At 62.2% G+C, this 57,671-nt stretch carries 48 protein-coding genes, 1 tRNA gene, 1 other RNA gene and 1 pseudogene (2 of these 51 only partly in view); 21 read left to right on the top strand and 30 right to left on the bottom strand.

The features are described 5' to 3' along the window. The 5 genes in view from AC22G6_RS08255 to AC22G6_RS08235 are tightly spaced (each overlapping or abutting the next) and all read right to left on the bottom strand, a layout consistent with a single transcriptional unit that may run on beyond the window. A protein-coding gene (locus AC22G6_RS08255; protein WP_487366379.1) for a pilus assembly protein crosses the window boundary here: on the bottom strand, positions 1-3,668 show its 5' portion. It extends 643 nt beyond the left edge of the window; the window shows 3,668 of its 4,311 coding nt (coding positions 1-3,668); the start codon lies at positions 3,666-3,668; its stop codon lies off the left edge, out of view. Next, on the bottom strand, positions 3,616-4,185 hold the full coding sequence (locus tag AC22G6_RS08250) for a pilus assembly PilX family protein (RefSeq protein ID WP_487366378.1): 570 nt from the start codon (positions 4,183-4,185) through the stop codon (positions 3,616-3,618). Before AC22G6_RS08250 ends, AC22G6_RS08255 begins: the two co-directional genes overlap by 53 nt. Then, the gene (locus AC22G6_RS08245; protein ID WP_487366395.1) at positions 4,182-5,210 is read right to left on the bottom strand and encodes a PilW family protein; all 1,029 of its coding nucleotides are present in this window, start codon (positions 5,208-5,210) and stop codon (positions 4,182-4,184) included. The genes AC22G6_RS08250 and AC22G6_RS08245 overlap by 4 nt, the downstream gene beginning before the upstream one ends. Further along, a complete protein-coding gene (pilV, locus tag AC22G6_RS08240) occupies positions 5,210-5,674 on the bottom strand; it encodes a type IV pilus modification protein PilV (protein WP_487366377.1) in 465 nt (154 codons plus the stop codon). Before pilV ends, AC22G6_RS08245 begins: the two co-directional genes overlap by 1 nt. Then, positions 5,664-6,092, bottom strand: coding sequence for a GspH/FimT family pseudopilin (locus tag AC22G6_RS08235; protein WP_487366376.1), 429 nt, complete (start codon positions 6,090-6,092; stop codon positions 5,664-5,666). The genes pilV and AC22G6_RS08235 overlap by 11 nt, the downstream gene beginning before the upstream one ends. Here AC22G6_RS08235 and AC22G6_RS08230 point away from each other — a divergent pair. The 7 genes from AC22G6_RS08230 (at position 6,085) to AC22G6_RS08200 (ending at position 14,083) form a co-directional block, all read left to right on the top strand. Beyond that, on the top strand, positions 6,085-7,293 hold the full coding sequence (locus AC22G6_RS08230; RefSeq protein ID WP_487366375.1) for a sensor histidine kinase: 1,209 nt from the start codon (positions 6,085-6,087) through the stop codon (positions 7,291-7,293). The genes AC22G6_RS08235 and AC22G6_RS08230 overlap by 8 nt on opposite strands. Continuing rightward, the gene (locus AC22G6_RS08225; RefSeq protein ID WP_487366374.1) at positions 7,290-8,018 is read left to right on the top strand and encodes a LytR/AlgR family response regulator transcription factor; all 729 of its coding nucleotides are present in this window, start codon (positions 7,290-7,292) and stop codon (positions 8,016-8,018) included. The genes AC22G6_RS08230 and AC22G6_RS08225 overlap by 4 nt, the downstream gene beginning before the upstream one ends. Positions 8,019-8,152: 134 nt before the next feature. Next, on the top strand, positions 8,153-9,571 hold the full coding sequence (argH, locus tag AC22G6_RS08220) for an argininosuccinate lyase (protein ID WP_108950826.1): 1,419 nt from the start codon (positions 8,153-8,155) through the stop codon (positions 9,569-9,571). 6 nt (positions 9,572-9,577) lie between these two features. Continuing rightward, entirely contained in the window at positions 9,578-10,864 is a 1,287-nt protein-coding gene (locus tag AC22G6_RS08215) for a serine/threonine-protein kinase (protein WP_108950825.1), read from the top strand. Between the two features lie 370 nt (positions 10,865-11,234). Beyond that, positions 11,235-11,825: a hypothetical protein gene (locus tag AC22G6_RS08210; RefSeq protein ID WP_159099505.1), complete on the top strand. Its 591-nt coding sequence runs from the start codon at positions 11,235-11,237 to the stop codon at positions 11,823-11,825. Between the two features lie 235 nt (positions 11,826-12,060). Then, positions 12,061-13,008: an HprK-related kinase A gene (locus AC22G6_RS08205; RefSeq protein WP_108950822.1), complete on the top strand. Its 948-nt coding sequence runs from the start codon at positions 12,061-12,063 to the stop codon at positions 13,006-13,008. Next, on the top strand, positions 13,001-14,083 hold the full coding sequence (locus tag AC22G6_RS08200) for a nucleotidyltransferase domain-containing protein (protein WP_487366373.1): 1,083 nt from the start codon (positions 13,001-13,003) through the stop codon (positions 14,081-14,083). The genes AC22G6_RS08205 and AC22G6_RS08200 overlap by 8 nt, the downstream gene beginning before the upstream one ends. A 48-nt stretch (positions 14,084-14,131) precedes the next feature. On the opposite strand, the gene grxD is transcribed toward AC22G6_RS08200, so the two are convergent. The 4 genes from grxD to hemA all read right to left on the bottom strand — a co-directional run bounded on the left by grxD (position 14,132) and on the right by hemA (position 17,767). Next, entirely contained in the window at positions 14,132-14,452 is a 321-nt protein-coding gene (grxD, locus tag AC22G6_RS08195) for a Grx4 family monothiol glutaredoxin (RefSeq protein WP_108950820.1), read from the bottom strand. Between the two features lie 88 nt (positions 14,453-14,540). Then, entirely contained in the window at positions 14,541-15,377 is an 837-nt protein-coding gene (prmC, locus tag AC22G6_RS08190) for a peptide chain release factor N(5)-glutamine methyltransferase (protein WP_487366372.1), read from the bottom strand. A gap of 2 nt (positions 15,378-15,379) precedes the next feature. After that, entirely contained in the window at positions 15,380-16,459 is a 1,080-nt protein-coding gene (gene prfA / locus AC22G6_RS08185) for a peptide chain release factor 1 (protein WP_487366371.1), read from the bottom strand. A gap of 54 nt (positions 16,460-16,513) precedes the next feature. Next, positions 16,514-17,767: a glutamyl-tRNA reductase gene (gene hemA / locus AC22G6_RS08180; protein ID WP_487366370.1), complete on the bottom strand. Its 1,254-nt coding sequence runs from the start codon at positions 17,765-17,767 to the stop codon at positions 16,514-16,516. A gap of 344 nt (positions 17,768-18,111) precedes the next feature. Here hemA and AC22G6_RS08175 point away from each other — a divergent pair, with 344 nt between their 5' ends. After that, positions 18,112-22,932 carry an NAD-glutamate dehydrogenase gene (locus AC22G6_RS08175; protein WP_487366369.1) on the top strand — a complete coding sequence of 1,607 codons (4,821 nt, stop codon included), beginning with the start codon at positions 18,112-18,114 and terminating at the stop codon, positions 22,930-22,932. 42 nt (positions 22,933-22,974) lie between these two features. On the opposite strand, the gene AC22G6_RS08170 is transcribed toward AC22G6_RS08175, so the two are convergent. Beyond that, a complete protein-coding gene (locus AC22G6_RS08170; protein WP_487366368.1) occupies positions 22,975-23,436 on the bottom strand; it encodes a DUF3429 domain-containing protein in 462 nt (153 codons plus the stop codon). Positions 23,437-23,642: 206 nt separating this feature from the next. Here AC22G6_RS08170 and AC22G6_RS08165 point away from each other — a divergent pair, with 206 nt between their 5' ends. The 3 genes and pseudogenes from AC22G6_RS08165 (at position 23,643) to AC22G6_RS08155 (ending at position 26,595) form a co-directional block, all read left to right on the top strand. Beyond that, entirely contained in the window at positions 23,643-23,786 is a 144-nt protein-coding gene (locus tag AC22G6_RS08165; RefSeq protein ID WP_487366367.1) for a DUF2256 domain-containing protein, read from the top strand. Then, positions 23,783-25,072, top strand: a complete 1,290-nt coding sequence (locus AC22G6_RS08160; protein ID WP_487366366.1) for a DASH family cryptochrome — start codon at positions 23,783-23,785, stop codon at positions 25,070-25,072. The genes AC22G6_RS08165 and AC22G6_RS08160 overlap by 4 nt, the downstream gene beginning before the upstream one ends. Then, a pseudogene (locus AC22G6_RS08155) lies at positions 25,069-26,595 on the top strand (cryptochrome/photolyase family protein). Before AC22G6_RS08160 ends, AC22G6_RS08155 begins: the two are co-directional and overlap by 4 nt. 215 nt (positions 26,596-26,810) lie before the next feature. On the opposite strand, the gene AC22G6_RS08150 reads toward AC22G6_RS08155, so the two are convergent. Then, positions 26,811-26,886, bottom strand: a tRNA-Phe gene (locus tag AC22G6_RS08150). Between the two features lie 150 nt (positions 26,887-27,036). Here AC22G6_RS08150 and AC22G6_RS08145 point away from each other — a divergent pair. Beyond that, entirely contained in the window at positions 27,037-27,690 is a 654-nt protein-coding gene (locus AC22G6_RS08145; protein ID WP_108950812.1) for a response regulator transcription factor, read from the top strand. A 3-nt stretch (positions 27,691-27,693) separates the two neighbouring features. After that, positions 27,694-29,106, top strand: a complete 1,413-nt coding sequence (locus tag AC22G6_RS08140; protein ID WP_487366365.1) for a sensor histidine kinase — start codon at positions 27,694-27,696, stop codon at positions 29,104-29,106. A 96-nt stretch (positions 29,107-29,202) separates the two neighbouring features. Here the strand turns inward: AC22G6_RS08140 and AC22G6_RS08135 are convergent, their stop codons facing one another. From AC22G6_RS08135 to AC22G6_RS08100, 8 genes are all read right to left on the bottom strand, one after another. Next, positions 29,203-30,921 (bottom strand): cation acetate symporter, encoded by a 1,719-nt coding sequence (locus AC22G6_RS08135; RefSeq protein WP_487366364.1) that lies wholly within the window; start codon positions 30,919-30,921, stop codon positions 29,203-29,205. Next, positions 30,918-31,226: a DUF485 domain-containing protein gene (locus AC22G6_RS08130; RefSeq protein WP_487366363.1), complete on the bottom strand. Its 309-nt coding sequence runs from the start codon at positions 31,224-31,226 to the stop codon at positions 30,918-30,920. The genes AC22G6_RS08135 and AC22G6_RS08130 overlap by 4 nt, the downstream gene beginning before the upstream one ends. A 173-nt stretch (positions 31,227-31,399) precedes the next feature. Further along, the gene (locus tag AC22G6_RS08125) at positions 31,400-32,884 is read right to left on the bottom strand and encodes a sensor histidine kinase N-terminal domain-containing protein (RefSeq protein ID WP_487366362.1); all 1,485 of its coding nucleotides are present in this window, start codon (positions 32,882-32,884) and stop codon (positions 31,400-31,402) included. Continuing rightward, positions 32,859-33,545, bottom strand: a complete 687-nt coding sequence (locus AC22G6_RS08120; RefSeq protein WP_108950807.1) for a response regulator transcription factor — start codon at positions 33,543-33,545, stop codon at positions 32,859-32,861. The genes AC22G6_RS08125 and AC22G6_RS08120 overlap by 26 nt, the downstream gene beginning before the upstream one ends. Before the next feature lie 325 nt (positions 33,546-33,870). Beyond that, positions 33,871-35,523, bottom strand: a complete 1,653-nt coding sequence (gene groL, locus AC22G6_RS08115) for a chaperonin GroEL (RefSeq protein ID WP_108950806.1) — start codon at positions 35,521-35,523, stop codon at positions 33,871-33,873. 53 nt (positions 35,524-35,576) lie between these two features. Then, positions 35,577-35,867, bottom strand: a complete 291-nt coding sequence (gene groES / locus AC22G6_RS08110; protein WP_108950805.1) for a co-chaperone GroES — start codon at positions 35,865-35,867, stop codon at positions 35,577-35,579. A gap of 181 nt (positions 35,868-36,048) precedes the next feature. Then, positions 36,049-37,710 carry an autotransporter assembly complex protein TamA gene (locus tag AC22G6_RS08105; protein WP_487366361.1) on the bottom strand — a complete coding sequence of 554 codons (1,662 nt, stop codon included), beginning with the start codon at positions 37,708-37,710 and terminating at the stop codon, positions 36,049-36,051. Between the two features lie 85 nt (positions 37,711-37,795). After that, the gene (locus AC22G6_RS08100; RefSeq protein WP_487366360.1) at positions 37,796-38,797 is read right to left on the bottom strand and encodes a class 1 fructose-bisphosphatase; all 1,002 of its coding nucleotides are present in this window, start codon (positions 38,795-38,797) and stop codon (positions 37,796-37,798) included. 172 nt (positions 38,798-38,969) lie between these two features. Here AC22G6_RS08100 and AC22G6_RS08095 point away from each other — a divergent pair, with 172 nt between their 5' ends. Continuing rightward, a complete protein-coding gene (locus tag AC22G6_RS08095) occupies positions 38,970-40,232 on the top strand; it encodes a D-amino acid dehydrogenase (protein ID WP_487366359.1) in 1,263 nt (420 codons plus the stop codon). Positions 40,233-40,259: 27 nt separating this feature from the next. Here AC22G6_RS08095 and AC22G6_RS08090 read toward each other — a convergent pair whose 3' ends face one another. Further along, the gene (locus AC22G6_RS08090) at positions 40,260-40,754 is read right to left on the bottom strand and encodes a bacteriohemerythrin (protein WP_487366358.1); all 495 of its coding nucleotides are present in this window, start codon (positions 40,752-40,754) and stop codon (positions 40,260-40,262) included. Positions 40,755-40,936: 182 nt separating this feature from the next. Here AC22G6_RS08090 and AC22G6_RS08085 point away from each other — a divergent pair, with 182 nt between their 5' ends. Next, the gene (locus tag AC22G6_RS08085) at positions 40,937-42,124 is read left to right on the top strand and encodes a glycosyltransferase (RefSeq protein ID WP_487366357.1); all 1,188 of its coding nucleotides are present in this window, start codon (positions 40,937-40,939) and stop codon (positions 42,122-42,124) included. Positions 42,125-42,135: 11 nt separating this feature from the next. Here the strand turns inward: AC22G6_RS08085 and AC22G6_RS08080 are convergent, their stop codons facing one another. The 8 genes from AC22G6_RS08080 to dnaX all read right to left on the bottom strand — a co-directional run bounded on the left by AC22G6_RS08080 (position 42,136) and on the right by dnaX (position 49,153). Continuing rightward, positions 42,136-42,606 (bottom strand): ClpXP protease specificity-enhancing factor, encoded by a 471-nt coding sequence (locus AC22G6_RS08080; RefSeq protein ID WP_487366356.1) that lies wholly within the window; start codon positions 42,604-42,606, stop codon positions 42,136-42,138. A 70-nt stretch (positions 42,607-42,676) separates the two neighbouring features. After that, a complete protein-coding gene (locus tag AC22G6_RS08075; protein WP_108950798.1) occupies positions 42,677-43,273 on the bottom strand; it encodes a glutathione S-transferase N-terminal domain-containing protein in 597 nt (198 codons plus the stop codon). Positions 43,274-43,380: 107 nt separating this feature from the next. Beyond that, positions 43,381-44,121: a cytochrome c1 gene (locus AC22G6_RS08070; protein ID WP_487366355.1), complete on the bottom strand. Its 741-nt coding sequence runs from the start codon at positions 44,119-44,121 to the stop codon at positions 43,381-43,383. Continuing rightward, a complete protein-coding gene (locus AC22G6_RS08065; RefSeq protein WP_108950796.1) occupies positions 44,118-45,386 on the bottom strand; it encodes a cytochrome b in 1,269 nt (422 codons plus the stop codon). Before AC22G6_RS08065 ends, AC22G6_RS08070 begins: the two co-directional genes overlap by 4 nt. Before the next feature lie 3 nt (positions 45,387-45,389). Further along, the gene (gene petA / locus AC22G6_RS08060; protein WP_487366354.1) at positions 45,390-45,983 is read right to left on the bottom strand and encodes a ubiquinol-cytochrome c reductase iron-sulfur subunit; all 594 of its coding nucleotides are present in this window, start codon (positions 45,981-45,983) and stop codon (positions 45,390-45,392) included. A 186-nt stretch (positions 45,984-46,169) separates the two neighbouring features. After that, complete coding sequence (gene recR, locus AC22G6_RS08055; protein ID WP_487366353.1) at positions 46,170-46,763, bottom strand: recombination mediator RecR; 594 nt, start codon at positions 46,761-46,763, stop codon at positions 46,170-46,172. Between the two features lie 5 nt (positions 46,764-46,768). Continuing rightward, positions 46,769-47,092 carry a YbaB/EbfC family nucleoid-associated protein gene (locus tag AC22G6_RS08050; protein ID WP_108950793.1) on the bottom strand — a complete coding sequence of 108 codons (324 nt, stop codon included), beginning with the start codon at positions 47,090-47,092 and terminating at the stop codon, positions 46,769-46,771. Positions 47,093-47,122: 30 nt separating this feature from the next. Further along, complete coding sequence (dnaX, locus tag AC22G6_RS08045; protein WP_487366352.1) at positions 47,123-49,153, bottom strand: DNA polymerase III subunit gamma/tau; 2,031 nt, start codon at positions 49,151-49,153, stop codon at positions 47,123-47,125. A 431-nt stretch (positions 49,154-49,584) separates the two neighbouring features. Here dnaX and AC22G6_RS08040 point away from each other — a divergent pair, with 431 nt between their 5' ends. Continuing rightward, on the top strand, positions 49,585-50,475 hold the full coding sequence (locus tag AC22G6_RS08040) for a ZIP family metal transporter (RefSeq protein ID WP_487366351.1): 891 nt from the start codon (positions 49,585-49,587) through the stop codon (positions 50,473-50,475). 74 nt (positions 50,476-50,549) lie between these two features. On the opposite strand, the gene ffs is transcribed toward AC22G6_RS08040, so the two are convergent. Then, positions 50,550-50,648, bottom strand: an RNA gene (ffs, locus tag AC22G6_RS08035) — signal recognition particle sRNA small type. Between the two features lie 149 nt (positions 50,649-50,797). Here ffs and AC22G6_RS08030 point away from each other — a divergent pair. The 5 genes from AC22G6_RS08030 (at position 50,798) to AC22G6_RS08010 (ending at position 57,623) form a co-directional block, all read left to right on the top strand. Next, on the top strand, positions 50,798-51,619 hold the full coding sequence (locus AC22G6_RS08030; RefSeq protein ID WP_487366350.1) for a nitroreductase family protein: 822 nt from the start codon (positions 50,798-50,800) through the stop codon (positions 51,617-51,619). Between the two features lie 65 nt (positions 51,620-51,684). Then, entirely contained in the window at positions 51,685-53,094 is a 1,410-nt protein-coding gene (locus AC22G6_RS08025; protein WP_487366349.1) for a TonB-dependent receptor, read from the top strand. 150 nt (positions 53,095-53,244) lie between these two features. Next, the gene (locus AC22G6_RS08020; RefSeq protein WP_487366348.1) at positions 53,245-54,876 is read left to right on the top strand and encodes a BCCT family transporter; all 1,632 of its coding nucleotides are present in this window, start codon (positions 53,245-53,247) and stop codon (positions 54,874-54,876) included. A 91-nt stretch (positions 54,877-54,967) separates the two neighbouring features. Then, positions 54,968-56,863, top strand: a complete 1,896-nt coding sequence (locus AC22G6_RS08015; RefSeq protein ID WP_487366347.1) for a DUF294 nucleotidyltransferase-like domain-containing protein — start codon at positions 54,968-54,970, stop codon at positions 56,861-56,863. Between the two features lie 10 nt (positions 56,864-56,873). Further along, complete coding sequence (locus tag AC22G6_RS08010; RefSeq protein ID WP_487366346.1) at positions 56,874-57,623, top strand: 3'-5' exonuclease; 750 nt, start codon at positions 56,874-56,876, stop codon at positions 57,621-57,623. A gap of 28 nt (positions 57,624-57,651) precedes the next feature. On the opposite strand, the gene nirD is transcribed toward AC22G6_RS08010, so the two are convergent. Then, a protein-coding gene (nirD, locus tag AC22G6_RS08005; RefSeq protein WP_487366345.1) for a nitrite reductase small subunit NirD crosses the window boundary here: on the bottom strand, positions 57,652-57,671 show its 3' portion. 286 nt of this gene lie beyond the right edge of the window; 20 of the gene's 306 nt are visible here — the last part of the coding sequence; its start codon lies off the right edge, out of view — the gene reads right to left on this strand; the stop codon is at positions 57,652-57,654.

The raw sequence follows: 57,671 nt of genomic DNA, 5'->3' as shown, positions 1-57,671 counted from the left end.
TCGCTCTTCACTGAATTGACCGAAACAGTCAATTGCGCATTGATCGGTTGCACCACCGCGCTCGAATCCTTCGCAGTAAACAGCGGCTGCGGCGTACTTCCGGAGAGGAAGTAGGACTTCCAGGTCCCCGAACTATTCCCGCTCACATCAAAACGCCAGACGTTGCCTTTCAGGTCGCCCGCGTAGATCTTGTCGATCTTGCCGTTGCCGTCGGAGTCGAGCAGGGTTGGCGTCGACATTCCGTTGTCGCTGCCCACCTTGGTGTCGATCTTCTTCAGCAAGACGCCTGTTTCAAGGTTGAATATATACAGCATCGCATAACCATTGACGCTGTTATGCCCGTTCCCCACCACCGCGACGGTATCACCGCTCTCGAGGGTTCCAATCTGGGGGCGACCTAGCACGTAGCCCAAGTCGTTGTCAGAAGCCCCGCTGTACTCCCACAATGCATTCGATTTCGAGAATGAAGCCGGCGTGGTCACATTAAGACCGAACAGGCCCTTCGCACCACGACCTGCAGACGCCACCAGGATGTTCTTTCCAGGGGTCTGCGTCAGCGTCGATACGGCAATATCACCGTCGGCAAAGAACGTGTGGCTATAGGTGGTCGCGGCCAGCGTTGAGAGTTTGCTGAAGGTGAGTCCGGGGACATAGCCGAACAACTCGGTACCGGTGGTGGCCGAAAACGCGTGCAACATGCCGTCGTTGCCACCGACAAACACCGTGTCGCTGTCCTTGACGTAATATGGCGACGAATGAACGATGTCCCCCAGCAACTTGCTGCGCGTGCGATAGATGCCGGCGTTCTGAACCTCCTTGGACTGATCTCCCCTGAGGAAATTAAGCACATCCTCCGAACCAAGTGCGGTCTTCTGCGAACTGGACAGTTTTCCCCATTCGAACTCGATACCCGTCGCAGCGCCGGTATCCCAGGAGACCAGCTTTCTCGACCCTGCCGCCGGAATGCCACTCGACCCTTTCCACGCCGCCGTCGTACTCACCCCCGACGATGTAATGGAGTAGGCAAACAACTCACCTTCCCAGGTCTTGCTGTTGAACTGGGTCTGGAACACCTTGCTGTCGGTCTGCAGCTGCTGACCGTTCGAGGTGATGTTGCCTGCACTTGCACTGCGGTCGACGATGGTGTCGAAGCTCTTCTTCAGTGACTCCTTGAGCTTGAGCGGGTTCTGCACCAGGAAATAGGTATCGGGAACGCCGTTGCCGTCTGCATCCCACTCCTGCGTCAGGTCAGGCTTCTTGTTATTGTTACTGTCGACAAAGCCACCCCACTTCGCCGCGTACCACAGCGGATCCTTCAGCAGACTCGCGCTTGAAGACCCCGGCGTGAAAGTGCGGTCGCTGGTGCCGTTGCCGGTATAGGGAAGCTTGTTGCAAGCGGCAGGCGGATTGGTAACATCACAGTCGCCCGGGTCCATCCCCGGCGGTACGTTCAGGTGGTAATAGCGGTTAGTGTTTTCATCCTGGACGACAAGGTAAACACCGTCCTTGCTTGTCCCCGAAATGACATAGCCCATGCTGTGCTGTATGCCGCCGGCCTGATACTCGGGAGTCAGCTTGACCCTCAACTCACCGTTGGCCTCCGCCGAAATCTCGTAGACGACAATCGCATCCATGTCATGGTCTGCGCCCTGCTCGACGTCTTCGAAGTTGATGCGGAACTTTGCGTAATAGCGGCCACTATTGATGGACGCGTCGTAATCGGCACCCGATGCCCCCGACGAGTTCGCAATGGTATCGACGTAAAAGTCGACAATCTGGTTCGTCGGCTGAAAGCTGCCCTTGCTGTTGGAGATGCTTGAACCACCGACCGACTTTGCGAAGGGGACCACAGTGATAGTGCTGCCGGACGAGGTCTTCGCCTCGATGCGCGGCAAGGGCGAACTCAGCACCACGGCGTAGGTATCAACGGTCTGGGTACCCTTGAGGTCACTGCGCACACTGTTGACCTTGCCGAAATGGGCAACCGAGGCAGAATAGAAGCTGCCCTGCTTGGTCGGCTCCTCGGGCGCCAGGCCACGGATGTTGCCCAGCGTCGTGACGGTCTTGGCAGTCGGCGCCCCATCGTAGTTCGTGCCGACCTGGCCGATGTAGCGGCTACCGGCAATTCCCGACTCGCCCGAAGTAATCGAATTGGCGATATCCGACACGTTCATTCCGCTCATGTCACCCGAGAACGAACCAAAACTGGTCCCCGGCAACTGATCGGAGTCAAAAGAGGGGTTGATACCCGAAACCACGAGCATGTTCGGACGCGCACACCACTGCGCAGCTGCCGCACTGCTACTCTGGTAGGGGTCATCCCAAGTCGCAGCAGACAGACCAATATCAGCGTCATAACTGCCGGACGTCGAGAAATCCGAGGTGGCCGATTTCTTCCCGGCAAAATACCGCAAGGCTTCATACATCATCTCACCGGTCGGATTGCCCCAGTCGACGAACTCGCCCTCCTTCATCGCCCGGGTCGTCACCCAGCCACCACGATAGGCATTGTCGGTACGGCTGTTGTTGAAATCCCGAATGCGCAGACTGTTGAGCGCATTGACGATTGTTGCTGATGTTGTGAATTGGCCGGTGGAGGTATCGACCTCGTTCTTGAATGACGACACCACCTTGCGCAGCACCCCGCCCGACATGCTCTTGTTGTAGCTGCCGGAAATCAGGCCGAAGAGCATGGCCTCGTTCTCGCCATACTCATGCAGCAGGCCGATCGGCTTCAGACTCCCATTCGGATAGGACTTGCACCCACTGTTATAGGTCGAAGTGCAGACCTCGACCCGCACCGTATAGTCGGTGCGCGAGGCGCCACCGTGATCGTTGTCTCTCAACACGGGACGCTCGGTAGACGCCCACTCCCAGACCCTGCGAGTACTGTTCTGCACGACTCGGAGCAAGGGCGGCTTGTCACTGCAATTGGAAAGCGTCGCGCAATTCACGCCCGCCGTCGCGGTCAGGTTGCCAAAGAAATGACGCTTGCCGCTGCTCGGTTTGGATAGTGGCGTGTAGTCGCTGATATCGTAGCCGTCAACACTTGAGCTTGTGTATTCCTTGGCCCACGAGTGCGCATCCTGCGGCACATAGGCCCGACGCAGCACGGTTTTTGCAGTGGTATCGACATCGCGATAGCCGCCGTAGAAAACCTTGCGCAAGGCATCGATACGGCTGGTCGTGGCATAGTTCAGCCAGTTGCCCGACCACTTCCCTCCGGAACATTTCCCCAAAGTGCCCGCCGTCGCTGCGGGGGTAAAGAGGTCGGAGTTGGTGGCGCCGCTCGAGTGCGAGTAGCACAGCGTCGAGTCAAACAAGCCGTAATACGTGATGGCTGGCTTGAACCGGGTATCCAGCGTGCCGTCACTGTCAATGTCGCTGGCGTCGTTATAGGCTTCGTAGAACAGCGTGTGGTCCCGGCCGACGACCATCATGCTCAATGGTACCGCCGATTGCGTCGCGACCAGCGGCGTCTCCGGAATCGTTGGCGCCGCAGCACCAGTCAGCGAGACGCCAAGACCGCCCGCCAGCATTGCGGCAGCCAGGACGCTGCGCATGCGCAGCACCGGGGTCGAACGGTTATCAGCATTGGTTTTCATTGTGCACCTCTCATTCGGCCGCATAGATCGACTGCAGGATGACGTTTGCGCGATCGCCGCCACTATTGCTGCGAGCAGTCACGCGGTAACGCTTGCAGTTCTGCGCACCACTGGTCGGATCATCGATATTGCAGGGGAAGCTGCCACCAAGATATTCGACGAAATACTGTGGCGTTTCGGCAAGAGCGCCCAGACTGAGCCCGCCTGCATTGACCCAGCCCGCGAACGCACTGTCTAGCCAGCGGACACCACAATCCTTGTCCGGCTGCGAGCACAGCCCCCCCTGACACGGGGACACGCCACAGGAGCTGTCGCTGTCCGAGTACACACCGGCGCTGTCGAAGCCCGGGTTGGCTGGCGCAGCATCCGCCTGCACCTGGGCAACCGCCTCTCCGACGCGCAAGGCCGACTCCGCCCCCTGGAAACCGAGACTGCGGTCGTATGTATTGGCCGTCATGCGCTCTTCCTGAGCAACCGTCCGAATACTGGACAAGCCGAGCAAGGTCAGCACAATCAGCAGGATGAGGGAAACGATCAGCGCGGCTCCGCGCTGAGCCCTCGGCGTCATTGCCGTTTTCATTCCACGATCTCCCGATGTCTAAGGCTGACCACATGCATCATTTGCCGCTTGAGCGTGGCCGCATCGGTACCCACCGCATCACGGGACTCGAGATCGAGAATGACTCTCACCGCAACAACCTGAGTCGCCGCGGGGGGGTTGTCCCACGATGTCACGGCAGACGCATCGACATAGGAACCGGCCGGATTCGTGCCCGTCCTTGTCAGATATTGCAACTGCATGTCCGTGACACCTTGAGCGATCTCCTCAGGCGACCCCGTTGCACCATTGACGATACGGAACAGCGAACGACCACCCTGCGCATTGTTGCCAACATACCAGGCGGTCGACCTGAACTTTGTCAGAAAGCCATTATTGGAAAAATCGTACTGATTCCCGGTCACCGAACTGCAATCGGTCGGAAAGCCCAGCCCCTTGCTGCAGTTTCCCGGCGTTCCGGTCCCGGTGTTGTGCACGATGGTCACGTTCGTCGCAGAGGCACTTGTCACCTGAAAAATGGCGGCCTGCTTGTAGTCGCACACCATCAGCATGTCACCATCGGCGATTCCATGCGCCGTCGTATTGACCTTGAACTGTGCCGAAGCCGGATTGTGTTCGGTAATGACAATGTTGTTGTTCATCGACCCGGTGCGGATCGTAACGGCATCGGTCCCCGCAACCCTTGCTCCGGTTGTCGTACCGAACGCCTTGCCGGGAAGCGCAACGTTGCTTTCGTAACCCAGAATTCCGCCGGTATCCCAGTCGAGCCAGGATGAGGTGCTGGCTCCGTTCACGACATTGGCCACCTGCGTCGTACCGCAGGGATTCCCGCCGGCCTCGCGAATCTCCCGTGCCATCAGTTCGAACGCCACCCGGGTGTTGTTCTGCATCTGAGAGAGATTCTCATTGACTCGGAACGACTGCCGCTGCGCCAGAAACACATTGGTCAGGCCAAGCAGCAAGAACAGGCCGAGCGTCATTGCAATCATCAGCTCGACCAGCGTCAGACCGGCCTGGGAGTTGGGTAGATTTCTCGACATCGTCATCACAGCCGCGTTGAGGTTTGGAACATTTGCGTCGAAGAGCCCCCTGTGCCGCGACCGTCGTCCCAGTAGATGCGCACGGTGCAGGTGGTGCCGGCACAGGCGATCTCACCACAGGTACCATTGTCGTTCGCGATGTTGTCCTTGAGCGCCTGTACCCAGAAGTGACGATCGTTGGACACCAGGGATCCGCCGACGGCTGGCACTGCGCAGGTCTTCACCATGTTGTAGTTGCCGTTGAGCGCATCCGTGCGATTGGTCCTCATCGAATCGAGCATGAAGTAGCTGAGCATGATTGCCTGGGTACGCTGGAAGCTGCTCTGGTTGTTCTTCATCGCGTTGATCTGCAGCGCCGCCATGCCGAGCAGGCCGATCGACAACACGAGAACGGAAACGAGCACCTCGATCAGGGTGAATCCCCCCTGAGCATTCTTGAATATCTGGCGGTTGCGCCTGTCAGCCGGCATGAATCACCCCCACTCGAACATTGACGACCTTGTTGGCAGTCCCCGCCTGGCTAAGCGTGACCGTGCCCGCAGTGATCAGATTCGTTACGCCATACGACAAACCGTCTGCCTTGAAACGCACACATGCATTGTTCGCAACGGAAGAAGTATCGAGTCCAGTCGTGTTGATACCAATGGCGGTGTGAAGCTCGCCGACCCTGAGGTCCGTTCCGGCGAGGTCCGCCACCCGCCATGCGCCCGTTGTGGGATTGATACAGAAGCGAATGGACGCATTCCGCTTGATGGCTTCGTTCTTGGCGGCATACATGCCCGATACGACGTCGCTGGACGCAGCCGCGATGCGGCTGTTGGCGATCATGCCCTGAAAGCTTGGCACACCGACACCGATGAGGATCGCGAGGACAGCGAGCGTGACCATCAGTTCGATCAGCGAAAATCCCTTCGCGCGGCGGTGCCGGCGAAGAAGATACTGCCCTGACATCAAGTTTGAATTTTCTGGCATTGCACTTGGACTTACCATTACGCGTGAATTTACGTTAGCGCATGCCGAACGGCGGAGACAAGCACTGATGGACGGACGGTCGTTTTTTCAGGATAAGCGGGATGCAGGCGCCTGGCAGGCCGGTTGTCGGGTGGAGGGACTGCTCGTCTGCATTGCCTTGGGCATGGCCGTCGCCGCACTGCTCGCCGTCGCGCCGGGCGCGCCGGGCAATCGCTGGGAACGCTTTGGTCTCTTTGGTTTTTTTGGCCTGTGGATCGTACTCCCCTGGTACTTCCTTGTATGTGCGTTTTTGCGCCCTTTACAGCTCAAAGCCCGCTTCAAGGCGGCCGCCGCCCTGGCCGTGCTGTTTGTATGGTCGCTGGTGGTCGGCAGTATCACCCATGCTCTGATGCGGCCGCTGGACATCGTGGAGGAAAGCCAGTGGGCCTTCCTGCAGGATGTCGGAATGATCGGGGGAATTCTCACGCTTTCGCTCGGGCTGGTGAGCTGGCAGGCATCCCGTCTTCGCCACTGGCGAACGCGGTCGTCCGCCGCCGAACTGGAAGCATGGAGCGCGCGAATGCGCCCTCACTTCCTGTTCAACAGCCTCAACGGCATCACCGAACTCGTTGCAACCGATGCATCGCGCGCGGAGGAAATGATCGAAGCCCTCGCGCGGATGCTGCGAGCCAGCCTCGAAACCGGTGCCTCGGTACCCATCGCTCGAGAGCTCGAGGTGGTTCGCGATTACCTCGCACTCGAGTCCATGCGCCTGGAGGAGCGCCTGCGCGTGACCTGGACGCTACCTGAGCATCTTCCCGAGATCGAAGTACCCGCACTCTGCCTGCAGACCCTGGTCGAGAATGCTGTCCGCCACGGCGTGTGCCAGCGCGCTGAGGGCGGCGACATCAGTATTTCCATTGAGACCGACGCTGACACCCTCGTCATCGCCATCGGCAACGACATTGCATCTGCTGGGCCAGGCGCTCACCCCGCGGAGGGGAACGGGATCGGACTCAACAGCACCCGGACGCGGATCGATGCGTTTTATGGCACGCGTGCATCGCTGCAGACCGGGAGCGAAGATGGGCGCTTCTTTGCCCGCCTCAGCCTGCCCATCGCGGAACGGAGATCATGAAGACACTTGAAGTCCTGATCGTCGACGACGAGCGACTGGCGCGCGCACGACTGCGGCGGCTACTGGCAGATCAAGCCGACATCCGAATCACCGGCGAGGCCGATGGCGCGGAGAGCCTGCGCGAGCACATCCGCAAGCACGTGCCTCATGTTGTCATCCTCGACATTGAAATGCAGGGCGAAGATGGCATCTCGCTGGGGCACTGGCTGGCGGAACTCGCCAATCCGCCGGCAGTGATCTTCCTCACCGCGCACCGCGAATTCGCGCTCGATGCGTTCTCTGCACGGGCCGCGGGATACCTGCTCAAGCCCGTCAGCGCAGCGCAATTGATCGATGCGCTGCATACGGTGCAACGCCCTACGCGCGCCACCCAGACCACAAACCAGGGCGCACCTTTGCCCATGCTTTCGGTTCTTGCCGGACGACGCTCGCGCCTGGTCCCTGCGGACGATATCCTGGCCTTCCGGGCTGAAGACAAGGGCGTGACCGCGTTCACCCGTCAGGGCCGGTTCTTCGTCGATGACAGCCTGAAGGAACTCGAAGCCCGCTTCGAACCCGCAGGTTTCCTGCGCGCTCACCGTGCCTGGCTGATCTCCCGTGCAGCCGTGCGCTCGATTGAGCGCGATGCGGTCGGACACCACTGGCTCGAGATGGACGAAGTGGGCGAACCCGTTCCCGTCAGCCGGAGGCAGTTATCGCGCCTGCAGGCGTCGTTACGCCCTTAGCGCCGCCCCCTGGGGACGAAACAGCGTGCTCCGTTCCTCTATACTGTCGGTCTAGCACAGGCCGGCGAAAACGATCGCCCACCGCGAACGACGCCGACCGCACCTCAGCCCGCACTCTCAAAGTACCAGACATCATGACAGACGCTACCTCATCTCAGCCCGCCAAAGCCTGGTCGGGTCGCTTTTCCGAACCGGTATCGGACCTGGTCAAGCGCTACACCGCATCGGTTACTTTCGATCAGCGCATGGCCGCGCAGGACATCCGTGGCTCGCTCGCCCACGCAAAGATGCTCGCCCGCCAAGGCATTATCGGCGCCAGCGATTTTGCGGACATCGAGCGCGGCATGGCCCAGATTGCGGGCGAAATCGAGCGCGGCGAGTTCGTCTGGAGCCTTGACGACGAAGACGTCCACCTGAACATCGAGAAGCGCCTCACCGCGCTCGTCGGCGACGCTGGCAAGCGCCTGCACACCGGCCGCAGCCGCAACGACCAGGTCGCGACCGACATCCGCCTGTGGTTGCGCGATGCAATCGACCAGACGCTTGAACTGATCGGCGACTTCCAGCGCAACCTGCTCGACATCGCCGAACAGCACGCGGATACGCCGATGCCCGGCTTCACTCACCTGCAGGTGGCGCAGCCGGTTACCTTCGGTCATCACCTGATGGCCTATTACGAGATGAGCCGGCGCGACGCCGAGCGCTTCGCCGACTGCCGCAAACGCGTCAACCGCCTGCCGCTGGGCTCGGCCGCGCTGGCCGGCACCAGCTACCCGATCGACCGCGAATTCGTGGCCGCCGAACTCGGCTTCGACGAGGTCTGCTACAACTCGCTCGACGCCGTCAGCGATCGCGACTTCGCCATCGAGTTCTGTGCCGCAGCCGCACTGCTGATGACGCATCTGTCGCGCCTGTCCGAAGAACTCATTCTGTGGATGAGCCCGCGCGTCGGCTTCATCGACCTCGCCGACCGCTTCTGCACCGGCTCGAGCATCATGCCGCAGAAGAAAAACCCCGACGTTCCCGAACTCGTGCGCGGCAAGACCGGCCGCACCAACGGCAACCTGATTGCACTGCTGACCCTGATGAAAGGCCAGCCGCTGGCCTACAACAAGGACAATCAGGAAGACAAGGAGCCGCTGTACGACACCGCCGACACCGTCATCGACACGCTGCGCATCTACGCCGACATGATCACCGGCATCAAGGTGAAGGCAGACAACATGCGCGGCGCACTGTCGCAGGGCTTTGCCACCGCGACCGACCTCGCCGACTATCTCGTCAAGCAGGGCCTGCCCTTCCGCGACGCGCATGAAGCCGTTGCGCTGGCGGTACGCGCTGCCGAGCAACGCGGCTGCGACCTGCCCCAGTTCACCCTGGACGAGTTGCGCGCAGCCATGGCCGAAGTGCCCGGTGCGGCCGAGCGCGCAGGCCCGGAAATCTTCGCGGTACTCACCATCGAAGGCTCACTCGCATCCCGCAATCACGTGGGCGGCACCGCACCCGATCAGGTTCGGGCAGCCATTTTGCGCGCGCGCAAGCAGCTGGGCTGAGGGATCATGCAGGTGGAGCGGATCGGAAAGTACGAGATTCGCAGCCTTCTTGGCGAAGGGGCGACCAGTGCCGTCTATCTGGCATGGGACGCCTTCCACCAGCGTGAAGTCGCACTCAAGCAGCTGTATCCGGAGCTCGTCAGCGACCGCGACCGCGGCCGCCTCTATCGTCAGCTCATGCTCAACGAGGCGGCCCTCGCCGGCAAACTCACCCACCCGCACATCGCCCAGATCTACGATGCAGTCATCGACGACAACGACGCCTATGTGGTGATGGAGTTCGTGCCGGGCGGAACGCTCGAGGCGCTGGTGCGCCCCGACAGCCTGCCGCCATTCGAGCGCCTGATCGAGATCATCTTCAAGTGCAGCCGGGCGCTCGATTACGCCTTCCACCAGGGCGTCACCCACCGCGACATCAAGCCCGCCAACATCCTGCTGTGCAAGCCCGACGGCAGCGACATCCGCATCTCGGACTTCGGCGCGGCCCTGCAAAAGGCAAGCGAGACCACCCAGATCGCGGGCATCGGCTCTCCAGCCTACATGTCGCCGCAGCAGGTGCGCGAGATGCCGCTGGATCATCGCACCGACATCTATTCGCTCGGCGTGGTGATGTACCAGATGCTGACCGGGCGCCTGCCTTTCGAGGCCGACAACAACTACAGCCTGATCTACCGCATCGCCAACGACACCCCACAGCCTCCGATCGAACTGCGGCCCGAGATCCCCGAAGCACTCGACGCCATCGTGCGTCGCGCGATGGAAAAGGAACTCGACCGCCGCTACCAGACCTGGGCCGAGTTCTCGCACGATCTGGCACTGGCGTTTCGCAACCGCAGCATCGCGCTGGACCGGAAGACGCTCCCCGAAGCCGAGAAGTTCCAGACCTTGCGCAGCATTGCCTTCTTTCGCGAGTTCGCCGATGCGGAGTTGTGGGAGATCATCACGCTGACGCAATGGAGCCACCTGCAGCCCGGCACCATGATCATGAAGGAAGGCGAAGCGGGCGATCACTTCTGCTTTCTTGCCGAAGGCGAGGCACGAGTCAAGAAACGGGGCAAATTGCTGAATGTGCTCAGCGCCGGCGAGTGCTTCGGCGAGATGGCATTGTTCTCGGCCGGCGGCGGCATCCGCTCGGCCTCAATCGAAGCCGCCACCGAGGTCGAGGTCATCACCATGCGCGCACGGGCACTGCAACGCGCATCCGACACCTGCCGCATGCATTTCTACAAGGCGTTTCTGGAAGTGCTGTCTACACGGCTGTCGCTGATGAGTGCGCGGATTGCGAACCTTTGAATCCGTGGATGCGGCTGGCCAGCAGCGTCTTCCATCAGTTCGAATCTGTCGGTGTTTTTTACACTATCGCCTAAGAGATACATCCTCCACGCTCGGCCCGACGCGGGGTGCAATGGATGTACGCTTCTCCCGCTCAAACCCGGCGCTGCAATTCATGGGAGGAAAGCTCAAGGAATACATGGCGTTGTACGCGAACGATGACAGGCATGGCGCCAAACCAATGCGCGCTGGCGCATTTCCAATCAAAACCGCATAGCATCAAGGCATCAAATTTGCTTCCAATCGTGGAAACGTGCATTTTGCCGCAAACAGCGCGTAGCACCGCCTGTTAAAATGCGACACGCGCAGCAGAAAAATTCCGGAGCACGCCATGAATAACGAACCTGATCTGCACTCTGAAGACTCACCTGAGCAACCCGGCAGCTTGAGCCGTCGTTCGGCACTAAAACGCGCGGCAGGGGCAGGCATCATCATGAGTTCCCTCGCGTCGGGAAGCGCACTTGCGTCCATCAGCTGCCAGAAATATTCAAACTGGATGTCTGGAAAGCTCAATAGTGGAAGCCCTGGCAGGCCGGATACCTTCACTTGTGCGCTGGGGAGATCGCCCGGCTTCTGGAAGAATTCAGTCAAGGCCAATGGAAGCTGCTCCACTGCCTTGAACAACAACTTTTCAGGCATGTGCGACGCGGTCAAGGCCGTATACAACGCATCGTTTTCCACGGTTTTCGCGGGTGGCAGCAGCCAGACCTTCGGGCACATCCTCAAGAATGAGGGACAGAACTTCGGAAGCGGCATCAACGTCGATCGCGCGTTCTGTGCAGCCTATTTCAATACGCGCTTTTTCTCGGGTTATCCGCTTACCACAGCCGACCTGACGGTATTGTTTTCCAAGATCGGGACACCTGGCTTCGACGGAGAGGACATCAAGGACTACCTTGAATCGACCTATGAGGCCGGTTGAAATCGAACGGTAGGCGAAGTGCCCCCCCTCCAGCATGACAGGTGCGCACCGGCCACCCGAGTCTCTTTAAAGTCATCAGTTGTTTCATCGGCGGTGCACGACGGCGAACGTGCGCTGCTTGACTTGGGTACAGGCAGGATCATCGTCGTTGACGAAATGGAATACTGTCGCATGCAGAACAGTGCAAACGCACCCGAACTGCTGCTATATGAAGATCTAGCAAGGGCAGGTTTCATTGAGCACCCCGACACCGTTCGACAAACTCGCTAATATCGACGAATCGAGAACTATCGCAGCACTTGGCGGACCAGGTCTGATTCTCGACCTTGGCCCCTTGCTCGCGAGAGTTCGCGTGCGCAACCGTCAGGTTGCCCGGCAACTGCTAAGCCTCTACGGTGAGTTTCCCTCCACCCTCGAAGATGGCTTTGCTCACCTCGATGTAGAAGTCGGCCGCAGACCATGGCCGACAAGCCTGTTCAAACCGCAAGCCCGCTTCATCAGCGACGGCCACGAACCATTTGTCCCCCTACCCGAAGCGCATGCTCTTCCGCTCATTGAGTGGGGCATGAACTGGACGATCGCAACCAGGGTCCCAAACTTCCTGATCGTCCACGCTGCCGTTATCGCACTGGACGATCGGGCAATCGTGCTGCCCGGAATCCCGGGCGCAGGAAAAAGCACCCTCTGTGCCGCGCTTGTCGCAGCAGGTTGGCGCCTTCTTTCCGATGAATTCGCGCTGATTCACCCCGATACGCTGCAGATACATCCCATTCCGCGCCCGATCAGTCTCAAGAACGCCTCGATCGACATTATTCGCGCCCGCTGGCCGGACGCCTGGAGCTCCCCTCCCGTCCTCGATACAAGCAAGGGTTCGGTGTCACTATTCCGACCACCGACTGAAAGCGTGCATTCGATGAAGCGCACCGCTTCGGCAACGAGCGTGATTTTTCCGAAGTACGCTTCCGGAAAAGACCTGAGTTTCGAGGCGATTCCGAGAGCACGAGCCTTGGCAAGACTCTCTGAGCACGTGGTCAACTTCACCGAACTCCCACGCAAACATTTCGGCGTAATGGACCGCTTGTTCAAATTTTGCCAAGCGGCCGACCTGGAGTACTCGGACCTTGACCAAGCCATCAGCCATCTTGGCTCACTTATCCGGTCGGACAATGAGCAGAATGCTTGAAGAAGTTCTACTGGAGCCCTCACGCAGCCTCAAGCTGAGTCTCACGGAATGGGACCAACTCATTGCCAGCGCCCGCTCTGCGCAATTGCTCGCGCGCCTGGCTTGGCTCATGCGGACACACGAACTTGGACCTGCACTCCCCGAGGTGATATCCGACTTCCTGCTCGCCCACGAGGCACTTGCAGACGCGCAGCATGAAGCCGTTCACCTGGAAGCTCACGAAGTTCTTCGAGCGGTGGCAAAGACAGACTGCCCGGTCGTTTTCCTGAAAGGCAGTGCTTACGTCCTGTCCGGCCAGCCCGTCAGGCATGGACGCTTGCTCGGGGACATCGACATCATGGTTCCCCGCAAGCACATCGCTGATGTCGAACTGATGCTGAAGCTTGGCGGCTGGAGCAACGCACATCATTCGCAGTACGATCAGCGCTACTACCGCCAGTGGATGCACGAGCTACCCGCGATGATCCACCGGACCCGTGGGGTCGTACTCGACGTGCACCACACAATTCTGCCGCCCACTTCTCGCTCACAGCTGAATGCGGGGAAGCTGTTCAGTCACGCTAGGCCTCTTGAGGGACTAAGCAACGCATTCGTTTTGAGCGAGGCCGACTCGCTCATACATTGCGCCACACATCTGTTTCACGAAGGCGAGTTCGAAAAAGGCCTTCGTGACCTTCACGACTTCCACCTTCTTCTCGAAACAGCGATTGAAACCGGACTCGACGAATCGGGACTCGCCGAGCGCGCCAGAGAACTTGATCTTGCCTGGCCGCTTTATCTCGCGCTCCGATACAACCAACGGGTCTTTGGCACTTCGGTCGCAACGCGAGCCCTGGAACTGCTTCGAAAGAACTGCGCCCCCTCGCAAGCCAGGCTGCGGTTGCTGGACAGTCTCTACGAGCGCGCACTGCGTGCTCATCATCCCCGCGCCCAAAATACGAATTCAGGATTTGCGCTGTGGTTGCTGTTCGTGCGGTCGCACTGGCTGCGCATGCCGCCCCACCTCCTGACCTACCACCTGAGCCGCAAGGCGATCATGCGAATGATGGGCAGCAGCAGCGAAGGGCATGGCTGACAGGGCAATCCGCGCACACTCCGCTGCTGAAGACGCTCAGGTCAAGCCTTAGACGATCCCGGCATCCTTCAGCATCTGCTGCATCTCGCCGCTCTGGTACATCTCGCGCATGATGTCCGATCCGCCGACAAACTCGCCGTTAACGTAGAGCTGCGGAATGGTCGGCCAGTTGGCAAACTGCTTGATGCCCTGGCGGATGGCTTCGTCTGCGAGCACGTTCACCGTATGGAGGTTCTTCACGCCACAGGCGCTGAGAATCTGCACCGCGGTCGACGAAAAACCGCACTGCGGGAACTGCGGCGTACCCTTCATGTAGAGCACGACGGGGTTGGTGGTGACCTGTTCGCGGATGACGTCCTGAGTGTCCATTTTTCGTACCTGTAAAAGTTGAGTTAAATAGTCGGGTAAATTTTAGGCCTGCGTCTGCCGACCGTCAATGACTCAGACAACAACGACGTCAGACGCGGCCAAGCCAGCGTCCGCCTGATACCCGTTCGATACCTGCAAGATCCTTCCACGAGGCAATCGCGGCAAAACCCGCATCGGCCAGCAGACCACGCACGGCCGACGCCTGATCGTAGCCGTGCTCAAGGAAGAGCCAGCCCTCTGCCTCCAGATGAGCCGGTGCGCGGGCGACGATTTCTGCCAGATCATCGAGACCGGCAGGCCCGGCAGCAAGTGCGGTGCGGGGCTCGAAGCGCAGGTCGCCCTGCTCCAGATGCTCATCGGCCGATGCGATATAGGGTGGATTGGCGACGATGAGCTGAAAGCGCTCCTCGCCCAGCCCGACAAACCAGTCGCTCTGCACGAAGGACACGCTCGCCCCCAGACGCGCGGCATTGGCCATCGCCACCCACAGCGCCTCGCGCGAGCGGTCGATTGCGGTGACATCGGCGCCTTCGAGCTCGAGCGCAAGCGTGACGGCAAGTGCGCCCGACCCCGTACCCAGATCGAGCAAGCGCGCCCGCTGCATGCCCGAAACGTGTGCCACGGCCAGTTCGACCAGCAGTTCGGTATCCGGGCGCGGAATCAGCACGGCAGGGGTGACCATGAATTCGCGCCCGTAGAATTCGCGCTCGCCGGTAAGGTAGGCCACAGGCTCGCCGGCTACGCGGCGCTCGACCAGCTCGCGGTAACGGGCCCAGTCTGCGGACTCAAGCATGGTCTCGGGCCACGCGATCAGGCGCGACGCCGGGCACTGCAGCACGTGGCGCAACAGCACGCGCGCCTCCATCAGGTCGATGCGCTGCTTTGCCCAACCGAGGGCTCCTGCGATGTCGGTCATCGCGCTCATGCTCAATCGTCCGCCAGCGCGGCAAGCAGGTCCGCCTGATGCTCAAGCACCAGCGCGTCGATCAGTTCGTCCAGATCGCCCTCCATGACGGCATCGAGCCGGTAGAGCGTCAGGTTGATGCGATGATCGGTCACCCTGCCCTGCGGAAAATTGTAGGTGCGGATGCGCTCCGAGCGGTCTCCACTGCCAACCAGACTTTTCCGGGTTGCCGCCTCGGAGGCCTGACGGGCGCGCAACTGGGCATCATTGAGCCGCGCCGCCAGCACCGCCATGGCCTGCGCCTTGTTGCGGTGCTGCGACCGGTCGTCCTGACACTCCACGACCAGCCCGGTGGGTACGTGGGTAATGCGCACGGCGGAGTCGGTCTTGTTGATGTGCTGGCCGCCCGCGCCGGAGGCACGGAAGGTGTCGATGCGCAGATCGGCCGGATTGATCTCGATGGCGTCGAGTTCGTCCGCCTCCGGCATGACCGCCACCGTACACGCCGAGGTGTGAATGCGGCCCTGGGTCTCTGTGACCGGGATACGCTGCACCCGGTGCCCGCCCGACTCGAACTTCAGCTTCGAGTAGGCACCGTTACCCACCACCCGCGCAATGACCTCGCGGTAGCCACCGAGATCGGATTCGTTCGCCGACACGATCTCGACCTTCCAGCGCTGGCGCTCGGCGAAGCGGGTGTACATGCGCAGCAGATCGCCGGCAAACAGTGCGGCCTCGTCGCCGCCCGTACCGGCGCGGATCTCCAGAAAGAGGTTGCGCTCGTCGTTCGGATCGCGCGGCAGCAGCGCAAGCTGGAGCGCATCCTCGAGTTCGGCAATCCGCGTCTCGCCCGACTCCAGCTCCATTCGGCCCAGCTCACGCATCTCGGGGTCGTCGAGCATCTCACGCGCGGTTTCGCAGTCGGCTTCGGCCTGGCGCCAGGAATGGTACAGCGCCACCACCGGCTCGATCTCGGCACGCTCCCGTGACAGATCACGGAACGCGTTCATGTCGCGCGCGCCCTCCTCCGACGAGAGCTCGCGATCGAGCTCTTCCAGACGCCCGGTGAGATGTTCCAGCTTGTCGCGAATGCTCTGCTTCATTGAATCAACGAGATGCACCCGGACGCCTCGGCGTCCGTGGCGGCCGACCTTCGGCTAGTGGTGAGACGGAAGATTGAAAAGTTGCTGCACAATGCGCCCGGCCTCGGCATGCTGCTCGCCTTCCGACTGATTCAGGAAGCGCGTGGGGCCGTGCATCAACTTGTTGGTGAGACCATGCGACAGCGCCTCAAGCACCTGCTGCGGGTCATCGCCGCGAGCGAGCAGACGGAGTGCGCGCTCGACCTCGGCTTCGCGAACACCCTCCGCGTGCTGACGCAGGGCACGAATGGTCGGTACCGCATCGCGGACCTGCATCCAGTGCAGAAAACCATCGACACGCGTATCGATGATGCCCTCGGCCTCGATCACGGCCTGCTGCCGCGACTCCATGCCGGCATCGACCACTTGCGCGAGGTCATCGACCGTGTAGAGGAAGACATCATCCAGCCCGGCAATCTCCGGCTCGATGTCGCGCGGCACGGCAAGATCGACCATCACCATCGGGCGATGACGGCGCGCCTTGACCGCACGTTCGGCCATGCCCAGACCGACGATCGGCAAGGGCGAGGCCGTACAGGACACGACGACGTCGAAGCGCGGCAGCATCTCGCCGATCCGGTCGATACGCATGGTGTCCGCGCCGAACCGCCCCGCGACCGCAAGTGCGCGCTCTTCGGTGCGATTGGCAACCGTCATCGACTTGGGGTTTGCGCCGGCAAAGTGGGCCGCACAGAGTTCGACCATCTCGCCAGCACCAATGAACAGCACGTGCTGATCGGAGACCTGACCGAAGATGCGCTCGGTGAGGTTGACCGCCGCGGCGGCCATCGACACCGTGTTGGCCCCGATTGCCGTCGTCGAGCGCACTTCCTTGGCAACAGCGAAGGTGCTCTGGAACAGCTTGTGCAGCAAGGTGCCCATGGTGCCGGCCTGCTCAGCGCGCCGGACGGCATCCTTCACCTGCCCCAGGATCTGGGGCTCGCCGATCACCATGGAATCGAGCCCGCTCGCCACCCTGAATACATGCCTGATGGCATCGCGCTCGGGGTGCGAGTACAGATAGGGAGCGACCTCGGTAAGCGGCAGCCGATGGAAATCGGCAAGCCAGTCGGCCGCGTGCTGCGGTTGCTCGGCGGCAAAATACAACTCGGTGCGATTGCAGGTGGACAGAATCGCCGCCTCGCGCACTGCCGACCCCTGCGTCAGGTCATGCAGCGCCTGGTCGAGCCGCTCAGGCTGAAACGCCACGCGCTCACGGATCGCGAGCGGTGCGGTATGGTGATTCAGGCCGAGAGCGTAGAGTTGCATTCAGGAAGTGGGGCCAAGCGTCAGGGCAAATTATATCAAACCGAAAATGCAGCCAAGAATGCGCTAAATCAAGCGCTTCCGGTAACGCCAAAAGAAAACGGGCCAGCACCCATGGTGGCCCGCTCATTCCAGTCTCAAGCGAAATCACACTCACCGACGCGCAGCGCCAGCCGTGCTCTGTATGGCTGATTATAGCGCAAACACCAACTTCCCCCCCTCGCCAGAGTGGGGTAGGCTCATTGAATAAATGAGCCTGCCGGCCACGAAAAGAACATCAGGTGCACGCTGACTGCACCACGCCGGAGGCCATCCAGGCATGTCAAAACAACGAGGAGACCGTCGTGATGCCCGCACCCACCGATGCAGCCAGCAACAGCCAGATCGAAGACGTGGTGGCAATGATCCACGCAAAACTGCCCGCAGAGCAGGCCGAAGCAGCGGAACCATTCGTTCGCAAGTACTTCAGTCAGGTCGATATCGATGACCTCGCCGAGCGCGACGTCGCCGATCTGTACGGCGCGGTACTGAGCCACTGGCAGTTTGCGCGCCAGCACGACGACGGCCTGAAACTGCGGGTGTACAACCCCCGCATCGACGAGCACGGATGGGAGTCCACCCACACCGTCATCGAAATGGTCGGCAAGGACATGCCTTTCCTCGTCGATTCGATCGGCATCGAGGTCAATCGGCAGGGACTCACCCTGCACCTGATCATTCACCCGGTCATTCCGGTGATTCGGGATGCACAGGGGCTCCTCGTCAAGGTTGCGGATGCCGCCGACGAGGACGGCGCGCACTACGAGTCGATCATCCATGTCGAAGTCGATCGCCGCACCAACCCGGACGAGCTTGACGCGATCCGGACCGGCATCACCCGCGTATTGCAGGATGTGAACGCTGCGGTTGCCGACTGGCCGGCCATGAAGCAGCGTCTCGACGACGTGATTGCCGAAACGGCCACCACCACCGCCCCGGAAACGCCGGAAGACATCGCCGAAGCCCGCGCCTTTCTGGAGTGGATGGCGGACGACAACTTCGTGCTGCTCGGCTGCCGCGACTACGATCTGATCAGCGAGGGCGGTGACAACGAGTTGCGCATTCGCAGCGGCTCCGGCATCGGTCTGCTGCGTGAATCGGGCGACAACCTGCAATCCCAGTCATTCGCGGCCCTGCCGCCACAGCTCAAGGCGCAGGCCCACCTCCCCATCCTGCTGACCATCACCAAGTCGAATACACGCTCGACCGTCCACCGTCAGGGCTATCTCGACCACGTCAGCGTCAAGACTTTCGACGCCGAGGGACACGTCACCGGCGAGCGCCGCATCATCGGCCTGCTCACCTCCACCGCCTACAACACCAACCCCAAACGCATCCCGCTGCTGCGGCGCAAACTGCAGACGGTGATCGCGCAGGCGGGCCTGCTGCCCGGCAGCCACGCCGGCAAGGCGCTGGCAACAATTCTCGAACAGTATCCGCGCGATGAGCTGTTTCAGAGCTCGACCGACGAGTTGTTCAACACCGCGACCGGCATTCTCCGTCTCGGCGAACGTCAGCGCATCCGCCTGTTCGTACGCTGCGATGCCTTTGCACGCTTCGTTTCCTGCCTGATCTACGTCCCGCGGGAAAACTACAATACCGAGCAGCGCAAGCGCATGCAGGCGGTGCTCATGGAGTCCTTTGGCGGCGTTGCATCCGAATTCGAGGTGCACTTCTCCGAATCCGCCCTGGCCCGCGTGCTGATTACCGTCCGCACCAAGGACTCGACGATTCCGCCGTTTGACGTACGCGAAGTCGAAGCCCGCCTGGTCAGTGTGGCGCGGCGCTGGGAAGACGGCCTGCAGCAGGCCTTGCTCGAACATCATGGGGAAGAGCAGGGTATGTCGCTGTGCCGGCGTTACCTCAACGCATTCCCCGCCGGCTACCGCGAGGACTACGCTGCGCGCAACGCGGTGCACGACATCGAACTCATGGAGTCGATCGAGGCCAACGACGGCCTGGCCATGAATCTTTACGTGCCGCTTGAGGCGCCTGCGGGCCGCCTCCACTTCAAGCTGTTCTACGCAGATACGCCGGTCCCGCTCTCGCTGAGCCTGCCGATGCTTGAGCGCACCGGGGTCAAGGTGGTCGAAGAGCGCCCCTACCGCATCGAGCGGCAGGACGGCTCCCTGGTGTGGATGCACGACTTCGGCATGACCTTTGCCGGCGTCGACAAGCTGAATCTGGAACAACTGCGACCGCTGTTTCACGCCGTGTTCCGGCGCGCCTGGCAGGGTGCGATCGAGAACGACGACTTCAACCGCCTGACCCTGCTGGCTGGCCTCGACTGGCGCGAAATCAGCATGTTGCGCGCCTACGCCAAGCACATGAAACAGGCGGCCTTCACTTTCAGCCAGACCTACATGGAGCAAACCCTGGCCAACTACCCGGCGCTCACCGCGCAACTGGCCAGCCTGTTCCGCGCGCGCTTCGACCCCGCCGGTGAGCGCGAACGCAGCGCCCGCTGCGAGCGCATCGTGGAGGAGATCAACGCCACGCTCGACAGCGTTGCCAACCTCGACGAGGACCGCATCCTGCGCCAGTTCCTGGCCATGATCCAGGCCACGCTGCGCACCAACTTCTATCAACCCGGCAAGGACGGCGCGCCCAAGCCCTACCTTTCATTCAAGCTCGACCCCTCGCAGATCCCCAACCTGCCGCAGCCCAAGCCGATGTTCGAGATTTTCGTCTACTCGCCGCGGGTCGAGGGGGTGCACCTGCGCGGCGGCAAGGTCGCACGTGGCGGGCTGCGCTGGTCTGACCGGATGGAAGACTTCCGTACCGAGATCCTCGGTCTGGTGAAAGCGCAGATCGTCAAGAATGCGGTGATCGTGCCGGTGGGATCCAAAGGCGGCTTCGTCGTCAAGAACGCGCCCACGAGCGGTGGTCGCGAAGCCTTGCAGGCCGAAGGCATCGCCTGCTATCGCATCTTCCTGTCCGGCCTGCTCGATCTCACCGACAACCTCGTGCAGGGCAAGGTGGTACCACCCGAAAACGTGGTCCGCCATGACGAGGACGACCCCTATCTGGTGGTCGCAGCCGACAAGGGCACCGCAACCTTCTCCGACATCGCCAATGGCGTGGCAAACGAGTATGGCTTCTGGCTCGGTGACGCCTTCGCCTCAGGCGGATCGGTCGGCTATGACCACAAGAAGATGGGCATCACCGCCCGCGGTGCCTGGGAATCGGTCAAGCGCCACTTCCGCGAGATGGGCATCAACACCCAGGAGGAAGCGTTCACGGTGGTGGGTGTCGGCGACATGTCGGGCGACGTGTTCGGCAACGGCATGCTGCTGTCGAAACAGATCAAGCTGCTTGCCGCCTTCGACCACCGCCATATCTTCATCGACCCGAACCCCGATCCGGAGACCAGCTGGAACGAACGCGCCCGCCTCTTCGCCCTGCCGCGTTCATCGTGGGAGGACTACGACGCCAAACTGATCTCCGCAGGCGGCGGAATCTGGCCCCGGAGCGTAAAGTCGATTGCCCTGACCCCGCAGATGCGCGAAATCCTCGGCACCGACGCCGAGTTCCTGCCGCCCTCCGAACTGATGCGTTGCATCCTCAAGGCGCCGGCCGACCTCCTCTACAACGGCGGCATCGGCACCTACATCAAGGCCAGCAGCGAAACCGACGCCTCGGTAGGAGACCGTGCCAACGATGCAATCCGCGTCAATGGCAACGAACTGCAGTGCAAGGTCGTCGGCGAAGGTGGCAATCTGGGGGCCACCCAGCTCGGCCGTATCGAGTTCGCACTGAAAGGTGGCCGAATCTGCACCGACGCCATCGACAACTCGGGTGGCGTGGATTGCTCGGACCACGAGGTCAATATCAAGATCCTGCTCAACGCGGTGATGGCCGAAGGCGAGCTCACCGAGAAGCAGCGCAACAAGCTGCTGCTCGAGATGACCGATGAAGTGGCCGAACTGGTCTTGCGCGACAACTACTTCCAGACGCAGAACCTGTCTGTCGCAAGAACCCGCGGCGTCGAACTGCTCGACGAGCAGGCGCGTTACATGCGCAAGCTGGGCAACGCCGGCCGCCTCAACCGCAAACTGGAGTTCCTGCCCTTCGACGAGGAAATTGCCGAACGCAAGATTGCGCATACCGGCCTGACCTCACCCGAGCTCGCAGTGCTGCTGGCCTACAGCAAGATCGAGCTCTACGACGCGGTGCTTGCATCGGATCTGCCGGAGGACCCCTTCATCTCGCAGGCGCTGATGCGCTACTTCCCGAAAGCACTGTGCGAGCGCTACGCCGATCACATTCAGCGTCACCCGCTGCAGCGCGAGATCATTGCCACGCACGTCATCAACAGCATGATCAACCGCGTCGGCGCCACATTCGTAAGCCGCCTGCAGGAAGAAACCGGCGCGACCGCCCCTGACATTGTTCGCGCCTATCTGGCAACGCGGGAGGTGTTCCACCTGGTCTCGCTGTGGGAGGAAATCGAAGCGCTCGACAACCAGGTGGCGGATGCGGTGCAGACGGCCATGATCATCGACTCCAGCCGTCTCGTACTGCGCGGCACGCTGTGGTTCCTGCGCCATCCCGAACTCACCCGCGACCTCTCGGTCACGCTCGAGCGCTTCCGCCCTGGCGCGACCGAACTCGCCCACACCCTGCACGAGGTCGTCACCCCCGCTTACCGCGCAGAGCTCGACCAGATGGCCGGCAGTTACATCGAACAAGGCGTACCCGAGTCACTTGCGCAACGGGTTGCGGGGCTCGGCGAGCTCTACTCGGCACTCGATCTGGTGGAAGTGGCAGCAGAAACCGGGCGCGCTCAGCAGATCGTCGCCAGCGTGTACTTCGCGCTCGGCGGTCGCTTCGACCTGCACTGGCTGGGCAAACAGATTTCCGCCCTGCCCGCCGAGACGCACTGGCAAGGCTTGGCGCGCACCGCACTTCGGGACGACCTCTCCGCGCAGGCGAGACACCTCGCCGGAAACGTCTTGCGACTGTCACCCGATCTGGACGACCCGGAGGCCCTGGTCGCCGCATGGGAGAACCAGCGCTGCACCCAGATCGAACGCAGCCGCCTGCTCTTTGCCGACATCAAGAGCTCGACCGTCATCGACATGCCGATGCTGTCGGTCACCCTGAGGGAGTTGCGCAACCTGGCCTAACAGCGCGCAGCCCCGCGCCAGGATTCTGGCGCGGGGCTGCCGTCAGCGCCCCACCTGACCAAGCAGCAGGCTGACGGAAAGACACGCACACGCCACGACACTCAGCTGCAGGCGCAAAGGCAGATACCAGGCCGGCAACTCCGTGCGCCGTGCAAGGCGAAGATCCTGCACGTACTGGGCGATGAATCCGCAAACCAGGACGGGTACGGCAACGCTGTCTTCCAGCCAGGTTGCCGGCCACGCCAGCAGCGCCGGCACCGTGCTCCAGACAAAGGCCTCCGTGCGTTGCGGAGCGGTAAGCCTTGGCAGGACCATTGCGAAGCCCCAATGCAAGGCGCCGACAAAGCTGAGGATCACCGCGCCGTACCCAATCAGGGCTTCACGGAAAAACGCGCCCCCATCAACATCGACAGCAAGCAGCGCCGTCAGCATCACGAATGGCAACAGGCCGCCATAACCCAGCCATGCAACCGCCTGCGGCCGGGAATCAGGAAGCAAATTCATCAGACGCTCTCCACAACAGGGCTTGAAGCTCACACTCAGCCGCTGACATACGTCCACGACAAATATTGAACATCAATCATAATTTGAGCTTAGACGTTCTGATATTATGAACATGAATACGTTTTGTCTAGGACAAACAAGGATAATCATCGCTCTGCGCTCACATCGGCTGACCGAGTTCGACGCCTTCCTTGCTGTTGCAAACCATGCTCAAGAAATCCGATTTACCGACCAGGATCTGCGCGTGCTGCGGCCGTCCCTTCACATGGCGAAAGAAGTGGGCACGCTGCTGGGAAGAGGTCAAATACTGCTCCGTCCGCTGCAGCAGGCAGCGCAAGGCTGACGCATGACTGCCATCATCTACTGGTTTCGAAACGATCTGCGACGGCATGACAACCCCGCGTTCGAAAAGGCGTGCTGTCTGGCTGAGCAAGACCACTGCGAACTCGTTCCGGTCTACTGCCATGCGACCGAGCAGACGACCCGCTGGGGTTTCCCGCGAATTGGCCCGCACCGGCGCCACTTCGTCTCCACAGCTGTTGCCGGGCTCTCAGAGGCAATCACTTCGGCCGGCAGCCGCCTGATTGAACTGACAGGCCCTTGCGCTGAAGCCCTGCCAGCGCTGGCCCGATCGCTGGGTGCAGAAAGAATCGTCTGCGAAACCATCGCAGCGCCCGAAGAAGAGGACGAGGTCGCTGCCTTGCGCCAGGCAGGCATGATGGTCGATGAGGTCTGGCAATCCACCCTGCTCGAGCCCAGCACGCTGCCCTTCGTGAGCAAGGACCTGCCCGATGTGTTCACCGAATTTCGCCGCGTGGTCGAAAAAGCGGCAATCAGACCTCGGCGCCCCCTGCCGGAGCGCGACCGGCTTCCGCCCTTGCCAACGGGTTTGATGCCCTACCGGTCGAACACAAGCATCCCGTCAGTGACGCCAGATCCACGCTCCGCCTTTCCCTGCACTCGCCCGGAATTTCACGGCAGCGAGTCCGCCGCCATCGCGCACCTTCGACGCTACATGGCACGTCAGTTGCCACACAGCTACAAGTCGACCCGCAACAAGCTTGCCGGCATCGACGACTCCAGCAAGTTCTCTCCGTGGCTGGCAGTCGGGGCGCTCTCCGCACCGCAGATCCATGCGCATCTCGTGACTTTCGAAGCCGAACACGGTGCGAGCGAGAGCAGCTACTGGCTGTGGTTCGAACTGCTGTGGCGCGACTACTTTCGCCTGCTTCAGCGCAAATACGGCCGCCGTCTGTTCAGCGCCAGCGGGCTCAAGGGGAATGCGTCTCCACCGCATGACACAAGCGCCTTCGAACGCTGGCGCTGCGGCCAGACGGGTCACGCCCTGATCGACGCCGGAATGCGGGAGCTTGCAGCAACGGGCTATATCTCGAATCGCATGCGCCAGATCGTGGCCAGCTATCTCATCCATGAACTCGGCTGTGACTGGCGCGCAGGTGCCGCCTGGTTCGAATCCTGCCTCATCGACTTCGACATCTGCAGCAACCAGGGCAACTGGCTGTATATCGCCGGCTACGGCACCGACCCGCGCGGAGGGCGCCGCTTCAACCCCGACAAGCAGGCTGCGGAACACGACCTCGACGGGAACTACCGCGCACTCTGGAGTGCACCATGACAACGCTGCGCCTCATTCTCGGCGACCAGCTCAACCCAGGGCACAGCTGGTTCGCCACCACCTCTCCCGATGTGGTCTACGTCCTAATGGAGATCCGCCAGGAGACCGACTACGTCCTGCATCATGCGCAGAAAATCATCGGCATCTTTGCTGCCATGCGAGACTTCGCAAGTACCTTGTCCGAGGCGGGACACCGTGTCGTCTAGCTGGCCATCGATGCCCCTGAAAACCTTCAATCATTACCCGCCAACCTCGACATGCTGGTCAAAGAGCATGGCATCACCCGCTTCGAATCTCAGGCGCCTGACGAATGGCGTCTCGACCGCCAACTCGCCGACTACCTGAAGCAGTCGGCGCTCAAGGGCAGCATGGTCGATAGCGAACACTTCTACACCGCCCGCAACGAGGCCGCGGGCATCTTTGCAGAGCGCAAGCAGTGGCTGATGGAGCATTTCTACCGCCAGATGCGCAGCCGGCATCAGGTGCTGATGACCGGCAACAAGCCGCTGGGTGGCAAGTGGAATTTCGACCAGGACAACCGCAAACCCTGGCCCGGCTACCCTGCAGAACCGACCGACCGCCGGCCACGCCATGATCACACAGCCCTGTGGCAGACCATCGTCGATGCGGGCGTTGGCCACTTCGGAAACCCCTCGGCAGACCGTTTCGCCTGGCCGCTGAACCGCGCGGAAGCCCTGCAGCAACTGGATGATTTCATCCGCGACGGCCTGCCCCACTTTGGCGACTTCCAGGATGCGCTTACCTACCGCGCGTGGCGCCTGTTCCACTCCTTGCTCTCATTCGCACTCAACACCAAGATGCTCAACCCGCGCGAGGTCGTGCAGCGCGCCGAAACCGCCCACCTCGAAGGCAAAGTGCCACTGCCTGCGGCAGAAGGCTTCATTCGCCAGATCCTCGGCTGGCGCGAATACGTGCGCGGCGTGTATTGGGCGAACATGCCTGACTACGTCAGCCACAACTTTTTCGGACACGACAGCCCGCTTCCATCGTGGTTCTGGACCGGAGAGACGCGAATGCGCTGCCTCGCCCACAGCATCAACCAGTCGCTGGAACACGCCTATGCCCACCACATCCAGCGCCTGATGGTACTCGGCAACTTCGCCCTACTCGCCGGCCTCGATCCGGTGGTCGTGCACCGCTGGTACCTCGGCATCTACATCGACGCCTTCGAGTGGGTGGAACTGCCCAACACCCTGGGCATGAGCCAGTACGCAGACGGCGGTGGCCTTGCGACGAAACCGTATGTATCAAGTGCAGCCTATGTCGACCGCATGAGCGACTACTGCAAAGGCTGCGCCTACGACCGCAGCACTCGAACCGGAGAAAAGGCCTGCCCGTTCAACGCCTTGTATTGGGACTTTTTTGAGCGGAATCGGGCAGTGCTCGAGACGAATCATCGGCTGGGGATGGTTTATCGGCAACTGGGGAAATTCGATGAAGCTTCACGCGACGCTATCCGCCAACGTGCGGCCTCGGTGAGGGCCGGGCTTGAGAAGCTGTGAATACCGGAGCGCAGGATTCCGGAGCGAGCCGCTGCCGTTCAAGAAGCTGCCACGCAGTCTTGTCGTCCGGCATGAATCCGCATTCTCTCTCATCCGGGTGGTAGAAAGCATTGGAGAAAGGCGACAGATTCACCAGCAAGACTTCCACGCGGACTTCCCAGTCGTGAACGCAAAAACGCCGACCACATGGATCGGCGTTTTTGCTTGCAATGCTTTGGTGGCCAGTCGCGGAATCGAACCACGGACACGCGGATTTTCAATCCGCTGCTCTACCAACTGAGCTAACTGGCCAACGAGGAGCGCATTATAGCGGAAGATTTTCCCGCGTCAATGCAAAATCGCATTCAAATTCACTTGCCCCCTCTCCAGATGCCTGCGTGCCGTGTCAGCACAGCGTGCTGGTGCTGCGTTAGACCGTGACCGACTCACCTTGAGACAATCATGCGCGTACTACTGGTCGAAGACGACCCCGAGCTGTCAGACGGCATCGCCAGTTTTCTGCGCGGCCAGGGCGATACCGTCATGCAGGAGAGCGACGGGATGCGCGCGGATCAGCTGCTGCAGGCGGAGTCCGTTGATTTTGCGCTGGTCGACGTCGGCCTTCCCGGGCTTGGCGGCTATGAGCTGGTGCGACGCATTCGGAGCCGCCAGCAGGCGGTTCCGGTGATGCTGATCACCGCACGCGATGCGCTCGACGACCGCATCTACGGCCTCGACCTTGGCGCCGACGACTATCTGGCCAAGCCATTCCAGCTTGCAGAGCTCACAGCGCGGATGCGGGCTGTACTGCGGCGAGGCAAGTATGCGACGACCCAGTCGATTGCCTTTGGCCCCCTGACGCTCGACCTTGACGGCAGACTGGCTGCGCTGAACGGCGAACCGCTGAACCTCACCGCACGCGAATGGACGCTGCTTGAAGCGCTTGCGGCAGCCGACGGGCGCACCGTACCCAAGGACCACCTGCAGGCAGACGCCAGCGGCAATGCAGTCGAGGTGTACATCTCGCGCCTGCGCCCCCGCCTCGAGCCTGCGGGCCTGCTGATCCGCACGGTGCGCGGCTTCGGCTACAGGCTGGAACTCGGCCCCGGCCACTAGGCCATGCAGATCAGCCTTTACCGGCGCCTGCTGCAGAATTTTGCCGGCCCCACCTTCCTGCTGCTGGTCACGGCCGGTGGCATCAGCTACGGCATCGCAAAGAGCGTGGTCGGTACCGCCTACGACCAGAACCTGATCAACCTCGCACACGGGGCGGCAAACCATGTCCTGCTGCGGGATGGGCAGATCGCGCTCGACCTCACGGGCGGCGCCGAGCAGGTTCTGCGGACGGACACCATCGACGACATCTACTTTCGTGTCAGAACCGGAACCGGAAGCATCCTGGGTGGTGATGCGGACCTGCCCTCACTCGGCAGTGAGCGCTCACGCAACGGCACAGGTGCAGCGGAGCTGCAGCCGAACGTCGAGAGCCTGCCCGCTCACCACTTGGCCGCGCCGCAGTTCTTCGACAGCCACTATCGCGACACGCCGATTCGTGCAGTCCGCCTGCAGCAGACCCTTGGTCACCACACCATCTACATTACCGTTGGCGAGACGCTGAACAAGCGCCAGCAGGCACTGGAGCGCCTGCTGCTTGGATTCGGATCGGCTGCGGTCATGCTGCTGGCTGCGGCCACGCTGGCCGTGCGCCTCGGCATTCCGTCCAGCCTGGCCCCATTGAAGCGACTCGAAGACGAACTGCGCGGGCGCACCGGAGCCGATCTTTCGCCCCTGTCGCCCGAGAGCGTGCCGCTCGAGATTCGCGAAGTCGTCCGCGCGCTCAACGCCCTGTTCGATCGCCTGCGCGCGGTCAATACCGGGCAGCGACAGTTTCTGCAGGACGCCGCACATCAACTGCGCACCCCGCTCGCTGGGCTGCAGATGCAGATTGAGCTGCTTGAGTCGCACCCTGAGGACGCCGCCGCACTGGCGCGGCTGAAACGCTCCGTTCAGCGCGTGACGCGCCTTGCCAACCAGTTGCTCGCGCTGGCACGCGCAGAAGCCGGGGCGCAACTGATGGTCAATGCATCGACGGTCGATTTCGCCCACCTGATCGACGACATGGTCGAGGAATGGCTGGAGAAAGCCGATGCACGCTCGATCGACCTCGGCATCGCGCGCGAACCGGTCTCCATCGTCGGCGACCCTACACTGCTGCGCGAACTGATCGCCAACCTGATGGACAACGCCTTGCGCTACACGCCCAACGGCGGCGAAGTCTCGCTGCGCTGTGCGGTGGCAGACGGGATGCTTGAACTTGAGGTCAGCGACACCGGCCCGGGGATTCCGGAGGGCAGGTGGGAAGCCGTCTTCGAGCGGTTCTACCGCCTGCCCGAAACGAGCCTGTCGGGAAGCGGCCTCGGACTGCCGATTGCCCGCGAGATTGCGCGCTGCCATCACGGCAGCATCAGGATCTCGGCCTCGCCGCGCGGCAAGGGCACGCGAGTCCAAGTCAGCTTGCCGCTGACACAGTAAGAAAAAAGGCTGCAGCGGGCATCGCCCACTGCAGCCTGCTGGCTCATTTCACGCTTACCGCGGCACCCTGCGGATGAGCGTATCTGTTAAAGCAGGTCAGTGACCGGAAGCCCCCGACGCACCGATGCCGGTCTCGGAGCGAACTTTCTGCGCCAGATAGCCCGCACGGTCGAGCTTCGCACGCTCGCTGTTGTCCAGCACCGAGAACAGCCAGATCCCGATGAAGCCTGCCGCCATCGAGAACAGCGCCGGCGAGGTGTAGGGGAAGAACGCCGAGCCCTTGGGGTTGCCCAGCGTGGCTTCCCACACTGACGGCGAAACCACCGTGAGCACCACCGCGGTCGTCAACCCGAGGAAGCCGCCGATCGCCGCACCACGCGTTGTGCAATCCTTCCACAGCACCGACATGAACAGCACCGGGAAGTTGGCCGATGCCGCGATCGCGAAGGCCAGTGACACCATGAAAGCGATGTTCTGCTTCTCAAAGGCAATCCCCAGCACCACGGCGACCGCACCCAGCGCAAGCGTGGTCATGCGCGACACGCGCAGCTCGGAAGCCGAGTCGGCGTTACCCTTCTTGAACACCGTGGCGTAAAGGTCGTGCGAGACGGCCGAAGCACCGGACAGCGTCAAACCGGCAACCACCGCCAGAATGGTGGCGAAAGCCACTGCGGAGATGAAGCCGAGGAACACGTTGCCACCCACCGCGTTGGCAAGGTGGATCGCCGCCATGTTGTTGCCGCCGATCAGGCCGCCCTTCGCGTCAAGGAAGCCCGGATTGGTCGACACCAGCACGATCGCGCCGAAACCGATGATGAAGGTCAGCACGTAGAAATAGCCGATCCAGGTGGTGGCCCAGAACACCGACTTGCGCGCTTCCTTTGCATCGGGAACGGTGAAGAAGCGCATCAGGATGTGCGGCAGACCAGCGGTGCCGAACATCAGCGCCATGCCGAAGGAGATCGCCGAAATCGGGTCCTTGATGAAAGACCCAGGCCCCATGATCGCCTGCCCGAGAATCCCCGCCTCCTCGATCGTCTTGCCTGCTGCCACGGCAGTCGTTGCCTTGACCTGAACCGATGCGGCAAACAGCGCTTCCGGCGAGAAGCCGTACTGCGCCATCACCATGAAGGCCATGAAGGACGCGCCGGCCAGCAGCAGGCAGGCCTTGATGATCTGCACCCAGGTGGTCGCCGTCATGCCGCCGAACAACACATAGACCATCATCAGCGCGCCAACGATGACCACCGCCATCCAGTACTCGAGGCCGAACAACAGCTTGATCAACTGGCCCGCGCCGACCATCTGCGCGATCAGGTAGAAGGACACCACCACCAGCGTACCGGATGCGGCAAAGGCCCGGATCGGGGTTTGCTTGAAGCGGTAGGCGGCAACGTCGGCGAAGGTGAACTTGCCCAGGTTGCGCAGCCGCTCTGCCATCAGAAAGGTGATCACCGGCCAGCCCACAAGAAAGCCGATCGAGTAGATCAGACCGTCGTAGCCGCTCGCCATCACCGCGGCCGAGATACCGAGGAAGGACGCGGCCGACATGTAGTCACCGGCAATCGCCAGACCATTCTGAAAGCCGGTGATGCCGCCACCTGCGGTGTAGAAGTCTGCAGCGGACTTGGTCTTGGCCGCTGCCCACTTGGTGATGAACAGGGTCAGCACCACAAAGCCACCGAACATGCTGATTGCAGTCCAGTTGGTGGCCTGTTTTTCGGCCTGCCCGAGGTCGCCACCGGCCGCCAGCGCGGCCACGGACAGCAGGGCAAGCGCAAGGCCGCCCAGAATATTGAGATGGCGGGCGTTCATTTGCCTGCCTCCCTGACGACTTCTTCGGTCAGCTTGTCGAACTCGGAGTTCGCACGGCGCACGTAGATGCCCGTGATGATGATGGTGAAGACGATCACCCCGAAACCCACCGGGATGCCAACAGTCATTACACCCTCGCCCAGACGGGCCGCGAACAGCTCCTTGTCGAAAGCGATGATCGCGATGTAGCCGTAGTAGACGACCATCATGATCGCCGTCAGCAACCAGCCAAATTTCGAGCGCGTACTCACCAGGCGCTGATATTTCGGGTTGGCAATAATCCTTGCCACCGAATCGTTTTCCATGTCTCCCCCTCCACGCGGGCGTTGATCGCACCGGACATGTGCCCGGCCAGCCACAAGGTAGTGAGACAGACTTACGACGAGCTTACGAAAACTGTTTTTTATTCTTTTATATCAATAGCTTACTAATTTCTTAATCCTGACTGAACGCGACATTGACAATCGGCATCGCACGCTCAGCCCAACGGATAGTAGTCGCCATGCACGGGCGGCGGCAGCTGCAGCTGGTTGCGCGGAAAGACGACCTGCGCGACGGTCCCCTGCCCCGCCGGATTGGGGCTCAGGCTGACCGTGGCGCGATGCAGCTCGGCAATCTCGCGCACGATGGGCAACCCCAGCCCCGAACCGTCCGCGCCGCTGCCCAGCACCCGATAGAAGCGCTCGAATACGCGCTCGCGATCCGCCTCGGGGATACCCTCGCCGGTGTCCTCGACTTCGAAAATCGGCGCGCCGGCGTGACGGGTGCGTGCAGTCACGCTGCCACCGCGCGGGGTGTACTTGATGGCGTTGTCCATCAGGTTCTTGACCATCTCGCGCAACAGCACCGGGTTGCCCTCGACCAGCATGCCCTGCCCGCTGCTCTCCACCCCCAGATCGATGCCCTTGGCAAGCGCGCGCGGGAAGAGATCCTGCCCCACCTCACGCACCATCGCTTCGACATCGACCGGCTCGACCGCGTAGAGCTTCTCGAAGCTGGCCTCGGCGCGGGCAAGCGAAAGCAGCTGGTTGATCAGGTGCCCGGCGCGCTCGGTGCTATCGGCAATCTGCGTCAGCGAATTGCGCAGTTGCTCGGGATCGCTCTCAAGCAGTGCCAGCTCGGTCTGCATGCGCAAACCGGTCAGTGGCGTGCGCATCTGGTGCGCGGCATCGGCAATGAAGCGTTGTTGCGCCTGCAGGTTCTCTTCAAGACGCGCCATCATGTCGTTGAAGGCGATGATCAGCGGCCGCACCTCCTCCGGGACGCTGGCGGGCACGATCGGCGACAGGTCGGTCGGACGCCGTCGCCGGATCAGGCTTTGCAGGCGGTTGAGCGGCGCAATCCCGCGCGTCAGCCCCACCCACACCAGCACCACGGCCAGCGGAATGATCGCGAACTGCGGCAGCAGCACCCCGGTCACCACCCGCGAGGCGAGGTCAGAGCGCTTGTTGCGGGTTTCGGCAACCTGCACCAGCACCAGCGGACTGGCAGGCTCCGGCCAGGCACGCAGGAACTGATACGCGACCCTCACCTCCTCGCCATGGATGACCTCGTCGCGGTAACGCACCTCCTCACCCAGCACCGACGCAGGCGGCGCCACCCAGGGGATCTCGCGGTCACCGGTGATGGTCTCGCCCCCCTGGTCGGCGACCTGGTAATAGACGGTGTCGTCCTGATCGGCCCTGAACAGGGCTCGCGGTGGCGCCGGAAAATGCACCACCACCTTGCCGTCCTCCACCTTGACCAGCCGCGCTAACGCGCGCGCACTGTCGGCCAGCGCACGGTCGTAGGGCTGATTGGCGATGTTGTCCGCAACGTTGTGGGTGACGATGATGGAAATCGGCCACAGGAACAGCAAGGGCGCGAGCAACCAGTCGAAGATTTCGCCGAACAGTGAGTTGGGCTGTCCGGAAGCGCGCTGCCCGCTCGGCTTCCGGTCAGCCTTTCGCAGCCGGGACAGCATCCGGATTTTCCAGGCAATAGCCCAGACCGCGAACGGTCACGATACGGACGCCACTATCCTCGAGCTTCTTTCGGAGTCGATGCACATAGACCTCGATTGCGTTGCTCGACACTTCCTCACCCCAGCCGCACAGGTGGTCCACCAGCTGGTCCTTGCTCACCAGCCGCCCGACCCGCAGGATGAAGACCTCCAGCAATCCGACCTCACGCGCGGAGAGTTCGACCATCTGGCCATTGATCTTGACCACATGGTCGGCCTGATCGTACGTCAGGTTGCCCACCTCGATGCAGCGCGGCTGGCCGGTACCGCGCCGGGTATGGGCACGCACACGGGCTTCGAGTTCGGGCAAGGCGAAGGGCTTGGTCATGTAGTCGTCCGCGCCCGCATCCAGGCCGCGCACACGATCCTCGACACCGTCCTGCGCGGTGAGGATCAGGACCGGTATTGCAGACTTGCGCCCCCGCAATCGTTTGAGCACCTCGATTCCTGGCAGCTTCGGGAGTCCAAGGTCGAGAATCAGCAGGTCGTAGGGCTGCGAAGCGAGCGCTGCATCCGCGTCTGCACCATTGGCGACATGGTCGATTGCATACCCGCCACGCTTGAGTGCCCTGCCGATTCCATCGGCGATGACTGGGTCATCTTCCGCTAGAAGAATGCGCATAGGATTCCGGATGTAAGTTGAATGTAAGCGGAACCCATTAAATTCAGCCCCGCTGTTCTCCTTTTACTCGGTCTTCGGGAACGCACGCGTTCAGCAGCGCACGCGTTCCGGGGAGCGTCGCGCTCATGGCGCCGATGCTCCCTGCCGTCTTTTCCTTTCTCCGCGATTATCCCACGCCTGAGTCATTGCGCGTAGCGCTTTGCTCCATGCGCGATTGCGCGCGCCCTTGCCCCGTGCCATTACGAGCTGGGGGCAGGACTCGACAGGCAAAAAAAAGCCCCGCCGAAGCGGGGCTCTTGAGCCGGACCGTAAGGTCAGCGGGCAATTACATGCCCATGCCGCCCATACCGCCCATACCACCCATGCCGCCCATGTCGGGCATGCCGCCACCAGCCTTGTCGTCGGCCAGTTCAGCAACCATGCAGTCGGTGGTGAGCATCAGGCCAGCAACCGAAGCTGCGTTCTGCAGCGCGGTGCGGGTCACCTTGGTGGGATCCAGCACGCCCATCTCGACCATGTCGCCGTACTCGCCGGTCGCAGCGTTGTAGCCGAAGTTGCCTTCACCTTCGGTCACGCGGTTCACCACCACCGAGGGCTCGTCACCCGCGTTGGCGACGATTTCGCGCAGCGGCTGCTCCATGGCGCGCAGCACGATCTTGATGCCTGCGTCCTGGTCATGGTTGTCACCCTTGAGGCCGGTGAGGTTGGCGCGAGCACGCAGCAGGGCAACGCCGCCGCCGGGAACGATACCTTCTTCAACAGCAGCACGGGTGGCGTGCAGTGCGTCTTCGACGCGCGCCTTCTTTTCCTTCATTTCGACTTCGGTCGCAGCGCCAACCTTGATCAGCGCAACACCGCCGGCCAGCTTGGCCACGCGCTCTTGCAGCTTCTCACGATCGTAGTCGGAGGTTGCTTCTTCGATCTGAACACGGATCTGCTTGACCCGTGCTTCGATGCGCTCACCGTCGCCGGCACCGTCGATGACGATGGTGTTTTCCTTGCCGACTTCGATCCGCTTGGCCTGGCCCAGCTCTTCCAGCGTGCACTTTTCGAGGGTCAGACCCACTTCTTCTGCGATCACCTGGCCGCCGGTCAGGACAGCGATGTCCTCCAGCATGGCCTTGCGACGGTCGCCAAAGCCCGGTGCCTTGACGGCGCAGGTCTTGAGGATGCCACGGATGTTGTTCACCACCAGGGTCGCCAGCGCTTCGCCATCGACATCTTCAGCGATGATCAGCAGCGGACGGCCAGCCTTGGCAACTTGCTCGAGTACCGGCAGCAGGTCACGGATGTTGGAGATCTTCTTGTCGAACAGCAGAACGAACGGGTTGTCGAGGATGGCAACCTGCTTGTCCGGGTTGTTGATGAAGTAGGGCGACAGGTAGCCGCGGTCGAACTGCATGCCTTCGACGACGTCGAGTTCGTTGGCGAGGCTCTTGCCGTCTTCAACGGTGATCACGCCTTCCTTGCCAACCTTGTCCATGGCGCGGGCGATGATCTCGCCGATGTCCGCGTCGGAGTTGGCGGAGATCGAACCGACCTGGGCGATTTCCTTGTTGGTCGAGCAGGGCTTCGACAGCTTCTTCAGCTCGTCGATGGTGGCGATGACCGCCTTGTCGATACCGCGCTTGAGGTCCATCGGGTTCATGCCGGCAGCAACGAACTTCATGCCTTCACGAACGATCGACTGAGCCAGCACGGTTGCCGTGGTGGTGCCGTCACCGGCGATGTCGGAGGTCTTGGAAGCAACTTCCTTGACCATCTGTGCGCCCATGTTTTCGAACTTGTCCTTCAGTTCGATTTCCTTGGCGACCGAAACACCGTCCTTGGTCACGGTCGGGGCGCCGAAGGAGCGCTCGAGCACGACGTTGCGACCCTTGGGGCCGAGGGTGACCTTGACCGCGTTGGCCAGGGTGTTGATACCAGCAACCATGCGCTCGCGCGCGGAATCACCGAACTTGACTTCTTTAGCAGCCATTCTTTAGAACTCCTGAATTATTTCGAATCGAGAATCGTGGGATTGCGGGAGGCTCAGCCTTCAACCACGCCCATGATGTCTTCTTCGCGCATGACGAGCAGCTCGTCGCCTTCGACCTTCACGGACTGGCCGGCGTACTTGCCGAACAGCACCTTGTCGCCCACCTTGACGGCCATCGGACGCACGTTGCCGTCGTCCAGGATCTTGCCGTTGCCGACAGCCAGCACTTCGCCCTGATCGGGCTTTTCACCGGCGGAATCGGGGATCACGATACCGCTGGCGGTCTTGCGTTCGGCTTCCAGACGCTTGACGATCACGCGATCGTGCAGGGGACGAATCTTCATCGAGTTCACTCCTTAGTACTGTTTAAACTGTGGCGGGACCATCCCGCCGGAAAATTCGCAGTGGTCACGGCTTGCGCCGGACTGTTAGCACTCACTGCCAACGAGTGCTAATAATAGGGGCGGGGTTTCGCTATTTCAAGAGCGGAGACGGAAGAAAATTTGCTGCGCCGCAGCGAACAGTTCAGAACGCGACCGCTACGCCAAAGTGCAGGCGCAGCCGGGCGTCGTCGTGGCCCCATGCGAGATCGATCGCCAGCGGACCTGCCGGACTGCGCCAGCGCGCACCCAGACCGTAGCCGGTGCGCAGTCGGAACTCACTGCGAGAGTCCGCGGCATCGCCGGCATCGACGAATGCCGCCACGCCCCAGTCGCGACGAAACCAATGCACGTACTCGCCACTGAGCGTTCCCAGATAGCGACCACCCACGGTTGCATCGCCTTCGGTCACGCCCAGGCTCTGATAGCCATAGCCCCGCACCGATTGCGAGCCGCCGGCGCGGAACAGGAAATCCTGCGGAATACCGTCGCGGGAAGGCGCCAGCGTGGCACCCAGCTCTCCGCGCAGGGTCACCATGTCGGCCTCGCCGATCGGAAAATAGTGCTGATAGCGGCCATAGAGGCGCACGAAGTCCTGCTCCGCAAGCGCGATACTCGAACCGCCGCCAATCTGCACCTCAAGGACGTGCCCGTGCCGCGGATCGAGAACGTTATCCACCGCCCGCTGCACCCAGGTCCAGTTTGCCGTCAGCGTTGTCAGGCTGGACGAATCAGCACCATCGGGATGCAGAGACTCATGCTGCAGCCGCAGGGCGATCTGGGTTTCGATATCCCCCCTAACGGTGGTCCGGCCGATACCGATCGCCTGACTTTCCGTCTTCAGCCCTTCAAGATCGCTGTTGTCGATCAACGCGCCGATGCTGTCGCGATGGCCGTCGGACGCAGGCGGAAAGAACAGATCGGCAAACACGGACTGGCGCAGTTGCTCAAGACGGACGCCCGATGACAGCTCCCATCCGCGCGAAAGAATATTGACGTCGCGATACGCAGCCTCGACCCGATAGCCGGTATTGCTCGATACACCGGCACCAAGACTCAGGCGCCGCGACTGGGCTTCAGCGACCTGCACACGCACGGGCACGGCAGCGGCCAGTGCCGGGTCACGCTCAATATCGACCACCACCGAGGCAAACTGGGGCGCGCCCTGCAATGCCTCCTGCAAGGCAAGCAGCGCGTCATGATCGTAGATGTCGCCTGCCTCGACCGTGCTGTAGCGCGTAACAAGGTCGGCCGGCAGGCGGCTCAGGCCAGTGACTGCGAGCTCGCCGAGCCTGAAGGTCGGGCCACTGTCGATCACGACCGACAACCCCACTTCGGTGCCGGCTTCATTGACTTCAGCGCGGGTACTCAACGTGCGCGCAGCAGCGTAACGGCGGCGACTCACCGCATCGAGCAACTGCTGCTTGGCACCATCCCATTCGGCCTGACGAAAGGGCTTGCCCACCGGCAAGGCCCAATTTTCGCGCAGGCTGTCACGCAAGGCTGCTGCCTCGGTATCACTCGCGCTCGCCAGTTCGCCTTCGAAGCCGATATCGACGGCGGTAATGGCGGCACGCACGCCAGGCTCCACGACCAGCGTCCATTTATCACCGCTACGCCGATCGAGCCTGACTTCGGGATTGAAGTAGCCTTCCGTGGAGAGCAGGTCGACGACTTCCCGCCGCGCACGACGCACCAGCGCGGTCTGATCGGGCCCGACCTCGGGCACCGTCAGCTCGGCCGACTTGAGTACGCGCACGTGTTGCCGCAGCAGTGTGCTGACGGCCTCCGGCGCCTCGAGCGCCACGCTGACGCGATCCTGTGCCCTGGCACCGCTCCCCCACAAGAGGAAACATCCCAGGGCCAGGAGGCTCAGCGCACGAAAAAGTGAATCAAGCTTCAAGATGATATGCAGTCACGCGTTCGACCTCGCTCTTCGAGCCGAGCACGACAGGCACACGCTGGTGCAGCTTGCTGGGCTTGATGTCGAGGATGCGCTCGCGCCCGGTAGTCGCTGCGCCACCGGCCTGTTCAATCAGCATGGCCATCGGATTGGCTTCGTACATGAGCCGCAGCTTGCCGCCCTGGGCACGGCATTTTTCGTCGAGCGGATACATGAAGATGCCGCCTCGGGTCAGCACACGGTGCACGTCAGCCACCATCGATGCCACCCAGCGCATGTTGAAATCAACACCACGAGGGCCGGCCTTGCCGTCCTGCAGCTCGGCGATATAACGCTGAACCGGCGCCTCCCAGTGGCGGGCGTTGGACGCATTGATGGCGTATTCGCGGGTTTCCTCGGGCACCGTCATGTAAGGGGTGGTGTAGACGAAGCTGCCCATCTCGCGATCGAGCGTGAAGGCGTGAACGCCCTTGCCCACCGTCAGCACCAGTTGGGTGGAGGGGCCGTAGATCGCATAGCCGGCGGCCACCTGCTCGCTGCCCGGCTGCATGAAGCTTTCCTCGGTCGGATCGCCCTCGCCCTCGGGGTTGCGCAGCACCGAAAAGATCGTGCCCACCGTGACGTTGATGTCGATGTTTGACGAACCGTCGAGCGGGTCGAACATCAGCAGATAGCCGCCCTTGGGGAAATCGAACGGGATCTGATGCACGGTTTCGACCTCTTCGGACGCCATCGCCGCAAGGTGGCCACCCCATTCGTTGGCCTGAAGCAGGATCTCGTTGGCAATCACGTCGAGCTTCTTCTGCGCCTCGCCCTGCACGTTGTCCGTGCCGGCCTCACCCAGCACGCCGGCGAGCGCCCCTTTGGACACGTTGACACCGATTGCCTTGCAGGCGCGAGCCACGACCTCGAGCAAGAGCCGCAGATCGGCCGATACGCGTCCGGCGCGCTGCTGCTCGATCAGGAATTGGGTAAGGGTGACGCGACGCATGTGCAAAACTCCCGGAGACGGATGATTGAAGATGTCAGACCCGATTATCCCGTTTCCGCGACGTCTGCGCACCACGAGATGCACACTGGCGGTTATCATTTACGGCTTGGCGGTTCGCTGCCCTGCCCCGGACACGTACCGGGCAGTCTTTCTGGAGCACATAAGCCAAGTTATGCATGTGATGGTTCTCGGCGCCGGCATCACCGGCGTCACCACGGCCTGGTACCTGAAGCAGGCGGGGTTCGAGGTCAGCGTGATAGACCGCCAGCCGCAGGCCGGACAGGAAACGAGCTTTGCCAATGGCGGTCAGATCTCGGTCAGTCATCCCGAGCCTTGGGCCAACCCTGCGGCACCTTTCCTGGCGCTGCGCTGGCTCGGCCGGGATGACGCTCCGCTGCGCTTCAGCCCTCAGGCAAGCCTTGACCAGTGGCGTTGGGCACTGTCCTTTCTGCATGAGTGTCTGCCGTGGCGCACGCAGCGCAACACCGAGGCGATTGCAGCGCTTGCCATCCACAGTCAGCGCGAGCTGCATCGGGTACGCGCAGCCGCCGGCATCGGGAACGACTACGATGCGCGCGAGCAGGGCATTCTTCACCTGTTTTTCAGCGTCAGGGATTTCGCACATGCACCGGCACGCGCCGAGCATCTGATGCGACTCGGCATTGACGTCCGGGTGTGCTCAGCCGCCGAATGCCTTGCAATCGAGCCCGCGCTCGCCGCCCTTGCGCCGACACTCGCGGGCGGTCTGCATGCACCCGGCGACGAGAACGGCGACGCGATGCGTTTTACCAGCGCGCTGGCGAAGGTGCTCGCACGCGACGGTGTGCAGTTCCACTATCAGACGACAATCGAGCGTCTGACCCACACTGGCGGCCTGATCGACGGTGTCGAGGTACGTGACAGCGAAGGGCGGGCTGGCACCCTCACCGCCAACGCCTATGTGGTGTGCATGGGCAGCTTCAGCCCGCTCATCGTGCACTCGCTTGGCGAGCGCCTGCCGATCTATCCGGTGAAGGGCTATTCGATCACGGCGCCGGTTGCAGATCCCGCGCGGGCTCCGCAGGTCAGCCTGACCGATGAATCCCGCCGCATCGTCTGCTCCCGGCTCGGCGACCGGCTGCGTATCGCCGGCACCGCCGAACTCAACGGCTTTGATCTCACGATCGATCCCGCACGCGGACGTGCGATTCTGGACTGGGCCCGCACACGTCTGCCCGGCGCCATTGACCCGGCTCAGGCGAAACTGTGGACCGGGCTGCGCCCCGCCACCCCGAGCAACCTGCCCATCATCGGCAAGGGGCGCGGCGTCAACCTCTGGTACAACACCGGCCACGGCACGCTGGGCTGGACCCTGGCCTGCGGCTCGGCCGAGATTCTCGCTGGCCTGATGCACGGTCGCGCACCAACCGTGCCCTTCCCCGTCCGGCGCCCCTGACACAGCGGGCGCATCGCGGGGGGTGGCTTACACCTTCTCCGCGTCCGCCCGGGGAGGTGCAGACGTGCAGGCACAACTGCCTGCCGGTGCACTCCCGCTGCAGTCACCCTCAGGCGGCGAGATCACACCGGTCTCGACATCGAAGCCGATACTGTCCAGATGGAAGACCAGCGCGGCATCCATGCCATTGACGTGATTGTCGAACCAGGCAGGCAACTCCTCCATCAGCCGCTTTCCCAGAAACGCATCACCACGCTCGAGACGATTGCGTACGTCACGCATCACGACCAGGACACGGTCGTGCTCGGCCCGATGGCAGCCGGGAAAATTCACCTGCTCCATCCAGCGATTTTCCTGATCGAAATGTGCTTCGGTGTGGGCGATGAAGTCATCGAGGCGTGCCAGAAAGTGCTCGGGCGCGGCCTCGACAACGGCGTTGTAGTGGCTCACGAACTCCTCGTGGGTCTGGTCCATCTTTCCGAGACCGAGCTGAAGCTGCTCGTTCCATTGCATCAGTGCCATCCTTGCATTCTCCTGAACATCGGCCCGCACGGGCCTTGCTGTGCCGCTTTATAACGCAGAATCGTCACCGGTCCGATGCTGTCGGTCAACCACATACTGTAAAAACCCTTCCGCTCCAGGACTCTGCAATGAAGCGGTCATCGGGAAACGCTAGATTGGGCTGACGACAACCGGCGCAGACCATGAACATCCTGATGATTTCAGATGTGTTCTTTCCCCGCATCAATGGGGTCAGCACATCGATAGAGACGTTCCGCAACTCTCTCAAGGCACGCGGCATCCGCTCCACGCTCATTGCCCCTGCCTACCCTCAGCACAGCACCAGCAGCGCAGGCGACATCATCCGGATCCCCTCGCGCTTCATCCCGCTAGACCCCGAGGATCGCATGATGCAGCGTGCTGCGATCCGCGACCAGATCGCAGCCTTGCAGGGACAGCGCTTCGATCTGGTGCACATCCACACGCCCTTCGTTGCGCACTACGCCGGACTCGAACTGGCGAAGGCGCTCGACCTTCCCTGCGTCGCCACGTATCACACGTTTTTTGAGGAATACCTCTTTCACTACGTACCCTTCGTGCCCCGCGCATGGCTGCGCGGCGCGGCACGACGCTTCTCGCGCCAGCAGTGCAACGAACTCGACGCCGTCATCGTGCCCTCGCGGGCGATGGCCGATACGCTTGCGGCCTATGGCGTGAGCACGCCGGTGCACATCCTCCCCACCGGAATTCCGGAACACCAGTTTCATGGTGGCGACGGCTGTCACTTTCGTCAGCGCTACGACATCCCCAAGAGTCGGCGCCTGCTGCTCTTTGTCGGCCGGGTCGCACACGAGAAGAACATCGGCTTTCTCATCGACATGGTCGGTGAGCTGCGCAGGACCGAGCCCGCGGCAATGCTGCTCATTACCGGAGAAGGTCCTGCGCTGAGCAGCCTGCGCACCAAGGTCGAACGTGCGGGCCTCGGCGAGCACATCCGTTTCCTCGGCTACCTCGACCGTCACAACGAACTGCACGACTGCTATCGGGCCGCAGATCTCTTTGTATTTGCGTCGCGCACCGAAACACAGGGGCTTGTGCTGCTGGAAGCGATGGCACTGGGCACGCCGGTGGTGGCCCTCGCCGAAATGGGGACCGTGGATATCCTGGCGCCACAGCAGGGCTGCAGGATCGCGCCGAACAATCCGGCCCGCTTTGCGGAGATCGTCGGCCAACTGCTGAACGATCGCAGGCAACTGCAGCGACTGGGGAGCGATGCGCGGGACTATGCGCAGCAGTGGCACACAGAGGAGATGAGTCGGCGACTCGGCGCGCTCTACGAAACGTGGGTCACAGATCACCGGCGTCAGGCGGCGCAGCTGAGCGTCGCCTGACGCGGTGGGTATTACTTGACGATCTTGAGATGGCCGCCACGAGGGGGCGGCGGACGATCGTCACCGGACTTGGGCGACTCGGACGGCTCGGGCGATGCCTCGGGCTCGGGTGCAAGCTCGAGCCCCGTCACATCGGCGTCATCCGCCGCATCCTCTTCGAACGGCTCACCATCATCGATGTCCGCCTCGAACGCCATGCCCTGCCCGTTCTCGCGCGCATAGACGGCAAGAACATTGCTCATCGGAATCAGGATGTGTTGCACCGAGCCGTTGAAACGCGCCTGAAAGCTGATCGACTCATTGTCCATCGACAGCTTGTTGGTCGCGTCTGACCCGACGTTGAGCACGATCTGACCGTCCTTGGCGTAGCCGGGTGGCACGCGGGTGCTGGAATCGACCCGGGCGGCAAGGTAGGGCGTGAAGCCCTGATCAGAACACCATTCGTAGATGGCACGAACCAGGTAAGGCTTGGTGGATACCATGTCTTGCGTGTCCTAAGTTCCGCCCGACCGGACCGCACAATACTGCGTGACCGGTCGAAGCGTCGTCATGTCAGCGCCGCATTACCTTCTCGGACGGCGTCAGCGCGTCGATGAAACCCTGACGGCTGAAAATGCGCTCGGCGTACTTCATCATCGGAGCAGCCGCTTTCGGCAGTTCGATTCCGTAGTGCTCAAGGCGCCACAGCAAGGGCGCGATCGCCACGTCCAGCATGGAGAACTCGTCACCCAGCATGAACTTCTGCTTGGTGAAGATCGGTGCCAGCTGGGTCAGGTGGTCGCGCACATGCGCGCGGGTCTTGTCCACGCCCTTCTGGTTGGCCTCGAGTGCGGCGATGTGAGCAAACAGCTCGTGTTCGAACGTATGCAGCAGTTGCCGCGCCCGCGCACGCAGGATGGGATCCGGCGGCATCAACTGCGGATGCGGGAAGCGCTCGTCGATATATTCATTGATGATGTTCGACTCGTACAGCACGAGATCGCGATCCACCAGCACCGGCACGCGGCCGTACGGGTTGATGATCGCAAGGTCTTCGGGCTTGTTGTAGAGGTCGACATCGATCACCTCGAAATCCATGCCCTTCTCGAAGAGCACGATCCGGCAACGGTGACTGAAGGGATCGGTCGTACCGGAATAAAGATTCATCATGATGTTGCGACTCCGGATGCAAAAAACAAAAGCGCACCACGCATTGATTTGCGCGGTGCGTCTGGAGGGAAACGAGTGTCAGGCCTTGCGGCCAGTCACCGATCCGCTCAATGAATATCCTTCCAGTAGTTCTTCTTCAGCGCGAACGCCAGAACGAACAGACCTGCAAGGAAGGCAAGCACAACCATGCCGATGGTCTTTCGCTTCTCGGCAACGGGTTCTCCCATCCAGACAATGTAGGACACGAGATCCGCGATGGCATTGTCGTACTCTTCGGCGGTCAGCTTGCCCGGCTTGACCAGCTCAAGCGTCGAACCATGCTCGCCGGCCTTCGCCACCTGCTCACCCTGAAGCTCCCACAGCACGTGCGGCATACCGACGTTCGGGAAAACCAGGTTGTTCCAGCCCGTCGGACGGTTCGGGTCACGATGGAACTGACGCAGGTAGGTATAGAGCCAGTCAGCGCCGCTGCCGAACTCGGAAGCACGGGCACGTGCAACCAGGGTCAGGTCGGGAGGCGCTGCGCCAAACCACTGCTTGGCCTCCTCACGGCGCATCGCGATCTTCATCAGATCGCCGGTCTTATCACCGGTGAACATCAGATTGTCGCGAATCGACTCCTCGGACAGCCCGATGTCCTGCAGCCTGTTGTAGCGCAGGAAAGAGGCACCGTGGCAGTTCAGACAGTAATTGACGAAGAGCTTGGCGCCGTGCTGCAGCGCAGCCGGCTCCGTGCTCACCGGCGCCTTGTCGAGGTGCAGGACAGCACCGGCAGCCATCGCCATTGCCGGCGCAAACAGCACCACGGCAGCAGCACGCTTGATGAAACTGATTACACGCGATTTCATTTGAAAGTCACCCTTTCCGGTTCGGGTTTGCACTTGTCGAGCTTGCTGTACCACGGCATGGCCAGGAAGAAGGCGAAGTACAGGACCGAGCAGATCTGCGAAACCAGGGTACGGCCCGGGGTCGGCGGGAGCACGCCCAGGTAACCGAGAATGGCGAAGCAGACCACGAAAATCGCAACAGCGCTCTTGAAGATCACACCCTTGTAGCGCATCGACTTGACCGGGCTGCGGTCCAGCCACGGCAGGAAGGCGATGATCACCACCGATGCGCCCATCGCCACCACGCCCCAGAACTTGGCGTCGAGACCGAACAGCGGATAGGTCACGGCACGCAGGATCGAGTAGAACGGCGTGAAGTACCACACCGGCGCGATGTGCGGCGGAGTCACCAGCGGGTCGGCCGGCAGGAAGTTGTTGAACTCGAGGAAGTAGCCACCTGCTTCAGGCGCAAAGAACACCACTGCGCTGAAGAAGAACAGGAAGGCCACCACGCCGACGATGTCCTTCACCGTGTAGTACGGATGGAAGGGAATGCCGTCGAGCGGGATGCCGTTGGCGTCCTTCTTCTTCTTGATTTCCACACCGTCCGGGTTGTTGGAGCCGACTTCGTGCAGCGCCACGATATGGGCAGCAACGAGGCCGATCAGCACCAGCGGCACGGCAATGACGTGGAAGGAGAAGAAGCGGTTCAGGGTGGCGTCCGAAACGACGAAGTCACCACGAATCACCAGCGACAGGTCAGGTCCGATCAGCGGAATGGCCGAGAACAGGTTAACGATCACCTGTGCGCCCCAGAACGACATCTGCCCCCATGGCAACAGATAGCCCATGAATGCTTCGGCCATCAGCACCAGGAAAATCAGGGTGCCGAAGATCCAGATCAGTTCGCGCGGCTTGCGATACGAGCCATAGAGCAGACCGCGGAACATGTGGAGATAGACCACGATGAAGAACGCGGAGGCCCCGGTCGAATGCAGGTAGCGGATGATCCAGCCACCCGGCACATCACGCATGATGTACTCGACGCTGGCAAAGGCCACCGGCACACCGGCGGCGTTCAGCGAGGCATCGGGCTTGTAGTGCATGACCAGGAAGATGCCGGTCACGATCTGGATCACCAGCACCATGAGCGCGAGCGAGCCGAAGAAATACCAGAAGTTGAAGTTCTTCGGTGCGTAGTACTCGGTCAGGTGACCCTTGATCGACGAGGTCAGCGGAAAACGCTCATCGACCCAGTTCAGCAAGGCTTGAGATTTGGTCGTCATCACTTACGCCTTTCCGTCGTCGCCAACGAGGATAGTGGTGTCCGCAAGGTACTTGTGCGGCGGAATTTCGAGGTTGTCCGGCGCCGGCATGCTCTTGTACACGCGGCCAGCCAGATCGAACATCGAACCGTGACAGGGGCACAGGAAGCCGCCCGGCCAGTCAGCAGACATGCCTGCTTCCGCGCCCGGCTTGAACTTCTCCGACGGCGAGCAACCAAGGTGCGTACAGATACCGACCGCGACCAGAAACTCCGGCTTGATCGAACGGTGCTGGTTCTTTGCGTACTCGGGCTGCTGCTGCTTCTCCGAACCCGGGTCGCTGAGGTTGGGTTCGGCCTTTTCAAGCGCCTCCAACATCTCGGGGGTGCGACGGAGCACCCAGACCGGCTTGCCGCGCCATTCGACCGTCATCATCTCGCCCGGAGCGAGCTTGCCCACATCCACCTCAACCGGCGCGCCTGCTGCCTTTGCGCGCTCGGACGGCGTCAGACTGGCAACGAACGGCACTGCCGTCGCCACGGCGGCTGCGCCACCTACGGCAGACGTTGCCAGCAACAATGTGCGGCGACCGCTGTCCATCTTTTGTTCAACGCTCATGACCCTCTTCCCAGTATGGAAAACGAAAGACCTGGATACAAAAACCCAAGGATTATAGCGAACTCACTGCAACAGAGAAAGCCATAGACCGCTCAAGACCTTGAGCAGTCAAGGATTTCAAGCCCTTGCGCACAACGGAAGAGGCCGCAAAGCCCACACCGATGCCGCGGCGCACAATTTCGAGCCTCAGAGGCCCCGTCGCTCGACGAGCGCCTGGGCGATCGTGCCAATGTCGGTATGCTCAAGCTCGCCGCCCACCGGCACACCGCGCGACAGCCTGCTCACGGACAGTCCGCGCGCACTTAGCAAGGTGGCAAGTGTATGCGCGGTCGCCTCACCTTCGTTGGTGAAATTGGTGGCAAGAATCACTTCCCGCACACTGCCATCGCCCGCCCTGGCAAGCAGCTTGTCGAGCTTCAGTTCGCGCGGGCCGACACCGTCCAGCGGCGACAGGCGCCCCATGAGGACGTAATAGAGCCCGTTGTAGGACTGCGTCTGCTCGATCATCGCAAGATCGGCAGGCATCTCGACCACGCACAGCAGACTGGCATCACGCCGCGGACTGGCGCAGCGCTGGCACACAGCCTCTTCGGTGAAGGTGTTGCAGCGATCGCAATGACGCAGCACTTCGAGTGCATGACCCATCGCACGCGCCAGGCGGCCTGCGCCCCGCTGATCACGCTGCAACAGGTGGTAGGCCATGCGCTGCGCCGACTTGGGGCCAACCCCGGGCAGGCAACGCAGGGCGTCGATCAGTTCGTCAAGACTCGAAGGCTGCATTGATTTCAGAACGGCAGCTTGAATCCGGGCGGCAGGTTCAGGCCCGAGGTAAACCCGGCCATGCGTTCCTGAGTGGTGCTCTCGACCTTGCGTACGGCGTCATTGACGGCCGCAGCGACGAGATCCTCGAGCATTTCCTTGTCGTCCATGACCGAGTCGTCGATCGAGACCCGGCGCACATCGTACTTGCAGGTCATGACGACCTTGACCATGCCGGCACCCGACTGGCCGTCGACTTCGACGCTGGCCAGCTGGTCCTGCATTTTCTTCATGTTTTCCTGCATCTGCTGGGCCTGTTTCATCAGGCCTCCGAGACCGCCTTTCATCATGGTGACAACTCCCCAAAGTGAGATGGATGGTTAGAAGGGTTTGACTGTGGCTTCGACCAGCGTGGCATCGAAGCGCTCGATCAGTTCGCGCACGAAGGGGTCGCTCTCGAGTGCAGCCACAGCGACTGCATGGCGCGCTCGGCGCTCGATCTCGTCACGCTGCGCAGGCGTCTCCCCGGTGATTGCACCGACATCGACCCGGATTCTGAGTGGGCGCGACAGCGCGGATGCAAGCAGATCCTGCACGCGCTCGACCGCAGCGCGGTTCATGTCGAGCAGATGGCGATGGGTGTCGGACAGGCGCAGGACCAGCAGGTCATCGACACACTCGACCCACTCGCAGTGCTGCGCAAGCTCACGCACCAGCCCGCCGATCCCCAGCAGCCGGACCACCATGCGCCAGTCACCGGCGGCGAATGCGGCAGCCAGGTCGGCATCGCCCTGGGTATCGCGCGGCACGGGGGCTGCTGCCGGCGCAGCGGGCACGACGATCGGCGACTCCGGCGCAGGCGTGCGCGCGGGCGTCTCGGAACGCGCAGCCGCATTGCCCGCCGGCGCGACTGGCTCAGCGGGGGCCGCGTCTGCCTCGTCATCGAAGGCATTGGCGCCTCCCGAATACGCATCGTCATGCATCAACGCCTCGGGCGGCAGATCCTCCCACGGTGCAAGGTCGCGGCTGGGCGGTTTTGGCTTTGGCTCCGGCTTTGACTCGACCTTCGGCCTGAATTCGGCTTGCGGCTCGGGCCTGCTCTCGACCGCTGCGGCCATGGCGCGCGGCATGGCAGGCGGGGGCGAAGCCGGCACCGGCTGAGGCGCTGGCAACGGAGCGGCACTACGCTCGGCGACAGGGGCAGCAGATGAAGCGGGCGTCGCAGTCGCAGCCGGACGCGATTCAGTCCCCGCCGAAAGCGGTGGAACCGTTCTCGCCTCGCCGCTGCCGCCGCTCCCCGCAAGCGCAGGAGAGCCCATCGCAGCAGGCTGATCAGGACGGAACGCGTGCAAACGCAACAGCGTCATGCTGAAGCCGGTGTATTCGTCAGGCGCCAGCGCCAGCTCGTCGCGGCCGTGAATCGCAATCTGGTACGCCAGCTGGAGAAACTCGGCATCGAACTTTTCGGCATGCGGCGCGAGACGCTGACGCTCTACGTCGTCGGAAATCGCGCCAGGCGCGAACTGAAACAGCGCGATGCGACCGAGCATCGACGCCAGCGCCTGCAGCGCGGCATCGAAAGAAAGACTGCGCGCCTCCATGCCGTCGGCGACCACAAGCATCGCGGCGACATCACCCGCTGCGAGCGCATCGAGCAATGCATGCAGGTGATCGTCGCCAACCGTGCCGAGCATGTGCGTGACCGGCTCCTCGAGCACTTTCCCCGCGCCGTGTGCAATGGCCTGATCGAGCAGCGACAGCGCGTCGCGCATCGAACCGTTTGCCGCCTTGGCAATATGGCGCAGCGCGCCGGGCTCGAACACAACCTCTTCGGCCGCAAGCACACCCGACAGATGGTCAACGATACTGCCCTGCGGCATCTGCTTCAGGTTGAACTGCAGACAGCGCGACAACACGGTGACCGGAATCTTCTGCGGATCGGTCGTCGCCAGAATGAACTTGACGTGCTCCGGCGGCTCTTCGAGCGTCTTCAGCATCGCATTGAAGGCATGCCCGGTGAGCATGTGCACTTCGTCGATCATGTAGACCTTGTAGCGCCCCTGCACCGGCGCATAGACCGCCTTGTCCAGCAAGGCCGCCATGTCGTCGACACCGCGATTGGACGCGGCATCCATCTCGACGTAGTCGGGGAAGCGGTCGGCATCGATCGCCCGACAGGCGTCACACACGCCGCACGGTTCGGCGGTGATACCGGTCTCGCAGTTGAGCGCCTTGGCAAGAATGCGCGAAATGGTGGTCTTTCCCACCCCCCGCGTTCCCGTAAACAACCAGGCGTGATGCAGCCTGCCGGTGGTCAGCGCGTGCGAAAGCGCACGGACCACATGCTCCTGTCCAACCAGCGTACCGAAGGACTTCGGCCGCCATTTACGTGCGAGAACCTGATAGCTCATGGGCAGCGATTCTATCAGAGCAACCCCGGCTCTCCGGGAGAGCTTGATGGCAAGATCCTTCGATAATCAATAACCATCGAAACAATGCACTCAATCGATTGGCGCTATCAAAAGACGCCGCTTATTCTGGCGCCGTAACCCAGACAACGGACACTCCGGAGACCAGAAAGCCATGACCACATCGAACTTCAACTACCAGACACTGCTGGAAACCCTGCGCGAGATCTGTGCCGATTTCGCTTACACAGTCTGAGCCCCCTTCGCTCGGATGCGCTGCCGGCCGCTGCACTCAAGGGCCTGAATGCACGATGCTGATACCACCCACCTATCACATCGATCATTACGTTCAATTTTTACTATAGAAACACCAGAGCCATACTAAGCCTGTGCCCTGACACGTCGCCCGGGCAAAGATTCTGAGAGGTACTGCCATGATCGCTCGAGTTGCCCGACTGCATTTCCAGCCCAACAGCGCGGCGGGCGCCTTGCGCGCCGCCGGTGGCTGGTTGATCGCCCTGATCGGCTTCAGTCTTCTGGCCACCCGCATCGCGTCCGGATTGGCGGAGCTGGACGGCCCCCTCGCCGACGCGGTTGCGGGTGGCGCGATGGCCGCCGCCGCGACCGCGCTCGGGGCCGTCCCCTTGCTGGTCATGCGCAGGATCAGTGCCGGCATGCAAGGCATGCTGCTCGGATTCGGCGCGGGCGTCATGCTTGCAGCCAGTGTGTTCTCGCTGCTGATGCCGGCCTTCAGCGCCGCACAGGCTCAAGGCGCGAGCAGCACGGATGCCGCCTTGCTCGTTGCCACCGGGCTCGCCGTCGGCGCAGCCCTGTTGCTGGCGATGGATCGCATGCTGCCGCACACCCATTCACCGGATGGCTCGAAGTCGGCGACGGCCGTGTGGCTCTTCGTTTTCGCGATTGCGGTTCACAACATTCCGGAAGGGCTCGCCATCGGCGTGGCCAGCGGAACTGCCAGCAGCGGCAACGCGGTCGCGACCGGCATCTCGCTGCAGAACGTCCCTGAAGGTCTGATCGTGGCGATTGCGCTGGCAACGGCCGGCTATTCGCGCCTGCTCGCGTTCGCGGTCGCGGCCCTGTCGGGACTGATCGAGCCGATCGCAGCGGTGGCCGGCTCCCTGATGGTATCTGCGTCTTCGGCCTTGCTGCCCTGGGGGCTGGCTGGCGCAGCGGGCGCGATGCTGTTCGTCGTCAGCCACGAGATCATCCCCGAGTCGCATCGCAAGGGGCACGAAACACTGGCGACCAGCGGCCTGATGACCGGTTTCGTGGCCATGATGCTGATGGACACGCTCCTCGCCTGAACCGACCAGCCGGCGTCGGACGTCACGGACGAAAAAAGGGCGTCACCTTGCGGAGACGCCCTTTCTGAAATGAGGGTGGCGAGCCTGACCCCCGGCACTTGCAGGGAACGGCTGTGGCTGCTGCCTTCCGGCCCTGACCAGGTTCACCGCGCTGCAATGCGGGGAGACCCGCCACGGCGCGCACTATAACAGCGATCGCCCGCAACGTCAGCCACTATGAACGGAAGTGCCTCAAGCACGTATACTTGAAGCCTTCTCGCAGCAGTGCGCTGCGACACGGAATCCGTCGAATCGACCGCCCCTTATCACACAGGACAGTTACATGAGCGACACGCAGTCTCGCCTTGACACCCGTTACGGCAGCAATGCCATGCCCGCACCGCAGAGCTGGAGCCCGCTCATCGACAGCCTGCTCGGCCATCGTTCGGTGCGCAGCTATCTGCCCGCCCCGGTCAGCGACGACCAGCTTAGCGCCATCATCGCCGCAGCGCAGTCGGCTTCCAGTTCGTCGAACCTGCAGGCGTGGAGCGTCGTCGCCGTGCGTGACCCCGCCACTCGTGCCGCGCTCGCCGAATGCGCAGGCGGTCAGGCGCACGTAAGCGATGCGCCGCTGCAACTGGTGTGGCTTGCCGACCTCGCCCGCCTCGAAAGCCTGGCGACATCGAACGAGCGCCCGAGTGCTGCGCTCGATTACCTGGAGATGTTCCTGGTTGGCGTCATCGACGCGGCACTTGCGGCACAGAACGCTGCGGCTGCAGCCGAGTCAATCGGCCTGGGCACGGTGTACATCGGCGGCATGCGCAACAAGCCCGAAGCCGTGGCAGAACTGCTGAACCTGCCGCCCCGCGTGGTCGCCGTCTTCGGCATGTGCGTGGGCACGCCCGACCCGGCCAAGCCGGCTGCGGTCAAGCCGCGTCCGCCGCAATCGGTCGTCGTGCACCACGAGCGCTATTCGCTGCCCGCGCAAGCACCTGGCATCGAAGCCTACAATGCAGCGATGGCGCGCTTCTATGAAGAACAGCAGATGAAAGTCCACGGCACCTGGGCAATTCACTCGGCCAAGCGGATCGCCGGCCCGGAGACGCTTTCCGGCCGCGACCACCTCGTCGAAGCGCTGAACAAGCGCGGTTTCCCGCTGAAGTAAGCCCGCCTTGCAGCGACGGGCGCGCTCGCGTCCGTCGCCCTGCCCTAACGTACGGAGTCGACCCGATGCGCAAACGTGACACCATCCTCTCGACCGATCAGAAGGCTCTCGCCCTCAATCTCGACAAGTTCAAGTACGGCTCCATCGTGGAGATCGGCGCAGGGCAGGAAGTCGCGCGCCGCTTCTTCCATGTCGGCGCGGCTGCAGGGACGGTGGCCAAGACCATGTCAGCCTACGACATGGCGGTCAGCGACGATATCTACGGTCATGTCGATCGCTACGTCAGTCGCGCACGACTGATGCAGATGCTGGACAAGGAGTTCACCCAGGTCGTCGACCGGCTCACCCATGTCCGCCCCAAGAACACCACCTTTTTTGCCTACGCAGCCACGGTCACCGCGCGCAGCTTCAAGCAGAAGAATGAATGCCACGGCTGGATCGGCATCCGCCTGCAGCTTCACCCTGGCGCACAACCGAGCGACGTGATCCTGCACGTGCGGATGCTCGACAACGACAATGCCCTCCAGTCCGAAGCGCTCGGCATTCTCGGCGTCAATCTGATCCACGGCGCATTCTTCCACCACGACCAGCCCGAGTGGGTTATCGAGGGCCTGGCCGACGGACTCTCCCCGGAGCGCATCGAGGTCGACCTGATCCACTTCGCGGGTCCATATTTCGAGGAAGTCGAGAACCGGCTGATGAACCTGCACCTGATCAGCAGCTGGCTGACCCGTGCAGTCATCTTCAATCCGGCAGGCGAGGTGGTGGTGCCCGGCGAACTGCTCTACCGCAAGCCGATGCTGGTCATCCGCGGCACCTTCAAGCCGGTGACCTGCGTCAATATCGACATGATGCTGGGCGGGCAGAAGCAGTTCAGCCAGGAGTCCGCGGTGGCCGAGCAGGAAGTCCTGTCACTGGCCGAGATCACGATGAATTCGCTCGCCAGCGGCGACAGCATCGACGGTGCGGATTTCCTTGCGCGCATCGACCTGCTCGCCTCGCAGGGATACACGGTGATGATCTCGGACTACGTGCGCTTCTTCCGCCTGCGCGCCTACCTGCGTCGCTACACGCAGAAACCGATCGGCATCGTCATGAGTGTGCGCGACCTCGAAGTGCTGTTCGACGAGAAATACTACGACGGACTTGAAGGCGGCATCCTCGAGGCCTTCGGCAAGCTGTTTCCCGACAACACGCACGTCTACGTGTACCCCTCCCGCCCCCACGGCGCGGCAGAGATGATCACGCTCGACAACGTCCCGGTGCCCGGGCACCTGCGCCACCTGCTCGCCCACCTCAAGGAAAACGGCAAGCTGGTCGCGATCGAACCGCAGGACGCTGGCCACCTCGAGATCGACTCTGCCGAAACCCTGGCCGGACTGCGGCGCGGGCGCGGCAACTGGGAGCAGGACGTGCCCGAGGGCGTGGCACAGCGGATCATCGAACAGAGGCTGCTCGGCTTCGATTCCGAGTGAGCCGGTGCGACATGCGTGCAGGCGACGCATGTCGCACCAAAGCAGGCCGGCTTTCATGCGTGGTAGACTCCGGCCGCTAAGTAGCATCAGCCTAGTACCTTGTGTCTGGCGATCCATCCCTCTCCATCGTCCCCAACAAGGAAGCCTCCCATGACAGAGAAACGGGATCCAATGATCCCCGACGGTGACGTCAATCCCATCGATACCGACTACAAGATCGGTCAGGACAATATCCTGGTCAATGTCGGGCCCTTCGGCCTCGACATCCACAACCGGGTCTTCGCAATCTCGGCCATTGCAGTCATCGCCTTCGTGGCTTTGACCCTGATGTTCCAGACTCAGGTCGAACCGATGTTCAGCAGCATGCGCGGCTGGCTGACCTCTAACCTCGACTGGTTCTTCATCGGCGCGGGCAACATTTTCGTTCTGGTCTGCATCGGACTCGCGATCTCGCCGCTGGGCAAGGTTCGCCTCGGTGGCACCGAAGCGAAACCCGACTACACCTACACCGGCTGGTTCTCCATGCTGTTTGCCGCCGGCATGGGTATCGGTCTGATGTTCTTCGGCGTTTCCGAACCGCTCTCGCACTTCGGCAGCTCGCTCGGCGGCACCGCAATGGAAAACGGCGTGCGCACCGACTGGGCACCGCTGGGTGCTGCGGCCGGTGATGCTGCAGGCGCATCGCGTCTTGCGATGGCTGCAACGATCTATCACTGGGGCCTGCACCCGTGGGCGATCTACGCCATCCTCGCGCTCGGCCTGGCACTGTTCTCCTTCAACAAGGGGCTGCCGCTGACGATCCGCTCGGTGTTCTACCCCCTGCTCGGTGAGCGTGTGTGGGGCTGGCCGGGTCACGTGATCGACATCCTTGCGGTGTTGGCCACCCTCTTCGGCCTTGCGACCTCGCTCGGCTTCGGCGCCTCGCAGGCTGCCGCCGGCCTCAACTACCTGTTCGACATTCCGCTGGGCAATACCACGCAGATCGTGCTGGTGGTGGGCATTACCGCCATTGCGCTGGTATCGGTGCTGGCCGGACTCGACGCTGGTGTGAAGCGCCTGTCCGAGATCAACATGGTGCTCGCGGTGCTGCTGCTGGCCTTCGTGATCCTGGTCGGCCCGACGCTGGCGATCATGACCGGCTTTGTCGACAACCTCGGCGCCTACCTCGAGTTTCTGCCTGCCCTGGCCAATCCGATCAACCGTGAAGACGTGAACTTCTCCCAGGGCTGGACGGCCTTCTACTGGGCGTGGTGGATTTCCTGGTCACCCTTCGTCGGCATGTTCATCGCCCGCGTCTCGCGTGGTCGCACGGTGCGTGAGTTCATCATTTCGGTTCTGCTCGTGCCTTCGCTTGCCTGCGTGCTGTGGATGACGGTATTCGGCGGCACTGCGATCAGCCAGCTGGTCAAGGACGGCTACGAGGCTGCGGCCAACGCCGACCTGCCGCTGCAGCTGTTCTACATGCTCGACGTTCTGCCACTGGCGCAGATCACCTCCTTCCTCGCCATCATTCTGGTCGTGGTGTTCTTCGTCACCTCGTCCGACTCCGGCTCGCTGGTGATCGACGTCATCGCTGCCGGCGGCAAGGTCGATGCCCCCACGCCGCAACGCGTCTTCTGGTGCACCTTCGAAGGCCTGGTCGCCGTTGCACTGATTCTGGGGGGCGGACTTGTCGCGCTGCAGGCGATGGCGGTATCGACCGGCTTCCCCTTCACCATTGTGCTTCTCGTTGCCACGATCTCGGTGATCAAGGGTCTGGCGTCGGAGCCCAGGGCCTCCTGACCTGACGCTTGCCGCATGGCAGTCAAACCGGGCGAGCGCTTGCTGAACAAGTGCCCGCCCGTTTTTTTTCACCTTCACCGTGGCCACCCAGATGCAGGACGAACAGCTAGAGATCCTTGATTTTCTGCGCCGTTATCCGCCGTTCCAGGAACTGCCGGAAGAGACCCTGCACGTCGTCGCACAGTCGGTGGACGTGCGCTACTTCAAGGCCGGCGCCCGCATCCTCGAGTTCGGCGAGGAGGCGCTTGCCTGGTATGTGGTGCGCAGCGGCGCGGTGGAAGTCTTCCGCCGCAACGGCACGCTCTATAACCGCCTGACGGAAGGCGGTTACTTCGGCGAGTTCGGCCTCCTGCATCGCAAACAGGTGCGCTTTCCGGCTGCGGCGCTCGAAGACACCCTTGTCTATCTGATTCCGGAGCCGGTATTCACCGACCTGTTCGAGAACAACGAGCAGTTCGCCGATCTGGTCGAGGTCGAGGACCGCACCCGCCTGCGCCAGGTCGTGTCCCGCCGCGAAGACGCAAATCAGCTGATGTCGGCGACCGTCGATGTGCTGATCAGTCGCGAGCCGGTCATGCTCGGGCGCGGCTCGACTGCGATGGATGCGGCACGTTGCATGACCGACGAGGGCGTCTCTTCACTCCTGATCGTCGACGAACCGGATGCGGCATCGCCAACGCCAACGCCAACGCCAACGCCAAGCATGGCCGGCATCATCACCGACCGTGACATCCGCGTGCGACTGGTGTCGCAAGGTCTGAGCTACGACACGCCGGTCACCGACATCATGTCGTCGGAGCTGGTCTGGGTCGAACACAATCAGCTCGTGTTCGAAGCCATGCTGCAGATGCTGCGCAACAACGTGCACCATCTGCCGGTGCTCAAGAATCATCGCCCGATCGGTGTGGTCGCGCTGTCGGACATCATTCGCTATGAGTCGCGCAACAGCCTGTTCGTGGTCAGCAGCATTTTCCGCCAGCAAAGCGTCGATGAACTCGCGGCGCTCACCGCCGACGTCCACGCCTGCTTCTCTCGCATGGTGACCGAAGATGCGAGTTCGCGCATGATCGGCAGCGCGATGGCGGTGATCGGGCGCAGCTTCAAGCAGCGTCTGCTCGAACTCGCGGAGGAGCATCTTGGGCCGCCGCCCGTCCCCTACTGCTTTCTGGCGCTGGGTTCGATGGCGAGACAGGAACAGCTCATCGTCACCGATCAGGACAACGCGCTGGTGCTCGACAACAGTTTCGATCCTGCACGCCACGACGACTACTTCAAGTCGCTGGCCGCCTTCGTCAGCGACGGCCTGGCGCGCTGCGGCTACACCTACTGCACCGGCGGGGTGATGGCGACCAATGCAAAGTGGCGCCAGCCGCTGCGCGAGTGGGAGCGTTACTTCACCGAGTGGATCGAGAAGCCGACGCCGGAGTCGCTGCTCAACAGCGGCATCTTTTTCGACCTCGATGGCGTCTGGGGCAAGACCGAATGGATCGATGGCCTGCGCCGCCTCATCTCGCGCAAGGCCAAGGGCAACTCGCGCTTTCTCGCGTGCATGGCACGCAATGCGCTCCTGCGCACCCCGCCGCTGGGCTTCTTCAAGGATTTCGTGGTGGAATCCGACGGACGACACAGCCGTGCGATCAATCTCAAGCGACGCGGCACGGCCCCGCTCGCCGACCTGATTCGGGTGCATTCGCTGGCAGTGGGATCGGTTGCGCTGAACTCCTTTGAACGCCTGCGCGACATCATCGAAGCCAACATCCTGCCGCGCGGACGCGGGCAGGACCTCCACGACGCGCTCGAATTCGTGTCCATGGTGCGCATCCGCAATCAGGCGGGCGACCTCGCCGTGGGCAACGAGCCCGACAACAGCATCGAACCGGAGAGCCTCTCCGACTTCGAGCGCAAGAGCCTGCGCGATGCCTTCCTCATCCTGAGCAACGCGCAGAAATACCTGAAGTTCCGCTACCAGCCCGGCCGCAGCGCGTGAGGGTGCCATCGTGCTACATCTAGGCTCACTGCAGCAGAAACAGCCCGGCGCCACGTCCGGCACAACAGTGCACGACTGGCCACAGCGCTTTGCCGAACTCGCAGCGGCCGCGCACGACGAGCGACTGAAGCGCTTCTACGCGGCGGGCGCGGTCGCCGGCGACACACCGCTGTCGGCGGTGCCCTTGATGGCGCTTGATGTCGAGACCACCGGCCTCGATCCGGTGCGCGACGGGATCGTCAGCATCGGACTGGTGCCGATGCGCCTCGACCGCATCCTCGCCAGCCAGTCGCGGCACTGGATTCTGAAGCCGCGCACGGCGCTGGGTGAGGAGTCGGTGACGATTCATGGCATCACCGACTCGCAGGTCGATACCGCACCCGACCTGATCGAGATCCTCGACGAAGTGCTGCAGCACATGGCAGGCCATGTGCTGGTGGTGCATTGCAGTGCGATTGAGCGCCAGTTTCTCAACGGCGCGCTGCGACCACGCATCGGCGAGAAGATCGAGTTTCCGGTGATCGACACCATGGAGCTTGAGGCGCGCCTTCACCGCAAGAAGCGTCTTGGGCTGTTTGCACGCCTGTTCGGCCACAAACAGCGCTCCATCCGGCTTGCCGCAAGCCGCAGCCGCTACGGACTGCCGCGCTACCGGCCACACCATGCACTGACCGACGCGCTCGCCTCCGCCGAGTTGCTGCAGGCGCAGATCGCCCACCGCTTCTCACCTGAGACCCCGGTCAGCGCACTCTGGTCCTGAAGACCACAGCACGCTGACCGGCGCAGCATCAGGTCTCCAGCCACACCT

The organism is Parazoarcus sp. PS-13 R2A (assembly GCF_057621855.1).
Note: the sequence above shows the minus strand (reverse complement) of the source record. Positions and strands in the feature narration are given on the sequence as shown.

What these genes read in the sequence shown, in the direction of transcription:
- AC22G6_RS08250 (WP_487366378.1), bottom strand. Translation starts at nt 4,185, where the DNA reads ATGAAAACGGCAATGACGCCGAGGGCTCAGCGCGGAGCCGCGCTGATC.
- AC22G6_RS08245 (WP_487366395.1), bottom strand. Translation starts at nt 5,210, where the DNA reads ATGACGATGTCGAGAAATCTACCCAACTCCCAGGCCGGTCTGACGCTG.
- pilV (WP_487366377.1), bottom strand. Translation starts at nt 5,674, where the DNA reads ATGCCGGCTGACAGGCGCAACCGCCAGATATTCAAGAATGCTCAGGGG.
- AC22G6_RS08235 (WP_487366376.1), bottom strand. Translation starts at nt 6,092, where the DNA reads ATGGTCACGCTCGCTGTCCTCGCGATCCTCATCGGTGTCGGTGTGCCA.
- AC22G6_RS08225 (WP_487366374.1), top strand. Translation starts at nt 7,290, where the DNA reads ATGAAGACACTTGAAGTCCTGATCGTCGACGACGAGCGACTGGCGCGC.
- argH (WP_108950826.1), top strand. Translation starts at nt 8,153, where the DNA reads ATGACAGACGCTACCTCATCTCAGCCCGCCAAAGCCTGGTCGGGTCGC.
- AC22G6_RS08215 (WP_108950825.1), top strand. Translation starts at nt 9,578, where the DNA reads ATGCAGGTGGAGCGGATCGGAAAGTACGAGATTCGCAGCCTTCTTGGC.
- AC22G6_RS08210 (WP_159099505.1), top strand. Translation starts at nt 11,235, where the DNA reads ATGAATAACGAACCTGATCTGCACTCTGAAGACTCACCTGAGCAACCC.
- AC22G6_RS08200 (WP_487366373.1), top strand. Translation starts at nt 13,001, where the DNA reads ATGCTTGAAGAAGTTCTACTGGAGCCCTCACGCAGCCTCAAGCTGAGT.
- grxD (WP_108950820.1), bottom strand. Translation starts at nt 14,452, where the DNA reads ATGGACACTCAGGACGTCATCCGCGAACAGGTCACCACCAACCCCGTC.
- prmC (WP_487366372.1), bottom strand. Translation starts at nt 15,377, where the DNA reads ATGAGCGCGATGACCGACATCGCAGGAGCCCTCGGTTGGGCAAAGCAG.
- prfA (WP_487366371.1), bottom strand. Translation starts at nt 16,459, where the DNA reads ATGAAGCAGAGCATTCGCGACAAGCTGGAACATCTCACCGGGCGTCTG.
- hemA (WP_487366370.1), bottom strand. Translation starts at nt 17,767, where the DNA reads ATGCAACTCTACGCTCTCGGCCTGAATCACCATACCGCACCGCTCGCG.
- AC22G6_RS08175 (WP_487366369.1), top strand. Translation starts at nt 18,112, where the DNA reads ATGCCCGCACCCACCGATGCAGCCAGCAACAGCCAGATCGAAGACGTG.
- AC22G6_RS08170 (WP_487366368.1), bottom strand. Translation starts at nt 23,436, where the DNA reads ATGAATTTGCTTCCTGATTCCCGGCCGCAGGCGGTTGCATGGCTGGGT.
- AC22G6_RS08165 (WP_487366367.1), top strand. Translation starts at nt 23,643, where the DNA reads ATGCTCAAGAAATCCGATTTACCGACCAGGATCTGCGCGTGCTGCGGC.
- AC22G6_RS08160 (WP_487366366.1), top strand. Translation starts at nt 23,783, where the DNA reads ATGACTGCCATCATCTACTGGTTTCGAAACGATCTGCGACGGCATGAC.
- AC22G6_RS08145 (WP_108950812.1), top strand. Translation starts at nt 27,037, where the DNA reads ATGCGCGTACTACTGGTCGAAGACGACCCCGAGCTGTCAGACGGCATC.
- AC22G6_RS08140 (WP_487366365.1), top strand. Translation starts at nt 27,694, where the DNA reads ATGCAGATCAGCCTTTACCGGCGCCTGCTGCAGAATTTTGCCGGCCCC.
- AC22G6_RS08135 (WP_487366364.1), bottom strand. Translation starts at nt 30,921, where the DNA reads ATGAACGCCCGCCATCTCAATATTCTGGGCGGCCTTGCGCTTGCCCTG.
- AC22G6_RS08130 (WP_487366363.1), bottom strand. Translation starts at nt 31,226, where the DNA reads ATGGAAAACGATTCGGTGGCAAGGATTATTGCCAACCCGAAATATCAG.
- AC22G6_RS08125 (WP_487366362.1), bottom strand. Translation starts at nt 32,884, where the DNA reads ATGCTGTCCCGGCTGCGAAAGGCTGACCGGAAGCCGAGCGGGCAGCGC.
- AC22G6_RS08120 (WP_108950807.1), bottom strand. Translation starts at nt 33,545, where the DNA reads ATGCGCATTCTTCTAGCGGAAGATGACCCAGTCATCGCCGATGGAATC.
- groL (WP_108950806.1), bottom strand. Translation starts at nt 35,523, where the DNA reads ATGGCTGCTAAAGAAGTCAAGTTCGGTGATTCCGCGCGCGAGCGCATG.
- groES (WP_108950805.1), bottom strand. Translation starts at nt 35,867, where the DNA reads ATGAAGATTCGTCCCCTGCACGATCGCGTGATCGTCAAGCGTCTGGAA.
- AC22G6_RS08100 (WP_487366360.1), bottom strand. Translation starts at nt 38,797, where the DNA reads ATGCGTCGCGTCACCCTTACCCAATTCCTGATCGAGCAGCAGCGCGCC.
- AC22G6_RS08095 (WP_487366359.1), top strand. Translation starts at nt 38,970, where the DNA reads ATGCATGTGATGGTTCTCGGCGCCGGCATCACCGGCGTCACCACGGCC.
- AC22G6_RS08090 (WP_487366358.1), bottom strand. Translation starts at nt 40,754, where the DNA reads ATGGCACTGATGCAATGGAACGAGCAGCTTCAGCTCGGTCTCGGAAAG.
- AC22G6_RS08085 (WP_487366357.1), top strand. Translation starts at nt 40,937, where the DNA reads ATGAACATCCTGATGATTTCAGATGTGTTCTTTCCCCGCATCAATGGG.
- AC22G6_RS08080 (WP_487366356.1), bottom strand. Translation starts at nt 42,606, where the DNA reads ATGGTATCCACCAAGCCTTACCTGGTTCGTGCCATCTACGAATGGTGT.
- AC22G6_RS08075 (WP_108950798.1), bottom strand. Translation starts at nt 43,273, where the DNA reads ATGATGAATCTTTATTCCGGTACGACCGATCCCTTCAGTCACCGTTGC.
- AC22G6_RS08070 (WP_487366355.1), bottom strand. Translation starts at nt 44,121, where the DNA reads ATGAAATCGCGTGTAATCAGTTTCATCAAGCGTGCTGCTGCCGTGGTG.
- AC22G6_RS08065 (WP_108950796.1), bottom strand. Translation starts at nt 45,386, where the DNA reads ATGACGACCAAATCTCAAGCCTTGCTGAACTGGGTCGATGAGCGTTTT.
- petA (WP_487366354.1), bottom strand. Translation starts at nt 45,983, where the DNA reads ATGAGCGTTGAACAAAAGATGGACAGCGGTCGCCGCACATTGTTGCTG.
- recR (WP_487366353.1), bottom strand. Translation starts at nt 46,763, where the DNA reads ATGCAGCCTTCGAGTCTTGACGAACTGATCGACGCCCTGCGTTGCCTG.
- AC22G6_RS08050 (WP_108950793.1), bottom strand. Translation starts at nt 47,092, where the DNA reads ATGATGAAAGGCGGTCTCGGAGGCCTGATGAAACAGGCCCAGCAGATG.
- dnaX (WP_487366352.1), bottom strand. Translation starts at nt 49,153, where the DNA reads ATGAGCTATCAGGTTCTCGCACGTAAATGGCGGCCGAAGTCCTTCGGT.
- AC22G6_RS08040 (WP_487366351.1), top strand. Translation starts at nt 49,585, where the DNA reads ATGATCGCTCGAGTTGCCCGACTGCATTTCCAGCCCAACAGCGCGGCG.
- AC22G6_RS08030 (WP_487366350.1), top strand. Translation starts at nt 50,798, where the DNA reads ATGAGCGACACGCAGTCTCGCCTTGACACCCGTTACGGCAGCAATGCC.
- AC22G6_RS08025 (WP_487366349.1), top strand. Translation starts at nt 51,685, where the DNA reads ATGCGCAAACGTGACACCATCCTCTCGACCGATCAGAAGGCTCTCGCC.
- AC22G6_RS08020 (WP_487366348.1), top strand. Translation starts at nt 53,245, where the DNA reads ATGACAGAGAAACGGGATCCAATGATCCCCGACGGTGACGTCAATCCC.
- AC22G6_RS08015 (WP_487366347.1), top strand. Translation starts at nt 54,968, where the DNA reads ATGCAGGACGAACAGCTAGAGATCCTTGATTTTCTGCGCCGTTATCCG.